Origin of the sequence: Gordonia sp. 852002-51296_SCH5728562-b, assembly GCF_001665475.1 — a bacterium.
GTDB lineage: Bacteria > Actinomycetota > Actinomycetes > Mycobacteriales > Mycobacteriaceae > Gordonia > Gordonia sputi.
In genome coordinates, this window is the sequence record NZ_LZMI01000023.1 from 1 (window position 1) to 44172 (window position 44172).

The window sequence follows — 44172 nt, forward strand, 5'->3', positions numbered from 1 at the left end:
GAATTCGAGACCATCATCAACCACGAGGCCCCTCAGGCCGCGTGACTAACCCTGTCACCTATCCGTGCACCAGGCCCCGGGCGCGCGCACGGGGGGTGGATCTCTTCGAGATCGAACCTCGTCGGCTGCGGACGCCACGGCGGATTCGCCAGACGCGCGCGACGGCGACACTCAACCGGTCGTGGAATCGCGTCGGTTCGGTGATGAATCAGGCGATCAGCAAGACTCCTCGCAGTTAGTCAACTTCGAAGAGGCAGAAGCGGCAATTCGACAATTGCCTCCTCACGAGCGTGAAGTCCTAATTCAGAGCTTTATCGTGAGGCGCGAGAATTGGTCAGGGCCAATGCCTAGGCCAGAGGATCTAGGCAAGTACGAAGCCGTCCTCCCCGGCGCGGCCGACCGCATTCTTCGGATGAGCGAGCAGGCACTCGAAGCCCAAAATCATGTCGACATCACCCTCGCTGATGGCGACGTCGAAGCGTTGAGCCGAGGGCAGAGGTACACATCGATCATCGTCGGCGGTTCAATTGTCGTCGCACTAGTTGCCATGCTGGTCCTGCTCGGGTGGGGACAAAATCCCGCATACAGTGCAATATTCTTGAGCCCGGCATTCTTCCAGTTCGCAAGCAAACTAGTTCGTGCAGTACGCGAACCAACAAACGATGAGCGCTGAGGAGATTCGAACCTGTGTCCCCTTGGCCCGCGCAGTTGGCCCGCAGTAGATTCACTAGGGCACTGCGCCAGCCAACGCCCGCAGCGCTATGGCCTGCGCCGACGGGTGTAGTCCAACGATGCCAACAATCATAAACGCCCAGGACGCGATCCTCCTACAACGTCGTCGTGAGCGGGTACAAGCCGGAGTGATCGGCGGGTGACTGCGGACTGCGGCTCGGGCTCCCGGCGCGACGTGGCGGATCAGTCCAGCGGCGTCAACTGCGACGTCGCGACGGGGACGCCCAGGATTGTGTTGACTGGCCGGGCCGATCAGTTGGTTGCCCACCACGCGGTACTCGTTGCACCGCTCGTCGACGGAGCTCCCGTACTGGGTCTTCACGCAGAAGTTGTAGCGCCCGTCGGCGACCTTGGCCTCCGCATTCGCTCCACCGACCGCGGTTCCGATGACGGCTGCCGCCCCGACAAGTGTGCCGACCATGACGATTCTCTTCGTGTTCACGGCCCCATGGTTGCTTAGGCTTACCTAATAGTCAATATCGGACATGCCCGAGCGCCTGCGCTCACCGCGCATGTGCCAAGGTGTCTGTGGAACCGGCACGCGCCAGGGGAGTTGCGACTTGGGATACGAATTCACGCTCGACGATGTCGCTTTCCTTCGTGGTCGCTATGGGGAGAAGGCGCTCGAGGTGGTCTCGGGTATGGCGTTGACGCCGTCGTCGATGATCGCCGACGTCGAAGCGGCCCGACGACGCTACGCGCCTCACGACGCCGCGCTCATCGAGACCGTGCGCGATCGACGGCGAGCTGCGCGCAAACTGCGCGACGCCGATCAGTGGCTGCTCACCGACGATGCTCTTCAGCAGGCGACGCGGAGTGTGGTTGCGGCACACCGGGCTGCCGAGATCGCGCAGCGTTTCCCCGGTGCGGTGATCCACGACGTCACGTGTTCGATCGGTGGTGAGGTCGTCGAACTCGCATCGCAGGAGGGGGTCGGTGGCGTGATCGGCAGCGACCTCGACCACGTGAGACTGTCGATGGCACAACACAATCAGCGCGTCCTCGGGCAATTGCCGACTCCGACTGCGCTTCTCGTCGCCGATGCACTGACCCCCACGTCGACGGCCGACGTGGTGATCGCCGACCCTGCCCGACGGTCCGGCGCCGGACGGATCTTTCGGCTCGATCAACTCACGCCGCCGCTTCCCGATGTCTTGATGACCTATGCGGGACGCGTTGTGATCATCAAATGTGCTCCGGGACTTGACTATCGGGCACTGCGTAACCGATTCGGCTTCACCGGAGAAGTGCAGATCACCTCGCTCGACGGTGGTGTCCGTGAAGCCTGCCTGTGGAGCGGGCCGGGGATCGTCGACCGTACGCGGGCAACGGTGCTGCGTACCGGTGGTGACGGCGCAGTGGGCGGTTTCGAGGTCAGCGACGACGAGCCTGACGACGTCGACCAACACGGTCCGGTCGGTCGGTGGATCGTCGACCCCGACGGCGCCGTCGTCCGTGCCGGACTGGTGCGTCAGTACGCCGCACGGCACGGTCTGTGGCAACTCGACCCGCAGATCGCCTACCTCACCGGCGAGCAGGTGCCGTTGGGGGAGCGGGGATTCGAGGTCATCGAGGAGGTTTCGACGTCGGAGAAGGCGTTGCGGAAGACCCTCGCCGCGCACGACTGCGGCACGTTGGAGATACTCGTGCGAGGCCTCGACGTCGACCCCGACGCGTTGCGGAAGCGGTTGCGTCTCAAGGGTTCGCGGTCACTGGCGCTCGTGCTTACCCGCGTCGGCCGCAAGGGCGTCGGGTTCCTGTGTGAGGCCGGCGTCAGGGCGCGATAGTCGCGCGCAGAAAACCACACCCCTCGGGTCCTCCGCACGTACCGGTACATGCGAGCGACCCACGGGGCGCAACTTTCTGCGCGGCCGCGATGTGACAGGGACCCAAAGGTCAGTCCCGGGGGCTACGACTGTCCCGGTGAGAGCTCGGTACCGGCGATGTACCAACCGCCCGGCTCGAGGTGGATCGAGTCGCCCTCGCGATGCGAGGCCTCCGACTCGAGATGACCGGTGGTACCCAGCTCGACAGTCACATCAGCAGGTTCCTGAGCGGCGTTGAGCGCCACAGTGATCGGCTGTTCAGTGTGCACGCGGTAGACCAGTAGGCCCTGGTTCACGTCGAGTGTTTGCACGCGCGCGTGCTCGATGTCGGGAAAGCGGCGTCGAAGTCCCAGCAGCCGCTGGTGGAGTCGGTAGATTGCGGGCAGCGAGGCGTCGTCGGGAGGTGTCTGCGGCAGCGGCGGTCGGATCGCGTCATCGCCGCCGATGCGTTCCTCTTTCGTTCCATTCCAACCCAATTCGTCGCCGTAGTAGATCGCCGGGGTGCCGGGCAGGGTGGCCAGAAGCACGACGGCGAGATCCGCGGAACGTTCGGCGAGGCGGGTCGCAATGCGGGTCACGTCGTGATTGCCGACGAACGTCCACGGTACGAACGTGCTCAGCATCTCGTCGTGGCGGGTCAGCGCCCACTGCAGTTCGTGCATGTTGGCGTCGATGATGCTGCTCCACACGGCTTTCCACAGCTCGTACTGGGTCACCGAGTCGACGCCGCTGTCGGAGACGAATCCCGGATAGTCGCCGTGAATGACCTCCGCGAGCACATAGGTGTCGGGGAATCGCTCACGCACGCGGGGTAGAACAGTGCGCCAGAAGGCAGGTGGGACCGCATAGGCCGCATCGAGACGCCACGCGTCGGCGCCTGCGTCCAGCCAGTGACACATCACGTCGACGACCAGGTCGGCGACGTCGGGATTGCGGTGATCGAGCGCGACCAGGTCGTCGTGACCCTCAAAGGTGCGCGCCGAACCGTCACGCGCGCGACGCGCCCAGCTCGAGCCGTCGGCAACTCGATCATGCCGGCGTGACACATGATTGAACACGCCGTCGAGCATGATCCTGATGCCGCGCGACCGGCATGCGGAGACGAGGGCGTCGAAATCGGCTCGGTCGCCGAGACGTTCGTCGATCGTGAAGTAGTCGAGGGTGTCGTAGCCGTGGGTCGCGGACTGAAAGATCGGACCGAGCGCGATCCCGTTGACTCCCAACGCGACTGCGTAATCGAGCCAGTCGATGAGTGCTGACAGCGGACGTCGGCAGGTCCGGTCGACGCCGGTGGTGTCGGCGCCCAGTGCGCCGAGCGGGTACACGTGCCACCAGATCGACGTCGCGACCCAGTCCGGCGTGGTGGCTGTCATCAGTCGGTGTTATTCTTCGAGTCGAAGAAGAACACCTCGCCGATGTTCGTGGCCGTCGCGATCTGTCCCGACGGCGACACCGCGACTCCCGTCGCGAAGCCTTCCGCGCCGGGCATCGCCACGGTGCGCTTCGTGGCACCGTTCGACGTGTCGACCTCGACCAGCGACAGCGAATTCTTGCCCTGATCGCGCACGACGGTCCACGCGGTCTTCGATGACGTGAGGGTCGACAGGCTCACGGCGGCGAGATCCTTGCGCTGCCAGACCTGCTCAGCTTTGTCGCCGCGGTCGCGAAGCAGGGTCAGCGGGGCGCCGATGACACCGGTCGGGATGATCAGACCGTCGGGGGAAACGGTCATGGACGCGAATCCGTAGCCGCCGTTGTCGTAGGTCCACTTTGTCTTGCCGGTCGCGGCGTCGAGCGCGACGATCTGGCCGAGCCTGCTGAACGTGTAGAGGGTGTTGCCATCGGCCGACAGCGTCGGTGCGCCGATCACACCTCCGGGGACGTCGGCATGCCAGACCTCCCGGACAACACGTCCGTCGTTCTGCTTCGCGTACGAGAAGCCGCGGATCTGCGACGCGATCGCGCCGGTCGGCCAGAAGTTCAGGAAGAAGCGGCTGTGCTGCTCGTCGACGGCGGGCGGCGCGGGCACGGCGCAGCGTGGGCCGTTGCTGACGCAGTCGCCGTAGCCCCAGAGCGGGTCGCCGGGGTCGGCCTCGGGTCGCAGGCGCACCTCGGGTGCGGTGAAGTCGCTGTTCTGGGTGTTGAGCATCAGAATCTGACCCTGGGTGGTCACCACGAGTACCTCGCCGGGGGCCGCGAACTTGGCCGACAGTGGCACCCCGATCACCGGCATCCGCCAGCGGATCGCGCCGCCGGCGTTGAACGCCACGAAGGTGGTCTCCTCGCCGACGTAGGGCTGGTCGAACTGGTCGAGCAGCGTGGAGTTTCCCTCGATGCCCGCGCGCATCCGTTTGCAGAAGTTCATACGTCCCGAGTTGGGATCGAGGGCAAACAGGTTGCAGCCGTTGGCTGTGCTCGCGGTGACGTTGACGTTCGAATGGTTCGACAGCGTGAGAGGAGCCGTCACCGGGCCGCCGGTCGGCCGTGTCCAGCTCAGGGCGAGGTCGTCGGGGATCGACGGGTAGGTGTAGTTCGAGTTCGCGCCGTTGCCGCCGTAGCTCGCCCAGCCGGGACTGGCGACCGAACGTACGTCGATGTGCCCGTCCGAGCAGGCGCTGAGTGCCACCACGGCACCGAGCAGGAGCGCCAGCGGCGCCAGAACCCGTCGCGGTACCCGAATCCGGGGGCCAACCACAGCCATCCTGCTCCCGTCATGTTCGGTCTCCGGCACTGCACCGGGACGCCAGCAGTTGAGCCTATCGTGCGACGCTTCGCCGCTGGTTCGCACGGCGGCTCCGCTGCCCACTGAAGCCGCGGCTCCGCCGCCGAAGCCGACAGCGGCGTCGATTATGGTGAGTTGTCATGACGACGATGTGGAACGCCTCGTATCGGTCGCGGTGGCGAGCAGGTCGACGCCGCGACCCGCGACAGGCGCGCTTCCTCACCCTCGATTCGCTGCGCTGGGTGTTGCGCAACAAGGCGTACACGCCCTGGTATCTGGTGCGGTACTACCGGCTCGCGCGATTCCGGATGGCCAACCCGCACATCGTGCTCCGGGGAATGCTCTTCCTCGGCCGCAACGTCGAGATTCACGCGACGCCGGAGCTGAGCAGGATGGAAATCGGACGCTGGGTCCACATCGGTGACGGCAACTCGATCCGCTGTCACGAGGGGACCATGCGTATCGGCGACAAGACGGTCTTCGGCTGCAACAACGTGGTCAACTCCTACCTCGACCTCGAGATCGGCGGATCGGTCCTCGTCGCCGACTGGTGCTACATCTGCGACTTCGACCACAAGACCGACGACATCACGCTGCCGATCAAGGACCAGGGCATCGTGAAGGGGCCGGTCCGTATCGGCGCCGACACCTGGGTGGCCGCGAAGGTCTCGGTCCTGCGCAACACGATCGTCGGGCGAGGGTGCGTGCTCGGGTCGCATGCCGTGGTCAAGGGCGTGATCCCCGACTATTCGATCGCCGTCGGCGCTCCCGCGCGGGTCGTGAAGAACCGTAAGGACGACTGGGCCTCCAACGCCGAGGAGCGCGCCGAACTCGAACGCGCACTTGCCGACATCGAACGTAAGAAGGCCCAAGCCCGCCAGGTTCCCGGCGCCTGACCCGTCCGCGTGCCCCCATCTGCGTGCCCTGAGCCGATGTGTGGCTCAGGGCTGCTCCGGATCGCGTTCCGGGAGTGGCCTTTCGGCGATGAACGGGCGTCCCACAGGATGGCGGACTCGACGCTTGGCGGAGAGGTAGACGCCGCTGGTGCGTTCGGCCACCTCCCGCCAGGAGAACTCAGCAGTCAATCGCGCACGGGCGCGTCGTGCGCGCGCAGCGGTCTGTACCGGATCTGACAGGCATGACCGCACCGCGGCGGTCAGCCCCGCGACGTCGCCGGGCGTGAACGTCAGCCCGGTCACCGGCGCCACGACAGCCTCGCCGAGTCCGCCCGCCGTGGAAACCACCAGAGGCGCGCCGGTGGCAGCGGCCTCGAGGGCGACGATGCCGAACGGTTCGTACCGCGACGGCAGCACGATCGCGTCGCACCGATGCATCAGGTCGACGAGTTCGTCATGGCCGACGCCGCCAAGGAAACGCACCGCGCGCGAGACCCGATGGCGGCGAGCGGTGTCGACGAGCCAGTCGTACTGAGTGCCGTCGCCCGCAATGGTCAGCGTGGTGCCCGGATGGGTGCGTCGGATGCGGGGGAGCGCGGCGAGAAGATCCTGCACGCCCTTCTCGTATTCGAGGCGCCCGGCGAACAGCAGTTCCGCGGGACCCTGCGTGCGTGTTCGTTCGGCGTAGGGCCAGATGTCGACGTCGATGCCGTTGTGGATGACCTGGACGTCGGGCAGCCCTGGCCCGAAGAGCCTGGTCACCTCGTCACGCATCGACGCCGAACAGGCGATCAGCGCGTCGGACTCGTTGGCGAGCCACCACTCGACCGAGTGCACCTGACGGTTGGTCCGCGCGCTGACCCAGCCGCTATGCCTGCCCGCCTCGGTGGCGTGGATCGTCGAGACGAGCGGGACGTCGAACAGCTCGGCGAGCGTGATCGCCGGGTGCGCAACGAGCCAGTCGTGGGCGTGCACCACCTCGGGTGTCCAGCGTGCGTCGGAATCGGCAGTGAGGATGCCGAGTCCGGCGCGGACGAATGAGTGACCCATGGCGAGTGTCCACGCCATCATGTCCTGCCCGAACTCGAATTCCGGTGGATCTTCCGCGACGGCGATCACCCGCACACCCTCGACGACGGTGTCGGTGGTCGGGTGTGTCAGCGCGTCGGTACCCGACGGCCTGCGGGTCAGTACCGCGACGTCGTGCCCGATGGCGGCGAGCTCGGTGGCGAGGTGGTGTACGTGCCTGCCGAGGCCGCCCACCACGACCGGCGGGTACTCCCACGAAACGAGCAGCACTCTCATGCGCGCTCGTCTCCGCGGAGTCGACGGGCGTCGAGGTCGGCGAACAGTCCGTCGGCGAGATTCCAGCTCGCGGCAAGACGTGCCGCCTGCTCGGTGCGTCCGCGTAGCGCGGCGTCGGCGATCTCACGTGTGGCGTGTGCGTGGGTGTGGGCTCGACGCACCGCGTACTCGGCAGCGGTGTCCTTGGAGACCATGAAGGGCCAATCCGACGAGACGGTCAGCAGGGTCTCCCGGACGATCTGATCGGCAACGCGATCACGACCCGACTCCGCATCGAGAAGTTTGTCGACGGTGTCGAGTGCTGTCTCGACCACCTCTGCGTTGAGTTCGACGAGGTGCTCGACCTGCGGACCATTCCATACACGCCAGTCCTTGCCGGAACCCCACGAGCTGTCAGTGAGCGACACCGGTTCTCCGACAAGGCCATCGGCTGCTGCCGATGCCATCGTCCCGACCCGCACCCCGGCTTCGGGGAGGCGTCGAAGCACCTGTTCGAGCCACACGGGTCCCTCATGCCACCAGTGCCCGAACAGCTCGGTGTCGAACGCCGCGACGACCAGCGCCGGTCGGCCGATACGCTCCGATTCCGAGATCAGGCGCGCGCGTACATGTTCGACGAAGTCGTCGACATGGCGATCGATCACTGGTGCGACGCGGTCGGGGTCGTAGGGTTTCTTATTCTGCGCCGCAACGGTTTTGCCGGTCACACGCGACATCTTGAAGCCGGTCGTGTGGTCGTAGGTGTGGAAGTCGCGGTAGACGGAGTGGCCCGGATATCCCGATTTCGGTGACCACACTTGATAACTCACGGTCAGGTCGCGACCGAAGGCGAGGACCTCGGAGTCTCCGACGGGTCGCGCGAGCGAGGTGTCGCCGTGAAGCGCCGGGCCGTCGACCATGAAATGTCGCACGCCCGCAGCCGAATACTCGGACTCCATCCCCGGCGTGAACGCGCATTCGGGCGCCCAGATCCCTTGCGGCGCAGCACCCCACCGTGATCGAGCGTCGGCAAGCCCCTCGGCCAGAGAGAATCGACGCAAGCGCGGGTCGAGCAGCGGAGCGAACGGATGGGCGAGCGGGCCGCCGAGGATGTCGACGACGCCGCTGTCGGCCAGTGCTCGGATCAGCGGGCTCGCACCGTGTTGCCAGTGGCGTTCGAAATCGCCCAGTGCGCTTGCCGCACATCGGAATTCGTGCGCGGCGAGTTCGCGGCGGACGATATCCGGATTGTCCGCGGCCGCCACCGCCCTCAGTTGCCAGTCGGCGAGCCACTCGTGCATGGAGCGAAGGCAGTGCGGGTCGTCGAGTTGGGCGGCCAGCACAGGCGTGATGCCCAGCGAGAGCTGATCGGTGAATCCGTCGGCCGCCAGCCGTCGGAGCATGGCGAAGACAGGAAGATACGACGCCGCCCACGACTGGTAGAGCCACTCCTCGCCGACCGGCCAGCGACCGTGATTGGCCAGCCACGGCAGGTGAGAGTGCAGCACCAGGGTGAACTGGCCGGGCACGGCGTCGCCGCTGCCCTGTGGGTGCGTCGCAGTGCGGGATGAGGAAATTGTCATCGGGTGTGCCGGGTGCTCAGGGTCGGACCGCGATGGCGAAGAGGTCGAGCGAGGCGTCGATGTCTGCGGTTGCGCTGTTTGGGGAGGTTTCGAGAATCACGAAGTCGTCAGCGGAGATCGCGGCGACGTCGGCGACGAGGTCGGCGGGCCAGTCCTCTCCCGCCAAGGCGCGCTCGATCTGTGCGTCGATCAGGGACCCGCCCCACTTCGCGTCCAACTCCGCCAGGCCCGGGCCGTGGTAAACGCCATGCATCACAACGGATTCCAGCCCGCCGTCGGTCAGGAGATCGGTGAGCTCGACGGCGTCGAGTTCGCGCGTGTGGAACGGATTGAGCGGGGTGTCGCGGCCGGGCGAGAAGGTGATGCGATTGGGCGTCGAGATAAAGAGACGCCCGCCGGGGCGCAGCACTCGACGGCACTCGGCGATGAACGCGGCTTGATCCCACAGATGCTCGATGACCTGGAAGTTCACCACGACGTCGACCGATTCGTCGGGGAGCGGGAGATCAACGAGGTTGCCCGCGATCATCGTCAGTTCCGGGTAGCGCCTGCGGGTGTGTTCGACGGCCGACGCGTCGTAGTCGACGCAGGTGACCGTCGCGCCCGCGGCGGCGAGCATCGCGCCGCCGTAGCCCTCACCGGAGCCTGCCTCGAGAACCTCTTTCCCACTGCACGACTCCGCGATGAACCGGTAGGCGATCTCGTGGCGACGGAACCAGTAGTTCTCTGCCGGGATGCCGGGAACCGTCCGCTCGCCGGTCAGCGCCAGTTGGGCTTCGGTGTCCAATGCGTCCATGCCGGCCGCGGGTCGTGTGGCCTCGGAAGTCGTCCCTGAAGTTGCCTGAGGGGTGGCCTGCGAACCCGTGCTCACCGTCGGCAGACGGTCCGTAGTCGAGCCCTGTGCGTCGATCATCCCCATGAGACTAGTACCCGGGGCCGTCCCAAGAACGTGCCACAGTCGCTTCGCCTGCCCGCAGTCGTCACATCCTGCCCGTGAGAACGCCGCCATAGTGTGAGGTAGGTGATGTTCTAAGGCAAAATAGGAGACGCTAAAGTGGGTGGAGACCGATGGCCTTACCCGCCGGTAAGTTGCCGAACCCGACGCAGGAGGTCGACGTAGACCCATGACAAACATTGTCGTTCTGATCAAGCAGGTTCCGGACACCTGGTCCGAGCGAAAGCTCTCCGAGACCGACTACACGCTTGATCGCGAAGCCGCTGACGCCGTGCTCGACGAGATCAACGAGCGTGCGGTCGAGGAAGCGCTGCAGATCAAGGAGGCCAACGGGGGCGAGGTCACCATCCTCACCGCAGGTCCCGAGCGCGCCACCGAAGCCATCCGCAAGGCACTTTCGATGGGTGCCGACAAGGCCATCCACATCAAGGACGATGCGCTGCACGGTTCGGACGCGGTTCAGACCGCATACGTGCTCGCCCGCGCACTCGGCACCGTCGAGGGCGTCGAGCTGGTCATCGCAGGTAACGAGGCCACCGACGGTCGCGTCGGCGCGATCCCCGCGATGATCGCCGAGTACCTCGAACTGCCGCACCTCACGCATCTGCGCAAGCTGACCGTCGAGGGCGAGTCCCTCAAGGGCGAGCGCGAGACCGACGACGGCATCTACCACGTCGAGGCCGAGCTTCCCGCGATCGTCAGTGTCAACGAGAAGATCAACGAGCCGCGCTTCCCGTCCTTCAAGGGCATCATGGCCGCCAAGAAGAAGGAAGTTCAGGTCGTCGGCCTCGCCGAGATCGACGTCGAGCCTTCCGATGTGGGCCTCGAGAATGCGGGCACGACGGTCACCAGCTCGACCCCGAAGCCTCCGAAGACCGCGGGTGAGCGTGTCACCGACGAGGGCGACGGTGGCGTGAAGGTTGCCGAGTACCTGGTCAGCCAGAAGATCATCTAGGCGCCGAACGCACCGAGACCACCTCACCGGCCCGCGCGGTCAGCAGACTCGCCGCAGGCCACCAGACATCCAGGAGCAAAACAATGGCAGAAGTACTCGTTCTGGTCGAGCAGGACGCCGAGGGCGCCCTCAAGAAGGTGACCAACGAACTGATCACCGCCGCTCGTGCACTCGGTGCGCCGTCGGCCGTAGTGGTCGGCGCACCCGGTGGCGCCGACGGCATCATCGACGACCTCAAGGCCGCCGGTGCCGAGAAGATCTACGTCGCCGAGTCCGACGACGCAGCCAACTACCTGATCAGCCCCAAGGTCGACGTCCTGTCGTCGGTCGCTGAGCAGGCATCGCCCGCGGGCATCCTCGTCGCGGCGAACGCCGACGGCAAGGAGATCGCAGGCCGTCTCGCCGTGCGTCTCGGCTCGGGCGTGCTCGCCGACGTCGTCGACGTCAAGGAAGGCGCTGTCGGCGTCCACTCGATCTTCGGTGGTGCGTTCACCGTTGACGCGCAGGCCAAGGGCGACACCCCCATCTTCTCCGTGCGCCCCGGTGGCGTCGAGGCCGCACCGCAGGCTGCTGCGGGCGAGCGCGTCGACGTCGAGGTTCCGGCGCAGGAGGGTGGCGTGAAGATCACCAAGGTCGAGCCGAACGTCGGTGGCGACCGTCCGGAGCTCACCGAGGCATCGATCGTCGTCTCCGGTGGTCGTGGCGTCGGAAGCGCCGAGAAGTTCTCCGTCGTCGAGGAGCTCGCCGACTCGCTCGGTGCCGCTGTCGGCGCCTCGCGTGCCGCCGTCGACTCGGGCTACTACCCGGGCCAGTTCCAGGTCGGTCAGACCGGCAAGACCGTGTCGCCGCAGCTCTACGTCGCACTCGGCATCTCGGGCGCGATCCAGCACCGCGCAGGTATGCAGACCTCGAAGACGATCGTCGCCGTCAACAAGGACGAGGAAGCGCCGATCTTCGAGATCTCCGACTTCGGCATCGTCGGCGACCTCTTCAACGTCGCACCGCAGCTGACCGAAGAGGTCAAGAAGCGGAAGTGATCTCGACAAGCTCGATCAGCGGTTAATGGCTCGATCAGCGGGCTTATCGCTCGATCAGCGGGCTTGCTGGTTGAGCCTGTCGAAACCACTCGGTGATCTCGACAACCTCGATCATCGGGTCACAGCCCGCTGGTTGAGCCTGTCGAAACCACTATCAGCGATCCCCGGCCCACCTGGGTCGGGGATCGCTGCTTTTTGTTCACCGAGCGCGCCCCGACACGTCACGCGCACGTAGCAGGCCGGTCGTTGCGACTGGCTTTCATCTGGGGCATGACAGACGTACTGGACAGCCCGGGTGTTGCACACGGACGCACCCTCGTCGACGCCGGACGGCTGCGGATCGTTCTCACCGAGTCCCCGGAGCTGATCGACGCTGTCCAACGACTCCGCTACGACGTCTTCGCCGCCGAGCCGGGCTTCTCCGATCAGATCGGCGACCCGACAACCCGCCGCGACGCCGACCACGTCGACGAGTTCGCCGAGCACCTCGTCGCCATCGACGACGAGTACGGCGTTCTGGGCTGTGCACGACTGCTCGCACCGCCGCGAGCCATCGCCGCGGGCGGTTGGTACTCGGCAAGCGAATTCGACCTCACCGAGATCAACCAGATAGGCGGGTCGGTCGTCGAGATGGGCCGCGCATGCGTGGCGCCAGGCCATCGCCACGGCGCAATCACCGCGCTGCTATGGGCCGCAGTGTTGCGATACCTCGACGACGCGGACTACCGCTACCTGATGGGCTGCGTCTCGGTTCCGCTCGGTGGTCCCGGTGACGAACAGCGAGGTTCGACGCTGCGCGGCGTCCGCGACCACGTCCTCACCCGCCACCGGGCGCCGTGGCGAACCACCCCGTTGCACAGCCCACTGATCGACGGTCGCATTCTCGACGAGATCGAGCCGCCGTCGACGCTCACCCTCCCGCCGCTCCTGCGCGCCTACCTGCGTCTCGGCGCGACGGTCTGCGGTGAACCGGCGATCGACGAGATCTTCGACGTCGGCGACTTCGTCACCATCATCGACCGCGAACACGCCAACACCCGCTACCTCGACAGACTTCGTGCGACAGGCGCGCGACTCGCAGTATCTCCACGAGAGTGAGGTCCGTATGACGGCCGCAGCGATCATCAGCCCTCCGACGTCCCCCGCATCACTGCCGACGCAGACAGTGGTGCCGACCGCGCACTCTGCCTCCGCCACCAAGCCTTCGTCGTCCGCGACGGTCAGGCCCGAGGGTCACCGTCACGCGTGGTACCCGGCCAGCCCATGCGGCGACCTCTGCCACGCCGACAACCCATTCGCCCGGGCCAACGTGCTCGTCGTCGCGACTCGCGTGGTCCTGCTGGCGGCGTCGACCATCGTCTTCCTGCTGATGGGTTCGCTCGTCGCAGTGCTGCCGCGACTCCTGCGTCGTGCATACATCCGCACGAGTGCGCGAACTCTGTTGTGGTCCTTGGGCGTGCGAGTGGTGATCGACGATCGTCGGCCGTTCGCCGCGAGCACCCGTGGGCTCGTGGTGTCCAATCACATCTCGTATCTCGACATCCTGGCCGTCGCGGTCGTCAACCCGGCCCGGTTCGTCGCCAAATGCGACGTGATGTCGATGCCCGTCGTGTCAACGCTTGCTCGGCGACTCGGAATCATCTCGATCGACCGCGGCTCGCTGCGTACCCTGCCCGCAACCGTCGATCGGGCGGTGGCAGAACTGCAGGCCGACAACTCGGTGGCGGTGTTCCCGGAGGGCACCACCTGGTGCGGACGTGCCCGCGGTGAATTCCGGCCCGCGTTCTTTCAGGCGGCGATCGACGCAGGAGTGCCTGTCATTCCGCTGCACGTCGAGTTCGAGGTCTCCGGAATGGTCACGGCCGCAGCAGGTTTCATCGGCGATGATTCGCCTGCCGACACGCTTCGACGTGTGCTGCGCACCCGCGGCCTCGCGGTGCGTATCCGAGTGCATGAGTCGCAACTTCCCGGGTCGGACCGTCGTGAACTCGCCGAGCGCTGCGCCGAACTTGTCGGTGGGGCGCCCGCACACGCTCATCCGTAGGCCACCGGAGCAGCTGACTCACATCGGTGACCGCGGAAGACACACCCGATCGCTCGATCCGATACGGTGAGAAAACCGCGCCGATCCCTACGGTGCGCCTGGCCGTCGGGAGATTTCGTGACCGCGAGTTCGCAGACAGACACCGAGAACGACGCACGTCGCGAAGCCGCACGGGCGCGGTTCAGTGAGCTGCGTGCCGCTCGGGGCGCTGTCGCCGACGCCGACCTCGACGCGGTCTGGGCCGATCTCGACACCATCAGACCTGCCGACATGCTCGGGAGTTGGCGCGGTGGCGAGTTCGTCACCGGCCACGCGATGAACGGACTGCTAACCAAGATCGGTTGGTACGGCAAGAACTTCATCTCGCTCAGCGAGGTGCAGCCGCTGGTGTGCCGCGACGAATCGGGAGAGCTGTACTCCAACACCAGCGTCGGCAAGGGTGAGGCGTCGTTGTGGGCCATCGAATTCCGCGGCGAGGTCACGGCGTCGATGGTCTACGACGGCCAGCCCGTGATCGACCACTTCAAGCGCGTCGACGACACCACGGTGATGGGCATCATGAACGGCACCGGCGGCCTCATCGGCGGCCGCCATTTCTACTTCTACCTCGAACGTGACTGAGTTCTGAGCGTCGACGCTCTTACCACATCTGCGTCGCAACCGCCCGCGTCAAGAAGTCGGCAAGTGATCGCCAAGCGTGTCATCGCAGTCTGTCGTCGTCCCTGAAGGATCGACACGAAGGCAGAAGCCATGGCGCAGACCAGACGCACCCGCACGCCACACATTCGCACATCACACACTCGCGCGAGGCGCCCAACGCCAGCGCCGCACCGGCCGGTCGACGTCGGAAAGCAGAGGTGGACCCCGGTTCAGCGCGTGACACTCGCCGTGGTGTGTGTGGCAACCGCGATGCTCATGCTCGACATCGCAGTGGTCAACACAGCGCTACCCGCGATGGCACGCGAATTCGACGCGGGGATGACCTCGCTCAAATGGGTGATCGACGGATACACACTCGCGTTGGCGACGATCGTTCTCAGCGCAGGCGCATGGGCTGACCGCATCGGCCGACGTCGCGTCTTCGTCGTCGGCGCCGTGGTGTTCACCATCGGGTCCGCGGTCTGTGCGGCTGCGGGTGACATCCTCACCTTGAACGCCGCACGTGTCGGCCAGGGGTTGGGCGCCGCGCTGCTGTTCGCCTCCTCACTCGCGTTGCTGGCGAACGCATTTCCCGGGAAAGAGGAACGCACCAAGGCATTGGCGGCCTATGGGGCGACCATCGGGGCGTCGTTCGCTGTCGGACCGCTGCTCGGCGGTGTACTCACCGACTGGATCGACTGGCGCGCAATCTTCGTCGTCAACGTTCCGCTGGGTATTGCGATGATCTACGCGACACGGTGGATCGATGAGTCGGCGAGCAGTCGTCCGCGACGGGGTGACGTGTGGGGTCAGCTGAATGTTGTTCTCGCGCTGGGTGCATTGACCTATGGACTCGTCGAAGCCAACTCGCGCGGTTGGGCGGATGCGGTAACGCTGAGCGCATTCGGCGTCGCCGGGATCGCGTTCGTCGCGTTCCTCGTTGTCGAATCCGTTGTCGCGCAACCTATGCTGCCGCTGCGCATGTTCACCAACCCTGCATTTGCGGGAGCTCAGGTCGCAACGTTCGCGATCAGTGCGTCGATGTTCGCCGTGTTCGTGTACGTGACCATCTATCTGCAGGGGGTGCTCGGGATGTCGGCGATCGCCGCGGGCCTCGTCTATCTGCCGGGGACGATGGTCATGCTCGTCGTCGCGGGTCTCACCGATCGCGTCGTCGGACGCGTCGCGCCCTGGGTGCTCCTGTCGACGGCCCTGTTCGCGGTGGCGGCGGGACTGGTCTGGATGACGTGTGCGGGCCAGCACAGCAGTGGCTGGATCATGGTGCCCGGCTTCCTCGTCGCCTGCGTCGGTGCGGGTGTGTTCAACCCCGTGATGAGCGGGGTCGTGTTGGCCGAGGCCGCGCACGACGACGCGGGTCTTGCCGCCGGCGTCAACGATGTCTTCCGTCAGTCGGGAATCGCGCTCGGCGTGGCAGCACTGGGTGCGGTGTTTCCTGCCGTTTCCGTCTTGAACGGCGGACAGCCCGCCGCCTACGTCGACGCGCTTGGCCGTGCGTTGTGGATCAGCGCCGCGATCGCAGTGCTCGGTGCGCTCGTGGTGATCGTGGCAATGCGGTCGGCGCGCGCGAGCGTCGATGCTGTCGGGCCGGTCGCTCCGGCTCGGACAGCCCACATCGTTGCGATGCCGGTCGTAGACTCGGAATCGCCGTTTTTCCGACATTCCGGTCCACAGGTGTGAGGGGAGAGATGCGGGAGTATCTGATCCTCGGTCCCCTCGAGGTTCGTCGTGCAGGCGAGACAGTCGATCTGGGATCGCCCAAGCAGCGAATCGTCCTGGGCGCGTTGATCCTTGCGCGCGGCGCGGTGGTGTCGGTCGATCGGCTGATCGACTCGGTGTGGGGTACGCATCCGCCGCCCGCCGCGACGACGAGCCTGCAGGCCTACATCTCCAATCTGCGGCGCGCGCTACGCGGTGAGTCCGGTGGGCCGTCGCCCATCGAGCGGATCAGTCCCGGATATCGACTGACCATCGCCGACGACTCCGTCGACCTCGTCGAGTACGTTGCCCTAGCACGCAGGATTCGCGACGAGGTCGACGCCGCCCGTTGGCATGATGCACTGCAACTCTGCGAACAAGCACGCAGGTTGTGGCGTGGACCCTTGTTGGCAGACATGGCCGACGAGAAGTGGGTCGGCCCCGATTCCGTTGCGGCGTCCGAGATGCGACTGTCCGTCACGGAGGCGTACATCACGACGCTGCTCGCGCACGGCGACACCGGTCAGGCGCTCACCGAGACGTCGACGTTGCGCACGCTCGATCCGCTCCGCGATCGTGCTGCCTGGCTGCACATGATGGCGCTCTACCGTGCGGGCCGCGGCGCCGATGCGCTCGCCGTGTACACAGAGCATGTTCGACGACTCGACGACGAACTCGGCCTCGACCCGAGCAACGAACTGCGCCAGTTGCAGGGCGCGATTCTGCGCCACGACCCCGAAATCGCGGCCTGGCCGCGAGCACCCCGCTGGTCGGGGGCCGGCCCGGCGCCGTCACCGGCCGGCGGGGTGGACGCCGACAATCCCCATGCGGAAAGTCCTCGTGCGGAAAGTGCCGACACTGCACATGCCGGCGTACAAGGCGCATACGTCGATACGCCGGAGGTCGTCACTGCCGGAGGAGGTCCGGCAGCCGGGCCGGACGGCGCGCTTGTCGGGCGTGACACGCAGCGGCGCACGCTGGCAACGCTTTTCGTCGACGATCGGGGTCCGGTCACGCGGTGGCTGGCCCTGTCGGGTGCGGCAGGGATCGGCAAGACCAGGCTCGCCGAGGAGGCAGCTCGGATGGCGTCGGCCAACGGAGACATCGTAGTGTGGGTGAGATGTCCTGACTCACAGGGCATTCCGGCATGGTGGCCGATGCGTCAACTCTGCCGCGAACTGAATACCGACGCCGACTCCGTGTTATCGGTTCCACCGGGAGTCGACGCCGACGCCGCGCGGTTCGCGGTGTACGAACGCGTGCAGGGTCTCCTCGAGTCACACGCCGCGGCCCGACCGGTCACCGTCATCGTCGACGACGCGCAGTGGGCCGATCCCATGTCGATCGACCTGCTGGTCTACCTGACCACGGCTCTGCAGCGGGTGCCGGTGCGGGTGATCGCCACGGTGCGCGACGAGGAGGGCGGGCCTGCGATCGCTCGCCTGCGCTCGGCGATGGTGCGGGCAGGGGGTCGTATCGTCGACGTTCCCGCATTGACGCGCCATGAGGTCACCGCATTGGTGCGGGAGATATCCGACGTCGAGCTCTCGTCGGGCGAGCTCGACGAACTCGTCGCCGCACCGGCGGTAACCCGCTCTTCGTCGCGGAGTATGCGCGGCTCCCGGATTCGCAACGCGGAGAAATCGTTCCGGCGGCTGTCCGTTCGGTACTCGATCGACGGCTCGCCTCGCTCGACCCCGCGACGCGTGAGGTGGTCGGCTATGCCGCGGTCATCGGTGACGACATAGACGTCCCGCTCCTCGCGCACGTGATGGACCGTGATGTCGACGAGGTCGCCGACTGCATCGACGACGCGGTCGACGAGCGGATCGTGGTGACCGGCGTGGGCCACGGGCGCACCGTGTTCGCGCACGCCCTACTGCGTGGAGAGGCGATGGCGGGCATCAAAACGTTGCGACGCTGCAGAATTCACCTGCGCACGGCCGAAGTGCTTGCGTCGGCAACAGATTCGGCGTCGTCGGCGCGGCGGGCAGGCCACCTCCTGCAAGCCCTGCCCTTGGCCGAGGTGGTCGACGTGGTCGAGGCGTGTCGTCGGGTCGCCGCCGACGCGACATCACGATGGGATTCGGTGAGCGCCGCCTACTGGCTCGATGCCGCACTGCGCACCTATGAGGCCTCCGAGAGCGCCGCCGCCGACGTCGCCATGCGCGATGCTCTGCTCGTCGACCTCCTCGACGCGCATCTGCGTGCCGGAAACGTCGCGACGGTGCTCGAGATGGTGGCCGAACGACTGAGCGATGCGATGCGTTCGGGGAGTCCGCAGACGGCTGGACGACTGGCCGCCACGCTGATCAGGTCCGGCGGGGGATGGCCGTGGGTTGCGCCGGGAACCGAGACCGGCCCACTACAGGACCTATTGGCGACCGCAGGCGAGTTCACCGACGGCGACGCGGCGAGCAGCGCACGGGTGTTGGGCGCGTTGGCCATCGGCACCTGCTACAACCGTGACGCCGCGATCCCGGCGACACTTCTCGCCCGCGCGGAGGCGCTCGCGCACCAGCTCGGTGATCCCGACGTGCTCGCCGACGTCATGGTCGCGCGCTTGCTGACGTATTCCGGCGTCGCAGAACGGGCGCAGGAGTCGGTCGCGCTCGGTATCGCCATTCGTGAGCTGCCGCATACGTTCTCGGCGCTCGACGAGGTGATCGTCGATTCTGTGCTGTCGATGGCGACGATGACACTCGGCGACCTCGACGCCACCGAACGGCACCTACGGCGCGGGATCGTCGGCAGCGAACGGATGCGTCTACCGATACTGCGCGCACAACTGCGGTGGATGGAGGCCGCCGTCGCGGTCTGGCATGGTCAATTCGACCGTGCGCGTATGCATTTCGAGACCGCCTATGCGGTCCACCAGCAGACGCAACTCTACGTCGCCGGGAGTGGAGCGCTTGCGATGATGGCGATGGCAACGCAGGAGGGGATGTTCGAGCAGATCGTCGACGACGTCCTGGGAATCGATGGAAACGACCGGCTGCAGTGGGTGCGCTCGGTGATGTCCGGTGCCTCGGGCAGTTCCGTTGCGACACTTCTGGCCTCGGGCGTCGCCACCGTTGCGGGTGTGCACGGTGACGCCGACCTCGCGATCGACATGATCGACGCCTGGTTGGGCGAGCGGGAGCCGATGATGTGGACGTCGCTCGCCCAGGCGGTCATCCTTGCCGGCGTCGTCGTCGAACTCGAATTGACCGATCGTGCCGAGCTTTTCATCGACTATCTCAGTCGATTCACGCAGTGCATCGCCACCGTCGGGCAGGTCGGATGCATCGGCCCGGTCGATCTCGCGCTCGCGGAGTTGTACTTCTTGATCGGTGACGACGACGCCGCCATCGAGGCGCTCGACCGCGCACGAGAATTGTCCGAGACCCAGGCCAGTACGCCAGGGGTTCTGCGGTGTCGGATGGCCGCGGCATCCCGCGCGCCTGCAGGAGCGCGGCGTGACCGTGAGCTTGCCGATATCTCCGCGCTCGCTGCTGCTGCCGGCATGAGCGCACTCGCTTCGACGGCGACCGCTGCGCGCATTGTCTGACCTGCACGAATTGATGTGCTCTGAACGACGGACATCGGCTGGCGTGCACTCCAAGAAGACCGCAAGATCATCCCAAGGGTGTGCCGACATCGTGTGAGTGCGGCCGGACCAGCCGGTCGCCACGTGCACATTCGAGGAGCATCGCCATGACCCAGACACCGACCGGGATCGACCAAGCCGACATCGCGGGTTTGCGCGCCAGGATTCGAAGAAATGTCTTCCGTCCCTCCGAGGAGGGCTATGCGACCGTGAGCTTCAACGCCTCGGTGTCGCGGCGCCCGTGGGCGGTCGTCGACGCGGCAGGCAGCGACGATGTTGCCGCGGCAGTCGCGTTCGCTGCAGCAAACGACATGACGGTTGCCGTCCATGCCACCGGACACGGCGCGACGCCGACCGACGGACGGTCGTTGTTGGTCCGGACCGGTGCGCTCGACACATGCGAGATCGATCCAGCAACGCGGACAGCACGGGTCGGTGCAGGCGTCCGCTGGCAGCGGGTCATCGAGGCGGCAGCGCAGTTCGGACTCGCGCCGCTGTGCGGATCGGCGCCGGGCGTTGGCGTAGCGGGATTTCTGTCCGGCGGCGGTATCGGGCCGCTCGTCCGGTCGGTCGGGGTGTCGTCGGATTATGTCCGCGCCATCGAGATGGTCACCGGTGACGGGCTCGTCCGGCGGGTCAGCGCCGATGCAGATCCCGATCTGTTCTGGGGTTGCCGGGGCGGGAAGGCGACGCTCGGCATCGTCACGGAGTTGGAGATCGAATTGCTGCCGATCGCTGAATTCTATGGCGGCGCAGTCTATTTCGACGGAGTCGACGCGCCGTCGGTGCTCGCGGCATGGCAACGGTGGACGCAGGATCTTCCCCGCGAGGCGTCGACGTCGATCGCGCTGTTGCGGCTGCCCGACATGCCGGGGGTTCCGCCGATGCTCGCGGGCAAGCTCACTGTCGCCGTGCGCTACGCCAGCGTCGCCGACCCCGACACCGCGGCGTCGACCTTCGCGCCGATGCGCGCGGTGGCGACCCCGATTCTCGACGCGGTGGGCACGATGCCCTACGCCGCCGTCGGCATGATCCATGCCGACCCCACCGATCCGAAGCCTGCGTACGAGAACGGCATGTTGCTGTCGGGGCTGCCCGACGACGCGGTGCGCACGCTGCTCGACCACGTGGGACCCGAGGTCGCTTCGCCGCTACTGCTGGTGGAACTGAGGCTGCTCGGAGGGGCGTTCGCCGAGCAACGCGGACCCGACAGTGCGGTTTGCCACCGCGACGCCGCGCTCAATCTGCACGTCGTCGGCGTCCTGGTGCCACCGATTGCCGACATCGTGCCCGGGCACGCCGACCGGCTGCTCGGCGACATGTCGGCGTGGGCGACCGGCGGACGACTTCCCAACTTCACCGCCAGCGCCGACCCCGAGCGCGTCCGGTCCTGCTACGACGAGGAGACGGCGGCCTGGCTGGCGGCGCTGGCACTCCAGCACGACCCCGCCGGCGTGCTCGCTGTGGGCCAAGTCGTCCGCTGAGACCCGGTCCGCTGTAACCCGACTCCGCACGACGGAATTGGTCCCGGGTGTTCGCGCGTTTATCCTGGGGTGCGTATGTCCACGTCATCCCGCGCCCCGGTCTACCTCGACAATGCCGCGACGACAGCTCTGCTGCCGGAGGCACTCGAGGCGATGACCGCCTGCTACCTCCAGCCGGGTAACGCGTCGTCGTTGCACGGTTCGGGTCGTCGTGCCCGGCGTCACCTCGAGGAAGCCCGCGAGACCGTCGCGTCGGCACTCGGCGCGCGGCCGTCGGAAGTGATCTTCACCAGCGGCGGCACCGAGGCCGACAACCTGGCGATCAAGGGCATCTACTGGGCACGCAGGCGTGGAGACGCGCAGCGTCGTCGAATCATGGTGTCCGCGGTCGAGCATCACGCCGTGCTCGACGCCGCGCAGTGGTTGGCCGACAACGACGACGCCGAACTCGTCGTGATCCCGGTCGATGCCGAGGGTGCGGTGTCGGTCGCGCACGTGCGTGCCGAACTCGAGCAGCACGCAGCGCAGACGGCACTGATCTCGGTGATGTGGGCCAACAACGAAGTCGGGACGATCCAGCCGGTGAGCGAGATCGCGGCGCTCGGTATCGAGTTCGGCGTTCCCGTCCATTCCGACGCCGTGCAGGCCGCCGGTCACATCCCCGTCGACTTCGCGGGCAGCAGGCTATCGGCGATGAGTATTGCCGGGCACAAGTTCGGTGGACCGTACGGATGTGGCGCGCTGCTTCTCGGCCGCGACGTCGAGTGTGTTCCGTTGCTCCACGGTGGCGGTCACGAGCGGGATCTGCGATCGGGCACCCAGGACGTACCGGGGATCGTCGGGTTGGCTGCCGCGCTGCGACGGTCGGTCGACACCCTCGACGAGACGCTGCCGCAGGTGGCCGCCATGCGGGATCGCCTGTTCGACGTGCTGCTCTCGATCGACGGAGCGACCGCCAACGGGCCTCGCGACGATCGTCGACTGCCCGGCAACGTGCACGTGTCGTTCGCGGGTTGCGAAGGGGATTCGTTGCTGATGCTCCTCGACGCCAACGGTGTCGAGTGCTCGACGGGTTCGGCGTGTACCGCAGGCGTTGCCCAGGCCAGCCACGTGTTGCTGGCGATGGGGGTCAGCATGGCCGACGCGCGCGGGTCGCTGCGCTTCTCGCTCTCTCATTCCACCACCGACGCCGACATCGAGTCGGTCGCCGAGATCATCGGGGAGGTTGTCGACCGCGCCCGCGTCGCCGGACTGGTCTCCACTACCTCGGGGAAGGGGAACTGATGCGCGTACTGGCAGCGATGAGCGGAGGAGTCGATTCGGCCGTCGCCGCGGCACGTGCCGTCGACGCCGGTCACGAGGTCGTCGGCGTGCACCTCGCGCTGTCGACGGCGCCGGGGGCCCTGCGCACCGGCTCTCGCGGATGTTGTTCACGTGAGGACGCCGACGATGCGCGCCGCGCCGCGGACGTCCTCGGTATCCCGTTCTACGTCTGGGACTTCGCGGAGAAGTTCAAAGACGACGTGATCGACGAGTTCGTCGAGGCCTACGCGGCAGGGCAGACGCCCAACCCGTGCCTGACCTGCAACGAGAAGATCAAGTTCTCCGCGCTCGCCGAAAAGGCGGTCGCGCTCGGTTTCGATGCCCTCGCGACCGGTCACTACGCACGACTCGCCGACGGCGAGCTGCGTCGCGCCGTCGACGATGACAAAGACCAGTCGTACGTGCTGGCCGTCCTGACCGAGCAGCAGTTGTCGCGGGCGATGTTCCCGGTCGGCGACACCTCGAAGCCGCAGATCCGCGACGAGGCGGCCCGACGCGGCCTGTCGGTCGCGTCGAAGCCGGACTCACACGACATCTGCTTCATCCCGACCGGCGACACCCGAGCGTTCCTCGGTGCACGTATCGGTGTGCGTCCCGGTGCCGTCGTCGACGCCGACTCGGGCGAACGTCTCGCCGACCACGAGGGCGTACACGGCTTCACCATCGGCCAGCGCAAGGGACTCGGGATCGAGGCGCCTGCCGCCGACGGGCGTCCTCGCTACGTCACTGACATCGACCCCGAATCGGGCACCGTGACCGTCGGGGCCGCAGAGAATCTGCAGGTCTGGTCGATCAGCGCCACCAAGGCCGTGTGGACGTCCGGACAGGTTCCGAGCGGCCCGATCGAGTGCATCGTTCAGGTGCGCGCGCACGGTGGGCTCGCGCAGGCGGTCGCGACACCGATCACCGGCGACGACGGACGGCCCGGAATCGACATCGAGTTGCGCGAGCCGCTGACCGGCGTCGCACGTGGCCAGGCGGCCGTGCTGTACCTGCCCGACGCCGAGCGAGGCGATCTCGTCGTCGGCTCGGGTCGTATCGCGGGCACCTCGCACGTGCGTCGCAGCGACGCGGCCGTCGCGGGTGCGTCGTCGAGTGCGCACTGACCGGTGATGTGATGACGTCGCTGCCGACCGGTGTCGGTACGGGTGTCGGCTCCATGCCGGGCACCGATCCGACAGAGGCCGCGGCGATCGTGGGCGGCGAACTCGACTTCACCTACCTCGCCGAGTTGCCCGCGCGCGGGATCGGGGCCGACATGGTCGGCCGGATGGGCACCCTGCTCGTCGACATGCCGATCGACGCCGGACCGTGGGGCTATCGTCTCGCGGCACGACCCTCCGCCGTCACCCGAGCGGCGTCGGACTATCTGCGGTTCGACCTCGACGCACTCGAAGAACTGTGGGACACAGCGGGATTCATCGGTACCGGGCGGAGTGTGAAGGTGGCGGTGTGCGGGCCGTTCACCTTCTCCGCCTCGGTCGAGCTGCCCAACGGCCACAAGGTGCTCCGCGACGTCGGGGCGTGGCATGACGTCGTCGAGTCGACCGCCGAGGGGCTGCGTGAGCACGCTCAGGAGGTTGCCCGACGTCTCGGCGCGCAGGTGACCGTGCAGCTCGACGAACCTCTGATCGGCGCCGTCCTCGACGGCACGGTGACTCCGCTGACCCGCCTCGATCCGATCCGCGCGATCCCGCTGCCCGAAATGGTGGACGCGCTCGCGGGCATCGTCGAACAGGTGGGTAGACCGGCGATCGTGCACAACTGCGGAGCGCCCCGCTGGGATCTGATCGGGCGGTTGCACGGCGTCGGACATTCGGTGGTGCTCGACGCCGCGATCTCCTCGGGGCCAGACGTGCTCGACACCGAGACCCTCGACGGAATCGGTGCCTTGATCGAACGTGGGGATGTCCTCGTCGCGGGCGTGGTGTCGGCGCAGCGGGCCGACCGACGCGCCCGCGCCGAAACGGTCGCCAGCGGGTTGGCCGCGATCACCGATCGCATCGGGCTGGATCGAAAAGTGCTGTCCGACAACGTGATCGCGACTCCGACGTGTGGTCTGGCCGGGGCGTCGCCCGCGTGGGCACGCACCGCCCTGGGCATCTGCGCACGCGCAGGCGATCTGCTTTCGGAGGACCCGCAGGCGCTGTGACGGCTGCGTGGAGGGCTGGCGGCCGAGGTCGGGGCGGCGGGGGACTGGTGGGGCCAGGCGCTCACCTGAATGTGTGTCGTTTCGAAAGATGTGGGTGCTGCAGCACACACATCCTCGGATTCGACACACATTCATGCGTCCCGGTGGGTCGGTCGCTCAGTCCGGAAGACCCGTGGACGCCTCAGAGTGGCGGAAGCTTGGCCAACGACTTCTTCGGCGCCACCTGGCGGTAGCTCGCGTCGAGAAGCTCGGCGACCTCGTCCCAGTCGGTCTTCTTGTCGAGAAGCAGTCCGAGCCAGCCGTACACGCCGACGTACGCGGGGAGGAAGAACCGCGGATCGTCGACGAGGGCGTCGCGTTCGGCGTCGTCGGGAATGAACAGCACCGACTGGTCGTGGCGCTCGCCGCCCTTGACGCTTCCGCCGTAGGTGCCGAACATCTTCCCGCAGCGGAACGTCGGCCGGCCGTGTGCGACGACCTCGGTGGCGTCGGGTAGCGCGAGTGCGATCGTGCGCACTCGGCCGAGCAGCGGATCGGCATCGTCGAACGCGATGGGGTGCGGCATAGGTCGACGATAGGGGACGGTAGCCGAGCGGGAGGGCGTGTCGGTGCCCTTCGATAGTCTTTGAGGGTGGCACAAGACGTCGGAACCACGGATCCCACGACGAGGGATCCCAGCGCGGATCTGCGTGAGCAGTGGTCGAAGCTCGCTGAAGAGATACGCGACCACCAGTTCCGCTATTACGTCAAGGACGCGCCGATCATCTCCGACGGCGAGTTCGACCATCTCCTGCGTCGACTGCAGGAACTCGAGGACACGCATCCCGAGCTCGCAACGCCCGATTCGCCGACCAAGCTGGTCGGTGGGGGATTCTCCACGGCGTTCACCCCGGTCGACCATCTCGAACGGATGCTGTCACTCGACAACGTCTTCGACGGCGACGAGATGCGCACGTGGGTCTCGCGGGTCGAGGAGGAGGTCGGTGTCGGCACCGAGTACCTGTGCGAACTCAAGATCGACGGCGTCGCGCTCGCGCTGGTCTACATCGACGGCGTACTCGACCACGCCGTCACCCGCGGCGACGGACGCACCGGCGAGGACGTCACGCTCAACGCCCGCACCATCGAAGACGTCCCGGCGCGGCTGTCCGCAACCGACGAGTACCCGATCCCGCATGTTCTCGAGGTCCGCGGTGAGGTGTTCTTCCGCGTCGAGGATTTCGAGGCGCTCAACGCATCGCTCGTCGACGACGGCAAAGCCCCCTTCGCCAACCCCCGCAACTCCGCGGCGGGTTCACTGCGGCAGAAGAACCCGCAGATCACAGCCAGACGTCGGCTCCGGATGATCTGCCATGGGCTCGGCCACACCGAGGGCTGGAAACCGAAGTCTCTGCACGACGCCTACCTTGCCATCGGGGCGTGGGGGCTACCGGTGTCGACGCACACGACCAAGGTGTCGGGAGCCGACGCCATCCTCGACCGTATCGCCTACTGGGGCGAGCACCGCCACGACGTCGAGCACGAGATCGACGGCATCGTCGTCAAGGTCGACGACTTCGCGAAGCAGCGTCGGCTCGGCTCCACCTCGCGCGCTCCTCGCTGGGCGATCGCGTACAAGTACCCGCCCGAGGAGGCCACCACCAAGCTGCTCGACATCAAGGTCGGTGTCGGCCGAACGGGGCGCGTCACGCCGTTCGCCTTCATGGAACCGGTGCTCGTCGCAGGTTCGACGGTCTCGCGCGCCACGCTGCACAACGAGTCGGAGGTCCGCCGGAAGGGTGTGCTGATCGGCGACACGGTCACCATCCGCAAGGCGGGCGACGTGATTCCCGAGGTGCTCGGTCCGGTGGTGGAGTTGCGCGACGGTAGTGAGCGCGCATTCGTGATGCCGGAGCGCTGTCCGGAATGCGGTTCCACGCTGCGGCCCGAGAAAGACAGCGACGCCGACATCCGTTGTCCCAACGCGAAATCCTGTCCCGCGCAGCTGCGCGAGCGGCTGTTCCACCTCGCGGGCCGCGGCGCCTTCGACATCGAGGCGCTCGGGTACGAGGCAGCGACCGCACTGCTGAGCTCGGGGGTCATCGTCAACGAGGGCGACCTGTTCTCACTGACCGCCGACGATCTCGCCAAGGTCGACCTGTTCACCACCAAGGACGGCAAGCTCTCGGCGAACGGTAAGCGTCTGCTCGTCAATCTGCAAGGCGCCAAGGATGTTCCGCTCTGGCGGGTGCTCGTCGCGCTGTCGATCCGTCACGTCGGCCCCACCGCGGCGCGTTCTCTCGCAACCGAATTCGGCTCGCTACAGGCGATCGAAGACGCGACGCCCGAACAACTCGCCGACGTCGAGGGACTCGGCGGAACCCTCGCGCAGAGCATTCACGACTGGTTTGCCGTCGACTGGCACCGCGAGATCGTCGAGAAGTGGCGTGCTGCAGGGGTTTCCATGGAGGACGAGCGCGACGAGTCCATCGTGCGCACACTCGAGGGCAAGACCATCGTCGTCACCGGCTCGCTACAGGACTTCTCCCGCGACGGCGCCAAGGAGGCCATCTTGGCGCGCGGCGGCAAGGCGTCGGGGTCGGTATCGAAGAAGACCGACTACGTGGTCGTCGGCGACGCGCCCGGCAGCAAAGCGGCCAAGGCCGAACAACTCGGCGTGCCCGTGCTCGACGAAGACGATTTCAAGCGTCTGCTGGAAACGGGGGAGGGGCCTGCGCGTGCTATTCCGGAGTCTGACCCGGAGCCGAGTTGAGCAGTGATGACCTGAACGCTGAAACCGTGTGCGGCAGCCACAGCGCCTGCACCGGGGTCAGCGGCGGATAGTCGAAATCCTTGACGATGACCCGACTTTCGTGACTGGCGCCGGCGGGATCGGTCACGAACGCGACAGCGCTGTTGTCGACGAGTACTGCTGTCGCGGGTGGAGCACCCTGGACACGGCAGACGCGCAACGTCGGCTCCACGCCGCTGCGGCGCAGATGCGCGACCAAGAAGTCGGTGTAGAAGGAATGCCGCTCCGGAGCCCACACGACGATGGGCACGTCCACGAGATCTCGCACCGAGATGGTGTCTGCGTCGGCCAGGCGATGGTCGGCCGCCATCGCCAGCCGCAGCGGATGGTAGGTGACGATCGACGAGGTCAGTTGCGGCGGTGTCTCGACACCGCGACGCATCACGAGATCGATCTCGCCCGACAACAATTGGTCGGTGAACCGGTCGGGAAAAGTCTTGATCAGCGTCACCGATACGTCGGGATGCAGCTTGAGCGCGGGTTCGATGAGCGCGAAGGCCTCGTCGCCCGACAGGGCGGGTGAGTGTCCGATGGTGAAAGGGTCGGGAACCCCGGCTGCTCGACGTCGGACCGATCGCGCGAGTCCGCGCGCGCCCGCGAGTAGTGGAAGCGCCCCCTCGAGGAGATCCTCGCCTGCCGCGGTCAGCACGAGTCGTCGACCCGACCGGTCGAACAACGCGACGCCGACCTCGCGCTCGAGTTGGCGCAATGCCGTCGACAGCGCCTGCTGAGTGAGAAACGTCTGCTCTGCCGCTGCCGCCAGAGTCCCCGCCTGCGCGACGGCGACAAACTGTTCGAGCCGTCGGGTGTCCAGTGCGGCAGCGTCTCCCAACTCGGACATAGCGCAAATCTTACTTGAGTAAAGTCCAGCAAGATCCGATTGAATTGGAGTATCGGGATTCCTACCGTCGGAGGCATGACGCAAAATCAGAGCTCATCCGTTCTCACTCGCCCTCTCGACGGCAAGAGTGCCGTCGTGGCGGCAGGTGCGAAGAATCTCGGTGGACTCGTGTCGCGCGATCTCGCGGGACACGGCGCCAACGTCGCCGTCCACTACAACAGCGATGCCAGCAGGCCGGAGGCGGAGAAGACCGCGGCCGCGGTCGAAGAGCTGGGCGGCAAGGCGATCATCGTTCAGGGAGACCTCACCGCTCCTGCCGCGGTCGCCGCGCTCTTCGACGAGGCTGTCGGCGCATTCGGTGGCGTCGACATCGCGGTCAACACCGTTGGCAAGGTGCTGCGCAAGCCCATCGTCGAAACGACTGAGGCCGAATACGATTCGATGTTCGACATCAATGCTAAGGCTGCGTACTTCTTTCTTCAGGAAGCAGGAAAGCGACTCAACGACGACGGTGCGATCATCACCATCGTCACCTCTCTGCTCGCGGCCTACACCGACGGCTACTCGACGTACGCCGGCGGTAAGGCGCCTGTCGAGCACTTCGCCCGCGCGGCTTCCAAGGAGTTCGCCGATCGCGGCATCTCGGTCAACAACATCGGACCCGGACCGATGGACACGCCGTTCTTCTATCCGCAAGAGACGCCGGAGCGTGTGGAATTCCACAAGTCACAGGCGATGGGAAACCGGCTCACCCGAATCGAAGACATCGCGCCGATCGTGACCTTCCTTGCGACAGAAGGGCACTGGATCACCGGACAAACAATCTTCGCGAACGGGGGGTACACCACGCGCTGACCCGGTCAGACTGGATCTGGCCGTACTTGCTCACCTGGCACCGATGGATTGCTTGCGGATCCGAGTGCCTGCCCGACGCGATTCATCAAGGAGATCACATGACCACCTCGCTACCCGCTCCCGTCGCCGCGTCGATCGACGCGACGAACGCGGGCGATCTGCAGGCGTTTCTCGACGCCTTTACGCCGGACGGCTCCGTCGACGATTGGGGTCGGGTCTTCACCGGACCCGACGCGATCACCGGTTGGAGCGACAACGAATTCATCGGTAAGAACGTCACTCTCGACGTCACGAAGGTCACCACGACCGATGCCGACACCGTCGTCATCGCGACTGTCGGCGGGGACGGATTCAATGGCCCGTCGACATTCACCTACACCGTGAGCGGAGACAAGCTGTCGCGCATGACAATTCGCGAGTGACTCGTCGTCTCGTCAATTCCCGCTCAGGTGTGTGACAGCTGGCTACGTCTCGGTGCGGAGCACTGTGCTGACGATGCCCGAGAGGTAGCCGAGACGCGCGATCTCCGACGGCCGGAAGTCGGGCCCGCCGATCCTGCCGAGCAGCAGGGCCTTCCTGCCATCACCTAGAGGGGCCGCGGCCATGCGGGTGTCCATCTCCTGCCAGGCCCCGGGCACCCAGTCGGCGTCGGGATCGAGCTGCGCGGCCTCGCTGAGCGGAAGCCAGTCAGCGCTGGTCAGCGGAGTCTCGGGCGCACCGGAGCTGCCGTAGAGCGAGAGCACGCCACCTGCGGCTCTGGTGACGACCATCGCCCACGACACACGCAGTACGCGGGGTGCGTTGTCGACGAGGACCTGCAGGCGGTCATGGTCTGCAGTGGCCACCTGGTCGACCAGTTCGAGTTCACGGTGAGTGTCGAGTAGCCCGCTGTAGGGACGAATGGAGTCGACGCGCACGCCGGTGACCCGTTCGGCCGCCGTGATCAACGCATCGGGGAGCGAGCCGGGTGTGACATCGACGACGAGGTCGTCGACGGCGTAACCGTCGCCCCGTTCGACGACCTCGAGAGACAGGATGTCGGCGCCGACGGACCCGAGCTGCACGGCGAGCAGTCCGAGGCTGCCAGGGCGGTCCTCGAGGTACACGCGCAGCAGATATGACACGTGCGACATTGTCGCACCGTGGCCGCGGGCGTGCTCGGATGGCATAGGCCGCGCGCTGTTGCCACGATGGAGGACATGGTTTCGGTTCCCGATCACGACGACGCGCCCGCCACACAGCACGTCACGACGTCCGTCGCGCGACGCATCGAGTCAGGGCGTGAACACGACTTCGTCACCTGGACAGACGCCGGGATCGCGCTGGCCCGCACGTTCCCCGGCTTCCTCGGCGGCGGATGGTTGCGGTCGAGCAGCAAGCCCGACGAGTACTACGTCGTCTACCGCTTCGCCGACGACGATGCGCTCGAGGATTGGAACTCCTCGCCGGTGCGCAGAGCGTGGTTGTCGCGCGGTGAGGGTGTGGCCGTCGAGTATGCGACGCATCGCCTCTCGGGTATCGAGGGGTGGTTCGAACCACAGTCGACGCTGACCAACGCGGTCCGGGTGATGGGCGCACCGCCGCCGCGGTGGAAGCAGGCGGTCACCATCTGGCTGGGCTTCTTCCCGATGTCTCTGCTGATCAACTTCCTGGTGATTCCCCATCTCGGTGGGATGCCCCTGGTGCTCAAGACGTTGATCGCGACACTGATCAACACTCCGCTCATGGTGTACCTGGTGCTGCCGTGGATCACCCGTCGACTCAAGCCGTGGCTCCATTGAGGAGCGTCGAATGTGGTCGCCGACTGACACTCCCGGCCCGGAGAAAACACGTGCTTCTGACAGGTGCGAGCGAAGCTTCGCGCGCGTGTGTCAGAAACACGTGTATTCGCGGTCGGGGTCGCGCCTCGTCGGCAAGCTCATCGTCGAGGACCGCGTCGAATCGGCCGAGAGCGTCGTCGCCTAGGCTTGATGGGGTTGTCGGTGCGCTTTCGCCGATGCCGGTGGGTTTGTTGGTGAGGAAGGACGTGATCTCTTCAAATGTCTGACGGATCTGGGTCGAAGGACGCAGGCTCGACGATCTCGCGTGAGCAGGTCGCGCACCTGGCGCGGCTGTCGCGGCTCGCGCTGAGCGACGTCGAGCTCGATCTCTATGCCCAACAGCTCGATTCGATCTTGACGCATGTCGCGCAGGTCTCCGAGGTCGCTGCCGACGACGTTCCCCCGACCGCCCACCCGGCGGCGCTGGCCAACGTGTTGCGTGAGGACGTCGTCAAGCCCGGCCTGACCACCGAACAGGCGCTCTCCGGTGCGCCCGCCGTCGAGCAGGACCGGTTCGCCGTTCCGCAGATCCTGGGGGAGGAACAGTGAGTTCTCAGACACCGGCCACCCGCGCCGCCACAGACATCACCGGACTCTCGGCCGCAGAACTCGGCGAGAAGATCGCGTCCCGAGAGCTCTCGTCGGTCGAGGTCACCCAGGCGCACCTCGACCGCATCGCCGAGATCGACGACCAGCTCGGTGCGTTTCTGCATGTGAGTGGCTCCGAGGCGCTCGTCGCCGCCAAGGCCGCCGACGACGCTGTCGCGGCCGGTGAGGCGTCGTCGCCGCTCACCGGCGTGCCGCTCGCGCTCAAGGACGTGTTCACCACGACCGACGCGCCCACCACGTGCGGCTCGAAGATCCTCGAGGGCTGGGTTCCTCCGTATGACGCGACCGTGACCGCGCGGCTGCGTGCGGCGGGCATCCCGATCCTCGGCAAGACCAACATGGACGAGTTCGCGATGGGCAGTTCCACCGAGAACTCCGCCTATCAGGTGACGCGCAATCCCTGGGACACCTCGCGCATTCCGGGCGGTTCCGGCGGTGGCAGCGCCGCGGCGCTCGCGTCGTACCAGGCGCCGCTGGCGATCGGCACCGACACCGGTGGCTCGATCCGTCAGCCCGCCGCCGTCACCGCGACGGTCGGCGTCAAACCGACCTACGGCACGGTGTCCCGCTACGGACTCGTCGCCTGCGCGTCGTCGTTGGATCAGGGTGGCCCGTGTGGCCGCACCGTCCTCGACACCGCGCTGCTGCACGAGGTCATCGCGGGACACGACCCGCGCGATTCCACCTCGATCGACGTTGCCGTACCCGACGTCGTCGGCGCCGCACGTGCCGGAGCGTCCGGTGATCTGACGGGTGTACGGGTCGGCGTCGTGACCGAGCTGCAGGGCGAGGGCTACCAGCCCGGCGTGCTCGCCTCGTTCGAGCAGGCGGTCGCCACGCTCACCGAGCGTGGCGCCGAGGTCGTCGAGGTCTCCTGCCCGCACTTCACCTACGCTCTCGGCGCCTACTACCTCATCCTCCCCAGTGAGGTGTCGTCGAACCTCGCTCGCTTCGACGGCATGCGGTACGGGCTGCGCGTCGGCGACGACGGTAAGCACAGCGCCGAAGAGGTCATGGCACTGACACGCGAGGCCGGATTCGGTCCGGAAGTCAAGCGCCGCATCATGATCGGTACCTATGCCTTGTCGTCGGGCTACTACGACGCGTACTACGGCCAGGCACAGAAGGTCCGCACACTGATCGCGCGCGACTTCTCGACGGCGTTCGAGAGCGTCGACGTCCTCGTTTCGCCGACGACGCCGACCACCGCGTTCCCCATCGGCGACAAGGTCGACGATCCGCTGAGCATGTACCTCTTCGACCTGTGCACACTCCCGGTGAATCTTGCGGGTGTCGGGGCGATGTCGGTGCCGTCGGGTCTGTCGGCAGACGACGGGCTGCCCGTCGGACTGCAGATCATGGCTCCCGCACTCGCCGACGACCGGCTCTACCGGGTGGGCGCTGCATACGAGGCCGCCCGCGGTCCGATCGTCTGATCGGTTCCGGGCAGGCCTCGGGCCTGATCCAGCCCCGAGTACCGGTGGCCGACGCCTGCGGGACCGTCGAGCGATCCCGCGAGGTCGGCGGAGTTCTGCACGAACGTCACCACGGGCAGCCACGGGACGCGGCGGGTGGGTTTGCCGACAGTGACCGTCTCGGAGGGGCGTGACGGAGTGCGCCAGATCTCCGCCGCCGACCAGGTGGTCACCGGATCGGTCGCGTTCGCCATCACGATGCGCGGCGATCCGTGCGTGTGCGTCGCGACGGTGTCCGCGGGAACCCCGGAGAGAACGGTGGCACTGACAGTGCCGGGTCGATGGTCGTCGGCCCAGACCCGCGCCGTCTCCGCTCCGATCGCGCCGAGGCTCTGGCCGTACAGGATGATGCGCGGACGTTGCTGTGCGGGAACGGAATCGAGTGCGGAGGTCACTGCCGCAACGACAGCGACAGACGCGCGTCCGGCGGCGTCCCGGTCTGTGACGAACGCCCGCCACGACTGCGTCGACGCGTAGCGGGGCGTGATGGTGTGCATCCGGCCGACGCGTTCACCGATCGCGGTGACCGCACCGGCGTCGATCCAACCCGAGCCCGTCGGGACCGCGATCAGCACGGCGTCGTCGCCGCGGCCGCCCGCGTCGACCCATTGCTGCACAAGGGCATTCGCGTCGCGCGCGCTGGTCACCTGGGCGCTCAACGTCGACGCCGACGCTGTGCCCGAGGCGGGCGTGAGCAGTCCGGCGACAACTGAAACGGCGCCTGCCACGGCCAGCGCGCTCAGCCGTGGCAGCCAGACGATCGCGGCGACCACCGCTAGTGTCGGCCCGATCAGGAACGCCAACCACTCGATGCCGACCGGGGCGTAGCCCAGCTCGCTGCGAATCCCGTTCTGCCACCACATGTTTGCCGCGGCCGCGACCGTCAGGAACGCACCCGCCGCGATGGTTGGTGACCATCGAGTCGCACGCCGCGAACGATGGCACAGTCTGAGCCCGACCATCGTGGCGCTCACGGCAACGGCGGCGCATACGGCGACCACGACGCCCGCGAGCCACGGCGTCCGCGGAAGAGGAGACGGCCAGAGACCTACCCCGGCGGCGAGCACGATCGCCCAGGCGATCGCCGGATGGGGTGGTGAAGGCGCGGTGAGTGCTCGATCGGTCCCCGGGATCGTCATCGTGTCGCCCCCGACGGTGCCTGTGCGCCATCGCGCTCGGCGTCGCTGTTCCGGTCGGGATCGCCGTGGATATCGCCGTGGACGAGGTGTCCGATCGCCGAGAACGTCGCGGTGAGGAGGTTGTTGCGGTCTTGTGGCGGGCCCTCGCCTTCGTGCCAGGTGTTGAGTCCGAGTCCTACGCGTGCCAGCTCGGCCGCACCCCCGCACAGCGGGTCGTGACAGGTCTCACGCATCCGCGTCACGAGCGACGTGTCGAGGCCAAGTCGCGCCCAGGCGCCCAACGGATGGCCGACCCGCGCCGAGTAGCGCAGCAGGTCATAGCCGAAATCATGAGTGCGACAGAGTGGTTCGAACGACGCGGGCATGGGGACCGGTGACGAGCAGCCGCCATGAGGATTGCTCGCCTTGCCGTCGTCGAGCACCGGTCGGTACCCCATCGTCGGAGCGAAGTCGGGTGGGAGGGCAGCTAGTGCCCCGGCGCCGTTGCCGTCGAGAAGGCGCCTGACGACCGCGGCCGCCGCGGGGTCTTCGGTGGTTGCGGTGTGGTCGGAGGTGTCGGTGTTCGACGTCGAAGCGACCGCCGACTGCGCGGCCGCGTGGCCGGCAGGCGTCATGGGGAGGGTGGCGAACGCGGCGACGCTGACGAGCAGAAGTGCGGCTGACCAGCGTCGACGTCGGTGGGTGCGATGGGGGAGTCGGTGGCTCGAAGTCATGTCATCGACGCTAGAAATGCGGAGCACCAACCCACATCGGCCGCGAGTGGGGTTGTCGCACAGTCCATTCGCGGTGACCGCTGTCGTCGACCCACTACCGCAGAGCGACCCCGATCTCCCTCTTGGGTATGAGGACATCGTGAGCCGACTCGCCTACGGTGGACGACGAGGTGATCTGATGATGAAGCACGTGCGGACCGGGCTCCGTAAGGCCGGCTCCGCCCTCGTCGACGAGGTGCGCGCTATTCCCGCGCTGTCGGATCCCGATGTGCGACGCTATTTTTCGTCGCGCGCGAATGTGTTCTTCTTCCTGTGTGCCGCAGTGCTGTTCGCTGTGGCATGGCCGACATCGAGCCTGACGCACGACGTTCCGGCGTACGCGATGCCCGCCGTGGCCGCGGCGATCGCATGGCCGGTTGCGCTGGGGTGGTCGGCTCCCGTTGTGGGATGGGCGATCTCGTTGCTCGCGGCGATGATCATCGGGTCGGTGGTTCCCACGGTGGGCGGGTGGCCGTGGTCGATCCAGGTGACGCACATCATCGCAATCCTTGTGCTGTCGTTCATGGCCGCACTCCGATGCCCGCTCCGGTGGCTGCCGGTGATCTGGTTGGCGTCGACGTTGGTGATGACGAATTCGGCCCCCGACGACCAGCGGCCGGGATGGATCTTCGGTCTGACGTTCGGTGCCATCGTCATCGCCCTTGTGCGCGGGCTGCTGGCATCTCGTAGGCAGCTGGCCGAGCGCACCCAGGAGACCAAGGCGGCGGAATCTGAGGCGGCCGTCCTGCAGGAGCGTGCACGCATCGCGCGTGACCTCCACGACGTCGTTGCCCACCGGATGTCGATGGTGGTGGTGATGGCGCAGACCGCTCGGTATCGACTGCCCGACGTCAGCGACGCCGCTGCGGCCGAATTCGACGCGATCGCCGTGGCGGCGCGCACCTCGCTCGACGAGGTGCGCCAGCTCCTCGGCGTGCTGCGTGAACCCGACGACACCTCAAATGCGTCGAGTGCGCGGACAGCGCCCAACCCCGGGCTCGAACACATCGAGTCGTTGGTTGAGGCGACACGTCGGGCAGGAGCCGACGTGCAGTTGCATCTGGCGACGCCCGGAACGGACGTCGGCGAGGCGTCGGGTCTGGCCGTGTATCGGATCGTGCAGGAGTCCCTGGCCAACGCCACCCGCCATGCGCCGGGAGCGCGGACAGACATCTGGCTGCGCGACGGTGCACAAGGTCAGCTCGAACTCGCAGTCGTCAACGGGCCGGGCACCGAACCGCCGCTGGATCTTGCGGGCAACGGAGCCGGTATCCCCGGTATGACCGATCGGGCGCGCAGCGTCGGCGGATCACTCGTCACCGCGCTCACCCCTGACGGCGGATTCGCCGTCCGCGCGTGGGTTCCCACCGGAAACCAGCGCGCGATCACTTCATCGGACCCAACCGCATCATCGGACCCCACTGCTTCATCAAATACAGATTCATCAAATACAGATTCTTCGGATGCAGAAAGGTAGCGTGCATCCGGTGCCGATCACGCTTGTCATCGTCGACGACCAGGCGATGGTCCGACAGGGATTCTCGGCGTTGCTCGCCGCCCAACCCGACTTCTCGGTGCTCGGTGATGCCGCCGACGGCGTCGAGGCCGTCGAACTGTGCGCCAGGGTGAGCCCCGACGTCGTGCTCATGGATGTGCGGATGCCCAGGCGCGATGGGTTGTGGGCGGCGCAGCGCATCCTGGCGAGTCAGGCGGGCGTCGAATCCGGTACGGGCGCAGGCGTTCCGGCGAACGGCGCCGCGGGCAAGACGCGCGTGCTGATGTTGACGACCTTCGACATCGACGACTACGTGTACGAAGCGCTGCGGATCGGGGCGTCGGGATTTCTGCTCAAGGATGCGCCCGCCGACGAGCTCGTCCGGGCTGTGCGGGTGGTCGCGGCGGGCGATGCGCTGCTGGCGCCGTCGATCACCCGCCGACTCATCGCCGAGGTGACCTCGCGGCGTGAGCGCCGCACCTCATCGCCGGAACTCGCATCCCTCACCCCGCGCGAGCGTGAGGTGCTCGAACTGGTCGCCGAGGGCAAGTCGAACGCCGAGATCGCGGGCGAACTGTACGTCACCGAGCAGACCGTCAAGACACATGTGAGTGGATTGTTGGGAAAACTCGGCCTGCGCGATCGCGCCCAAGCCGTCGTCTACGCCTACGAGCACGGTGTGAAGTGATGAACACCGGCTGTACGGCATTCGCTGTCGCACGGCGCACGGCACGACGGCCAACTAGATTGGACAGCGTTCACCCAAGTAAGCGTTCACCAGTGAGCGTTCACCCCGGTGGCTAACTCGGATAGCGGCAACTCGGACGGCGGAAGGCACGAAGAGACATGGCGAAGAGATACGGCATTCTCACCTCCGGAGGCGACTGCCCGGGTCTGAATGCGGTCATCCGCGGTGCGGTTCTCAAGGGAGAAACCGTCTATGGGCAGGAGTTCGTCGGCTTTCGTGACGGCTGGTACGGACTCGTCTACGGCGACATCATCGAGCTCGACCGCGCCCGTGTGCGTGGTCTGAGCCACGAGGGCGGAACCATCCTCGGTACCAGTCGATTCGGTCCGTACTCCGAGCCGGACGGTGGCGCGGAAAACATCAAGAAGGTCCTCAAGAACCTCGAGATCGACGGTGTGATCGCCATCGGCGGCGATGGCACGGCCGCAGCGTCGCAGCGCCTGTTCGAAGACGGCATCAACATCGTCGGCGTGCCGAAGACCATCGACAACGATATCGCCGCGACCGACTACACGTTCGGTTTCAACACCGCGGTCGAGATCGCGACTGAGTCCATCGACCGGTTGCGTACCACCGGTAACTCGCACAAACGCTGCATGGTGCTCGAGGTGATGGGCCGTCACGCGGGGTGGATCGCATTGCACTCCGGAATCGCGGGCGGCGCGCATGCCATCTTGATCCCGGAGCATCCCGAGAGTCTCAATCAGATCTGCGCCTGGGTGACGAGCGTGAAGAACCGCGGTCGCTCACCGATGGTCGTCGTCGCCGAGGGCTTCAAACTGCCCGAGATGGAGACCGCACATTCGACGAAGGGGCTCGACGGCTTCAACCGGCCCCGACTGGGCGGCATCGCCGAGGTCCTCGCCCCGATGATCGAGGAGCGCACCGGAATCGAGACCCGCGCAACCGTGCTCGGCCACGTACAGCGCGGTGGAGTGCCGACGGCGTTCGACCGCGTCCTGGCCACCAGACTCGGCATGGCGACGACCGATCTCGTCGCCGACAAGGGCTGGGGGCAGATGGTGGTGCTGCGTGGCACCGAGATCGAGCGCACCACCTTCGACGAGGCGCTGGCCAACCACAAGCAGGTCCCCGCGGCCCAGTATCAGGAAATGCGGGTCATCTTCGGCTGACGGGCCCCGCTCGGCGCGGCTCGGTGATGCGCGCCGTCGATGCACACGACCCGACCGACCGGGCGATGCGCGCACGCATAAACTGGACGCCATGACTGCCGCGACCGCCGAACTGATGGACTACGACGAGGTCATCGAGAAGTTCGATCCCGTGATGGGACTCGAGGTGCACGTCGAGCTCGGTACCGACACCAAGATGTTCTGTGCGTGCCCGACCGCCTTCGGAGCCGATCCCAACACGCAGGTGTGCTCGGTGTGCATCGGCCTGCCCGGATCACTCCCCGTGGCCAACGCCAAGGCCATCGAGTACGCGATACGCATCGGACTGGCGCTGAACTGTTCCATCCGGCCGTCGAGCACCTTTGCGCGGAAGAACTACTTTTATCCCGACCAGCCGAAGAACTACCAGATCTCCCAGTACGACGACCCGATCGCCTACGAGGGATACCTCGACGTCGCGCTCTCCGACGGAACGACCTGGCGTGTCGAGATCGAACGCGCTCACATGGAGGAGGACACGGGCAAGTCGCTGCATGTGGGTGGCGACGGCCGCATCCACGGCGCCGACCACTCCCTCCTCGACTACAACCGCGCGGGTGTGCCGCTCGTCGAGATCGTCACCAAGCCGATCACCGGTGCCGGAGCGCGCGCACCCGAGGTCGCGCGCGCCTACGTCACGGCGTTGCGAGATCTCCTCAAGTCACTCGACGTCTCGGACGTCCGCATGGATCAGGGATCGCTGCGCTGCGACGCCAATGTGTCGTTGATGCGCAAGGATGCCTCCGAGTTCGGCACCCGCACCGAGACCAAGAACGTCAACTCGCTCAAGAGTGTCGAGGTCGCCGTCACTTACGAAATGCGAAGGCAGGCAGCGGTTCTCGAATCGGGCGGCGAGGTCGTGCAGGAGACTCGTCACTTTCACGAATCCGACGGCACCACCTCGGCGGGGCGTCGTAAAGAGACCGCGGAGGACTACCGCTACTTCCCGGAGCCCGATCTGCCTCCCGTGCAACCGGATTCGGCATGGGTGGCCGAGATCCAAGGCGCATTGCCTGAGTTGCCGTGGGTGCGACGCGCGCGGATCCAGACCGAGTGGGGCGTGTCCGACGAGGTCATGCGTGACCTGGTCAACGTCGGCGCCGTCGACCTCATCATCGCGACCGTCGATGCGGGTGCCGCTCCCGAAGCCGCGCGCGGCTGGTGGGTGTCATTCCTCGCGCAACAGGCCAATACGCGCGAGGTCGAACTCGCCGATCTGGCCATCACTCCGGCGCAGGTCGCCTCGGTCATCGGACTCGTCGACGAGGGCAAGCTGACCACCAAGCTCGCGCAGCAGGTCGCGGTCGCGGTGCTCGACGGCGAGGGCGAACCCGAGCAGATCGTGGCCGACCGTGGCCTCGAGGTGGTGCGCGACGACTCCGCACTGCAGAAGGCCGTCGACGAGGCACTGGCCGCCAACCCCGACATCGCCGACAAGATCCGGGGCGGCAAGGTTGCGGCCGCAGGCAAGATCGTGGGCGACGTCATGAAGGCGACGCGCGGTCAGGCCGACCCGGCTCGTGTGAAAGAACTGGTCATCGCCGCCTGCTCCTGACGACGCCCGAGCCGATCAGCTCGCGTTGGAAGAAGCGCGAGCACATCGTCGTCGACGCCGGCGTCGACCAGTCGTGACCGCGTCTGACCGAGCCACGTGTCTGCCCACTCCGGGTCGACGCCGTGCAGGATGTCGTACTGCGCCTGCCACGACACCCTGCGGAAATCCGGGGTGCCGGGCGGGTGCAGTCGTCGCGACTTCGCATCCGATATCTGTTCGGCGACGAAGAAGAGAAACTCGTCGGCAGAGGTGGTCTGTCGGTCGGAGAGAATGCGTGCACGTTCTCTGACCGTCAGATGCCACACGCCGTCCTGCTGCCAGCATGATGGAACACCGTCGTCGCGCAGACGTGACAGCTCGGGGAGGTCGTCGGTGGTCGCCCCCATACGACGGCCGAGCTCGACGATGCGCGTCGTCATCGACTCGCCGAGCCCGCTGTCGATACCGGTCATCCGCTGGTCACCGGCGGGAACGTCTGCAGCAGGTATCCGGCGCACAGCAGCCAGCCGACGTTGACGTCGGTTCCACACTCCGGGCGGCTCGGCAGAAGCTGTGGGACCACCTCGTACTGAGTGCCGAGACCGGGTTGTTCGAAGGCCGGTGCGATCGGGCCGGTGTAGATCGGGAGTTGCTTGACCACGCGGTACACGTGGTAGTTGCAATACCGGGGGCTGGAGCTGTTGACGAGATTCGACGGCGGCAGTGACCGTTTGATGTAACTCGTGCCGGTGGGTGCGAAGAAGTTGCCACCCTCACCGCCGTACCGGTCGATGCTCTTGCCGACGTCCAGCGCGGCGCGGTGCTTGATGGGCTTGCCGTTCCTGATAACGTACCCCTGTTGTTCCGGATAGCGCCAGTTTGCTTTGGGCTTCGCGTCCGGGTCCCACCACTTGGTCAGGAAGTCCTTGCCGTCGGTGAAGTTGCCGAGGCGCTTATAGCCGGCCAACTGAGGTCCGACCGGCGCCTCCGTGGCGAATTCCTTCGGGCCGAGGCGCCAATCGCCCGGGCTGTAGAGTTCCGCCGAACAGCCGGCCGAGGTGCCCGGCAGGCCGGGGATGCCGCCGAGACTGCCGAAATCGGAGGAGCCCAAACCCGGTGCCGCGGTGGCCACACCGGCAGACCCGAATGCGAGGGCGAGGAAGAACGAGAGTACGAGAACCAGAACGCGACGACGCATGGGCCGTGCCTTTCGCTGAATGATCAGTGGTGAAGGCAGCGTAGAGCGCGCCCATGTCACCGATCGGCAGTATCGCGAAATCCGTACGACGAACGGGTGACGGAAAACGAGGCTCGTACCTCAGGTCCGATTCTCCGACGACGCGGGCGGAATGAAGCGCACGACGCGGTCGTCGGTGGCGACAGGCTTGCCCGACGCCTTGTTCACGGTCGCGAAAAGCATTGCGCCACTTGCGGAGCTGACGATCCGACCCAAAGCGCCGTAACGCTTCTCGAGAACGACGGCAGGCGGAGTGATCGTCGGCTTCTCTCGTGTCGGTTCGGTGAGCGCGAGGATCTGCTGGGTGCGCGTGGTGGTTACGAAGATCTGGCCCGATGAGACCGCGCAACCCGCGACATCGGGTTTGTCCGGCCACGTCCACAGCACCTTGGGCCCGGCCGACTCGACGATCTGCAAGCGATCCTCGGTCGAGGTGCGATCGGCGACGTAGAGCGCTCCGGTGTCGTTGTGGCACAGTGCCACGTTCGATCCGAATCCGGAGGCGACGACTTTCGGTGGCGGATTGGCGCCCGACCCGAACGAGGTGACGGACAGCAGTTTGCCCGCGAGCGACGCAGGGTTTGCCGCCGCCGACGGATCACCCGCATCGCCCGTCGCGACGAGGAGCTCGGTGGGGGAGCGGAAGTACAAAGCCCCCATGTTTCCGGTGGCACCCTTCGGAATCCCGGTGAGAATCGGCTTGGCGACGTCGCCCGGCGCGATCCGGACCACGCGATTGTCCGACGGGGTGGTGATGAGGGCGTAGATGAGCCGGTCCTGGCTGTACGTCGGAGACAACGCGAAGTCGACGAGTCCGCCGTCGCCCGAGCCGTCGACGTCGAACGAGGCGATCGCTCGTTGCGGTCCATAGCGCTTGGCGGTGATCAGTTTGCCCGTCGTGCGTTCGGCGACGACCGTTGTGGTCGCCTGATCGTCGCCGGGCATGAGTCCTCCGGTCGACGCGAGACATGTGGCGATGACCTGGGGGTCGGGGTCGACGCACGGGCCTGTCGGCGGCGGACCCTGATTCTCCGGGGTGCTGGGCTCGGGGGTCGGCGTCTGCTGCTGATTCTGGGGCGCATCGTTGTTGGCCGAGAAGTCGCCTGCCGCGCGGTCGCGGTCCTGAGCGGAGAAGTCTGCGCACCCGGTGAGTACGACCGCCGCCAGCATGATCGCCCCCGTCAGCAGTGCCCACAGGCGCACCCGCCGGGATCCGGCGGTTCGATGCCGCTTGTTCCGCCCCTCTCGCATGCACACCACAGTAGGCGATGGTCGACGACTCACCGCGCGCTGTTGGGCGGTGGCCCGTCGGCGACGCTCTACAGTCGACTGTGTGACTGAACGAGACGACCGGGCCTCTACCGACGACGTCTCCGGAGCGGCGTCGAACTCCGACGATCGCGGTCTGAGGGGAAGTTCAGGCAGCGGCACCGGGCGCGTGGCGGCAGGCAACGCGGAGACGGGCAGCAACAAACCCTACGTTGGTTCCGACGGCGACTCCGCGAGTCCGTACGACGAGACGACCGGGCAGATCCCCATCCAACAACGTCCTGCCGACGACCGTGATGCCTTCTACGACAGGCACTCTCGTGGACGGATGACTCGCGTCGACGAACTCGACGATCTCGATCCGGACGAGGTGCAGACGCGCCCGTTCTCCGCCACGACCCCACCCGCTGGGAAGCCGACGCCGCCGGCAGCAGTGTCCTCAGAGTCGGCCGCGGGGGCGACGGGGCATCGACGGCGCCGCAGGCCCGCGCCGCAACGTATCGACGACGCCGCGACCGAACGTTTCGCGAGCTCCGAGCCCGCAACGCCCGAACCTGCGCGCGAGCACGGGGACGTTGCCCACCCGGTCACCGCCGCCTCGACCGAGCGTCACGACACCGCGATCATCGATACGACCACCCCTCAACCCGAACACGACGCCGCCGACTCCGCGACGGCCGAACCCGTCGACCCCGCCACTCCTGAGCCCGTCGATACAGCGAGATTCAGCAGTGCGCGGGCCGACGTCGACGCAGTGCCTGCGCCGGTACACGCCGACCATGACGAGTCGCTCGCGGTCGCCGAGCCGCGCGTGCGACGCGGCACCCTCGACCTCGGGCTGCTGCTGTTACGCGTGGCCGTCGGAGTCGTCGTGATGGCGCACGGTTTGTCACACCTGTTCGGTTGGTGGACCGGCACAGGTCTCGACGGGTTCCAGAATGAACTCCTCAATCCCGCGAACCCCGCGATCGGATTCGCAGCGGACGCCGCCAAGCCGCTGGCAGCGGGTATCGCGCTCGCCGAGACGATCGGCGGTCTGATGGTGATCGTCGGGCTGCTCACGCCGATCGGGGCGTCGGCGATTCTCGCGGTGATGCTGCTGGCAGCCGCATTCAAGACAACGCTCGCCGGTGGGTTCGAGTTCTTCGCGAGCGCAAGCGGCGTCGAGTTCGAGCTCATGATGGCCGCGGCGGCCGCCGCCATCATCCTCACCGGGCCGGGGCTCTACTCACTGGACTATCCGCGTGGCTGGGCCCGCAGACCGTTCATCGGCTCGGTGTTGTGGCTGGTCGTCGGGATCGCCGTCGCGTGCGTGATCTGGATCTTCTGCAACGGCACCGACCCGTTCACCTCTCCGGGCAACCCGGGCTGACAGCCCCGCTGTAAAGACACCAACGCAATGAAGAAGGGCCCGACCAGTTGGCGGGTTCACATGATCGTCGCAACACTCTCAGGTGAGAGGTTGCGGCGATCATGTCGTTTCAGGAGGACTGTGTTC

The 44172-nt window shown here is 66.7% G+C and carries 38 protein-coding genes and 1 pseudogene; 25 read left to right on the top strand and 14 right to left on the bottom strand.

Annotation, left to right across the window (positions count from 1 at the left end; genetic code table 11):
* Positions 1 to 181 precede the first annotated feature (181 nt).
* Complete coding sequence (locus tag A5766_RS04945; RefSeq protein WP_156527368.1) at positions 182 to 673, top strand: DUF2335 domain-containing protein; 492 nt, start codon at positions 182 to 184, stop codon at positions 671 to 673.
* Between the two features lie 54 nt (positions 674 to 727).
* On the opposite strand, the gene A5766_RS24295 is transcribed toward A5766_RS04945, so the two are convergent.
* A complete protein-coding gene (locus tag A5766_RS24295; RefSeq protein ID WP_064903646.1) occupies positions 728 to 1174 on the bottom strand; it encodes a hypothetical protein in 447 nt (148 codons plus the stop codon).
* Between the two features lie 118 nt (positions 1175 to 1292).
* Here A5766_RS24295 and A5766_RS04955 point away from each other — a divergent pair, with 118 nt between their 5' ends.
* A complete protein-coding gene (locus A5766_RS04955) occupies positions 1293 to 2519 on the top strand; it encodes a THUMP-like domain-containing protein (protein WP_064863986.1) in 1227 nt (408 codons plus the stop codon).
* 122 nt (positions 2520 to 2641) lie between these two features.
* Here the strand turns inward: A5766_RS04955 and A5766_RS04960 are convergent, their stop codons facing one another.
* Both A5766_RS04960 and A5766_RS04965 read right to left on the bottom strand, forming a co-directional pair.
* Positions 2642 to 3931, bottom strand: coding sequence for an alpha-amylase family glycosyl hydrolase (locus A5766_RS04960; RefSeq protein WP_064903647.1), 1290 nt, complete (start codon positions 3929 to 3931; stop codon positions 2642 to 2644).
* A complete protein-coding gene (locus A5766_RS04965; protein WP_064903649.1) occupies positions 3931 to 5259 on the bottom strand; it encodes an outer membrane protein assembly factor BamB family protein in 1329 nt (442 codons plus the stop codon). Before A5766_RS04965 ends, A5766_RS04960 begins: the two co-directional genes overlap by 1 nt.
* A gap of 161 nt (positions 5260 to 5420) precedes the next feature.
* Between A5766_RS04965 and A5766_RS04970 the strand changes: the two genes are divergently transcribed.
* Positions 5421 to 6176: an acyltransferase gene (locus tag A5766_RS04970; RefSeq protein ID WP_064863080.1), complete on the top strand. Its 756-nt coding sequence runs from the start codon at positions 5421 to 5423 to the stop codon at positions 6174 to 6176.
* A gap of 45 nt (positions 6177 to 6221) precedes the next feature.
* On the opposite strand, the gene A5766_RS04975 is transcribed toward A5766_RS04970, so the two are convergent.
* The 3 genes from A5766_RS04975 to A5766_RS04985 are packed head-to-tail and all read right to left on the bottom strand — an operon-like array spanning position 6222 to position 9839.
* On the bottom strand, positions 6222 to 7481 hold the full coding sequence (locus A5766_RS04975; protein ID WP_064903651.1) for a glycosyltransferase family 4 protein: 1260 nt from the start codon (positions 7479 to 7481) through the stop codon (positions 6222 to 6224).
* A complete protein-coding gene (locus tag A5766_RS04980; protein ID WP_064863988.1) occupies positions 7478 to 9043 on the bottom strand; it encodes a 1,4-alpha-glucan branching protein domain-containing protein in 1566 nt (521 codons plus the stop codon). The genes A5766_RS04975 and A5766_RS04980 overlap by 4 nt, the downstream gene beginning before the upstream one ends.
* Before the next feature lie 16 nt (positions 9044 to 9059).
* The gene (locus A5766_RS04985; protein WP_039855278.1) at positions 9060 to 9839 is read right to left on the bottom strand and encodes a class I SAM-dependent methyltransferase; all 780 of its coding nucleotides are present in this window, start codon (positions 9837 to 9839) and stop codon (positions 9060 to 9062) included.
* 328 nt (positions 9840 to 10167) lie between these two features.
* Here A5766_RS04985 and A5766_RS04990 point away from each other — a divergent pair, with 328 nt between their 5' ends.
* The 11 genes and pseudogenes from A5766_RS04990 (at position 10168) to A5766_RS05040 (ending at position 24937) form a co-directional block, all read left to right on the top strand.
* Positions 10168 to 10953 (top strand): electron transfer flavoprotein subunit beta/FixA family protein, encoded by a 786-nt coding sequence (locus tag A5766_RS04990; RefSeq protein ID WP_005205303.1) that lies wholly within the window; start codon positions 10168 to 10170, stop codon positions 10951 to 10953.
* A gap of 83 nt (positions 10954 to 11036) precedes the next feature.
* The gene (locus A5766_RS04995; RefSeq protein WP_005205300.1) at positions 11037 to 11990 is read left to right on the top strand and encodes an electron transfer flavoprotein subunit alpha/FixB family protein; all 954 of its coding nucleotides are present in this window, start codon (positions 11037 to 11039) and stop codon (positions 11988 to 11990) included.
* A gap of 195 nt (positions 11991 to 12185) precedes the next feature.
* Positions 12186 to 13088 (top strand): GNAT family N-acetyltransferase, encoded by a 903-nt coding sequence (locus tag A5766_RS05000; RefSeq protein WP_005205297.1) that lies wholly within the window; start codon positions 12186 to 12188, stop codon positions 13086 to 13088.
* A gap of 7 nt (positions 13089 to 13095) precedes the next feature.
* A complete protein-coding gene (locus A5766_RS05005; RefSeq protein ID WP_005205295.1) occupies positions 13096 to 14034 on the top strand; it encodes a lysophospholipid acyltransferase family protein in 939 nt (312 codons plus the stop codon).
* A gap of 117 nt (positions 14035 to 14151) precedes the next feature.
* Positions 14152 to 14655: a DUF4334 domain-containing protein gene (locus A5766_RS05010; protein WP_005205293.1), complete on the top strand. Its 504-nt coding sequence runs from the start codon at positions 14152 to 14154 to the stop codon at positions 14653 to 14655.
* Between the two features lie 129 nt (positions 14656 to 14784).
* Complete coding sequence (locus A5766_RS05015) at positions 14785 to 16371, top strand: MFS transporter (protein WP_082965448.1); 1587 nt, start codon at positions 14785 to 14787, stop codon at positions 16369 to 16371.
* Between the two features lie 8 nt (positions 16372 to 16379).
* Positions 16380 to 19939 (top strand): annotated as a pseudogene (locus A5766_RS25495) (BTAD domain-containing putative transcriptional regulator).
* A 146-nt stretch (positions 19940 to 20085) separates the two neighbouring features.
* Positions 20086 to 21462 carry an FAD-binding oxidoreductase gene (locus tag A5766_RS05025; protein WP_064863997.1) on the top strand — a complete coding sequence of 459 codons (1377 nt, stop codon included), beginning with the start codon at positions 20086 to 20088 and terminating at the stop codon, positions 21460 to 21462.
* A gap of 75 nt (positions 21463 to 21537) precedes the next feature.
* Positions 21538 to 22746 (top strand): cysteine desulfurase family protein, encoded by a 1209-nt coding sequence (locus A5766_RS05030; protein ID WP_064903653.1) that lies wholly within the window; start codon positions 21538 to 21540, stop codon positions 22744 to 22746.
* Complete coding sequence (mnmA, locus tag A5766_RS05035) at positions 22746 to 23891, top strand: tRNA 2-thiouridine(34) synthase MnmA (protein ID WP_064903655.1); 1146 nt, start codon at positions 22746 to 22748, stop codon at positions 23889 to 23891. Before A5766_RS05030 ends, mnmA begins: the two co-directional genes overlap by 1 nt.
* Positions 23892 to 23902: 11 nt before the next feature.
* A complete protein-coding gene (locus tag A5766_RS05040; protein ID WP_064864002.1) occupies positions 23903 to 24937 on the top strand; it encodes a vitamin-B12 independent methionine synthase in 1035 nt (344 codons plus the stop codon).
* Between the two features lie 181 nt (positions 24938 to 25118).
* Here A5766_RS05040 and A5766_RS05045 read toward each other — a convergent pair whose 3' ends face one another.
* A complete protein-coding gene (locus tag A5766_RS05045) occupies positions 25119 to 25502 on the bottom strand; it encodes an MmcQ/YjbR family DNA-binding protein (protein ID WP_064864004.1) in 384 nt (127 codons plus the stop codon).
* Between the two features lie 66 nt (positions 25503 to 25568).
* Between A5766_RS05045 and ligA the strand changes: the two genes are divergently transcribed.
* A complete protein-coding gene (ligA, locus tag A5766_RS05050; protein ID WP_064903657.1) occupies positions 25569 to 27689 on the top strand; it encodes an NAD-dependent DNA ligase LigA in 2121 nt (706 codons plus the stop codon).
* Here the strand turns inward: ligA and A5766_RS05055 are convergent.
* On the bottom strand, positions 27658 to 28569 hold the full coding sequence (locus A5766_RS05055; protein WP_064864007.1) for a LysR family transcriptional regulator: 912 nt from the start codon (positions 28567 to 28569) through the stop codon (positions 27658 to 27660). The two genes, ligA and A5766_RS05055, sit on opposite strands and share 32 nt — an antisense overlap.
* 75 nt (positions 28570 to 28644) lie before the next feature.
* Between A5766_RS05055 and A5766_RS05060 the strand changes: the two genes are divergently transcribed.
* Both A5766_RS05060 and A5766_RS05065 read left to right on the top strand, forming a co-directional pair.
* Positions 28645 to 29424, top strand: coding sequence for an SDR family oxidoreductase (locus tag A5766_RS05060; RefSeq protein WP_064864009.1), 780 nt, complete (start codon positions 28645 to 28647; stop codon positions 29422 to 29424).
* A gap of 98 nt (positions 29425 to 29522) precedes the next feature.
* Positions 29523 to 29846 (top strand): nuclear transport factor 2 family protein, encoded by a 324-nt coding sequence (locus tag A5766_RS05065; RefSeq protein ID WP_064864011.1) that lies wholly within the window; start codon positions 29523 to 29525, stop codon positions 29844 to 29846.
* A 42-nt stretch (positions 29847 to 29888) separates the two neighbouring features.
* Here A5766_RS05065 and A5766_RS05070 read toward each other — a convergent pair whose 3' ends face one another.
* Entirely contained in the window at positions 29889 to 30557 is a 669-nt protein-coding gene (locus tag A5766_RS05070) for a hypothetical protein (protein ID WP_064864021.1), read from the bottom strand.
* Positions 30558 to 30614: 57 nt separating this feature from the next.
* On the opposite strand from A5766_RS05070, the gene A5766_RS05075 reads away from it, so the two are divergent.
* The 3 genes from A5766_RS05075 (at position 30615) to gatA (ending at position 33289) form a co-directional block, all read left to right on the top strand.
* Positions 30615 to 31205: an antibiotic biosynthesis monooxygenase gene (locus A5766_RS05075; protein WP_064864023.1), complete on the top strand. Its 591-nt coding sequence runs from the start codon at positions 30615 to 30617 to the stop codon at positions 31203 to 31205.
* Positions 31206 to 31463: 258 nt separating this feature from the next.
* Complete coding sequence (gene gatC / locus A5766_RS05080; protein ID WP_064864013.1) at positions 31464 to 31793, top strand: Asp-tRNA(Asn)/Glu-tRNA(Gln) amidotransferase subunit GatC; 330 nt, start codon at positions 31464 to 31466, stop codon at positions 31791 to 31793.
* Complete coding sequence (gene gatA, locus A5766_RS05085) at positions 31790 to 33289, top strand: Asp-tRNA(Asn)/Glu-tRNA(Gln) amidotransferase subunit GatA (RefSeq protein ID WP_064864015.1); 1500 nt, start codon at positions 31790 to 31792, stop codon at positions 33287 to 33289. Before gatC ends, gatA begins: the two co-directional genes overlap by 4 nt.
* Here gatA and A5766_RS05090 read toward each other — a convergent pair.
* Together A5766_RS05090 and A5766_RS24650 are read right to left on the bottom strand one after the other, a co-directional pair.
* On the bottom strand, positions 33241 to 34467 hold the full coding sequence (locus tag A5766_RS05090; RefSeq protein WP_005205257.1) for an alpha/beta-hydrolase family protein: 1227 nt from the start codon (positions 34465 to 34467) through the stop codon (positions 33241 to 33243). The two genes, gatA and A5766_RS05090, sit on opposite strands and share 49 nt — an antisense overlap.
* Positions 34464 to 35180, bottom strand: a complete 717-nt coding sequence (locus A5766_RS24650; protein ID WP_174273039.1) for a hypothetical protein — start codon at positions 35178 to 35180, stop codon at positions 34464 to 34466. Before A5766_RS24650 ends, A5766_RS05090 begins: the two co-directional genes overlap by 4 nt.
* A 181-nt stretch (positions 35181 to 35361) precedes the next feature.
* Between A5766_RS24650 and A5766_RS05100 the strand changes: the two genes are divergently transcribed.
* The 4 genes from A5766_RS05100 (at position 35362) to gatB (ending at position 40189) form a co-directional block, all read left to right on the top strand.
* Entirely contained in the window at positions 35362 to 36696 is a 1335-nt protein-coding gene (locus tag A5766_RS05100) for a sensor histidine kinase (protein ID WP_082946528.1), read from the top strand.
* A 10-nt stretch (positions 36697 to 36706) separates the two neighbouring features.
* A complete protein-coding gene (locus A5766_RS05105; RefSeq protein ID WP_039855305.1) occupies positions 36707 to 37402 on the top strand; it encodes a response regulator in 696 nt (231 codons plus the stop codon).
* A gap of 158 nt (positions 37403 to 37560) precedes the next feature.
* Entirely contained in the window at positions 37561 to 38595 is a 1035-nt protein-coding gene (locus tag A5766_RS05110) for an ATP-dependent 6-phosphofructokinase (RefSeq protein ID WP_005205247.1), read from the top strand.
* A gap of 91 nt (positions 38596 to 38686) precedes the next feature.
* Positions 38687 to 40189, top strand: a complete 1503-nt coding sequence (gene gatB / locus A5766_RS05115; protein WP_005205244.1) for an Asp-tRNA(Asn)/Glu-tRNA(Gln) amidotransferase subunit GatB — start codon at positions 38687 to 38689, stop codon at positions 40187 to 40189.
* Here the strand turns inward: gatB and A5766_RS05120 are convergent.
* The 3 genes from A5766_RS05120 to A5766_RS05130 all read right to left on the bottom strand — a co-directional run bounded on the left by A5766_RS05120 (position 40138) and on the right by A5766_RS05130 (position 42656).
* A complete protein-coding gene (locus tag A5766_RS05120) occupies positions 40138 to 40641 on the bottom strand; it encodes an Imm63 family immunity protein (RefSeq protein ID WP_082965449.1) in 504 nt (167 codons plus the stop codon). The genes gatB and A5766_RS05120 overlap by 52 nt on opposite strands.
* Complete coding sequence (locus A5766_RS05125) at positions 40638 to 41366, bottom strand: TNT domain-containing protein (protein ID WP_005205240.1); 729 nt, start codon at positions 41364 to 41366, stop codon at positions 40638 to 40640. Before A5766_RS05125 ends, A5766_RS05120 begins: the two co-directional genes overlap by 4 nt.
* Before the next feature lie 120 nt (positions 41367 to 41486).
* Positions 41487 to 42656, bottom strand: a complete 1170-nt coding sequence (locus tag A5766_RS05130; RefSeq protein ID WP_082946522.1) for a PQQ-dependent sugar dehydrogenase — start codon at positions 42654 to 42656, stop codon at positions 41487 to 41489.
* 187 nt (positions 42657 to 42843) lie between these two features.
* Here A5766_RS05130 and A5766_RS05135 point away from each other — a divergent pair, with 187 nt between their 5' ends.
* Positions 42844 to 44046: a DoxX family protein gene (locus A5766_RS05135; RefSeq protein ID WP_064903659.1), complete on the top strand. Its 1203-nt coding sequence runs from the start codon at positions 42844 to 42846 to the stop codon at positions 44044 to 44046.
* Positions 44047 to 44172 lie beyond the last annotated feature (126 nt).

Excerpts from the sequence above, each read along its gene's own strand:
- A5766_RS05110 (WP_005205247.1), top strand. The coding sequence starts at position 37,561 with ATGGCGAAGAGATACGGCATTCTCACCTCCGGAGGCGACTGCCCGGGT.
- A5766_RS05040 (WP_064864002.1), top strand. The coding sequence starts at position 23,903 with ATGACGTCGCTGCCGACCGGTGTCGGTACGGGTGTCGGCTCCATGCCG.
- A5766_RS05060 (WP_064864009.1), top strand. The coding sequence starts at position 28,645 with ATGACGCAAAATCAGAGCTCATCCGTTCTCACTCGCCCTCTCGACGGC.
- A5766_RS04970 (WP_064863080.1), top strand. The coding sequence starts at position 5,421 with ATGACGACGATGTGGAACGCCTCGTATCGGTCGCGGTGGCGAGCAGGT.
- gatC (WP_064864013.1), top strand. The coding sequence starts at position 31,464 with ATGTCTGACGGATCTGGGTCGAAGGACGCAGGCTCGACGATCTCGCGT.
- A5766_RS04965 (WP_064903649.1), bottom strand. The coding sequence starts at position 5,259 with ATGGCTGTGGTTGGCCCCCGGATTCGGGTACCGCGACGGGTTCTGGCG.
- A5766_RS04990 (WP_005205303.1), top strand. The coding sequence starts at position 10,168 with ATGACAAACATTGTCGTTCTGATCAAGCAGGTTCCGGACACCTGGTCC.
- A5766_RS05070 (WP_064864021.1), bottom strand. The coding sequence starts at position 30,557 with ATGTCGCACGTGTCATATCTGCTGCGCGTGTACCTCGAGGACCGCCCT.
- A5766_RS05075 (WP_064864023.1), top strand. The coding sequence starts at position 30,615 with ATGGAGGACATGGTTTCGGTTCCCGATCACGACGACGCGCCCGCCACA.
- A5766_RS05065 (WP_064864011.1), top strand. The coding sequence starts at position 29,523 with ATGACCACCTCGCTACCCGCTCCCGTCGCCGCGTCGATCGACGCGACG.
- A5766_RS04975 (WP_064903651.1), bottom strand. The coding sequence starts at position 7,481 with ATGAGAGTGCTGCTCGTTTCGTGGGAGTACCCGCCGGTCGTGGTGGGC.
- A5766_RS05025 (WP_064863997.1), top strand. The coding sequence starts at position 20,086 with ATGACCCAGACACCGACCGGGATCGACCAAGCCGACATCGCGGGTTTG.
- A5766_RS05090 (WP_005205257.1), bottom strand. The coding sequence starts at position 34,467 with ATGACGATCCCGGGGACCGATCGAGCACTCACCGCGCCTTCACCACCC.
- A5766_RS05015 (WP_082965448.1), top strand. The coding sequence starts at position 14,785 with ATGGCGCAGACCAGACGCACCCGCACGCCACACATTCGCACATCACAC.
- A5766_RS05045 (WP_064864004.1), bottom strand. The coding sequence starts at position 25,502 with ATGCCGCACCCCATCGCGTTCGACGATGCCGATCCGCTGCTCGGCCGA.
- A5766_RS05120 (WP_082965449.1), bottom strand. The coding sequence starts at position 40,641 with ATGACCGGTATCGACAGCGGGCTCGGCGAGTCGATGACGACGCGCATC.
- A5766_RS05005 (WP_005205295.1), top strand. The coding sequence starts at position 13,096 with ATGACGGCCGCAGCGATCATCAGCCCTCCGACGTCCCCCGCATCACTG.
- A5766_RS04995 (WP_005205300.1), top strand. The coding sequence starts at position 11,037 with ATGGCAGAAGTACTCGTTCTGGTCGAGCAGGACGCCGAGGGCGCCCTC.
- A5766_RS04980 (WP_064863988.1), bottom strand. The coding sequence starts at position 9,043 with ATGACAATTTCCTCATCCCGCACTGCGACGCACCCACAGGGCAGCGGC.
- A5766_RS05130 (WP_082946522.1), bottom strand. The coding sequence starts at position 42,656 with ATGCGAGAGGGGCGGAACAAGCGGCATCGAACCGCCGGATCCCGGCGG.
- A5766_RS04985 (WP_039855278.1), bottom strand. The coding sequence starts at position 9,839 with ATGGACGCATTGGACACCGAAGCCCAACTGGCGCTGACCGGCGAGCGG.
- A5766_RS05030 (WP_064903653.1), top strand. The coding sequence starts at position 21,538 with ATGTCCACGTCATCCCGCGCCCCGGTCTACCTCGACAATGCCGCGACG.
- mnmA (WP_064903655.1), top strand. The coding sequence starts at position 22,746 with ATGCGCGTACTGGCAGCGATGAGCGGAGGAGTCGATTCGGCCGTCGCC.
- A5766_RS05125 (WP_005205240.1), bottom strand. The coding sequence starts at position 41,366 with ATGCGTCGTCGCGTTCTGGTTCTCGTACTCTCGTTCTTCCTCGCCCTC.
- A5766_RS04960 (WP_064903647.1), bottom strand. The coding sequence starts at position 3,931 with ATGACAGCCACCACGCCGGACTGGGTCGCGACGTCGATCTGGTGGCAC.
- A5766_RS24650 (WP_174273039.1), bottom strand. The coding sequence starts at position 35,180 with ATGACTTCGAGCCACCGACTCCCCCATCGCACCCACCGACGTCGACGC.
- gatB (WP_005205244.1), top strand. The coding sequence starts at position 38,687 with ATGACTGCCGCGACCGCCGAACTGATGGACTACGACGAGGTCATCGAG.
- A5766_RS05055 (WP_064864007.1), bottom strand. The coding sequence starts at position 28,569 with ATGTCCGAGTTGGGAGACGCTGCCGCACTGGACACCCGACGGCTCGAA.
- A5766_RS05100 (WP_082946528.1), top strand. The coding sequence starts at position 35,362 with ATGAAGCACGTGCGGACCGGGCTCCGTAAGGCCGGCTCCGCCCTCGTC.